This window comes from Cricetibacter osteomyelitidis (assembly GCF_004340985.1).
GTDB lineage: Bacteria > Pseudomonadota > Gammaproteobacteria > Enterobacterales > Pasteurellaceae > Cricetibacter > Cricetibacter osteomyelitidis.
This window is the reverse complement of sequence record NZ_SLYB01000001.1, coordinates 173,014-230,684: the sequence shown is the minus strand read 5'-3', so window position 1 is coordinate 230,684 and position 57,671 is coordinate 173,014. Positions and strand designations below refer to the sequence as shown.

Genomic DNA, 57,671 nt, shown 5'->3' with positions numbered 1-57,671 from the left:
TCCGACGTACCGGGACTTTATACGGCGTTCTTTGCGGATCAAGATAAATTTGAAGCCCTTTACACCAAATACGAACAAGATCCGAATATTCGTAAACGCAAAATAAAAGCCGTTGAATTGTTCTCTTTGTTAATGCAAGAACGTGCTTCCACCGGTCGTATTTATATTCAAAACGTGGATCACTGTAATACCCACTCACCGTTTGACCCGGAAGTAGCCCCGGTGCGTCAATCCAATTTATGTTTGGAAATCGCCCTACCAACTAAACCGCTTACCCACTTCCACGATGAAGAAGGTGAAATTGCTTTATGCACACTTTCTGCCTTTAACTTGGGTAAAATAGAAAACCTGGATGAATTAGAAGGCTTGGCTGAACTTGCAGTACGTGGTTTGGATGCTTTATTGGATTATCAGGATTACCCGGTGAAAGCAGCTTATCGCGGTTCAATGGGTCGCCGTTCGCTCGGTATCGGTGTGATTAACTACGCTTATTATTTAGCGAAAAACGGTGTACGTTATTCCGACGGTTCCGCCAACGATTTAACCCACCGCACTTTTGAAGCCATTCAATATTATTTATTGAAAGCCTCGATGGATTTAGCCAAAGAGCTCGGCCCGTGCGAATACTTTAATGAAACCACTTATGCCAAAGGTATTTTACCGATTGATACCTACAAAAAAGATATCGACGGTTTAACCAAAGAGCCGTTGCATTTAGATTGGGAAAGTCTGCGTAAGGATATTCAAACCCACGGTTTGCGTAACTCCACATTAACCGCATTAATGCCGTCGGAAACATCGTCACAGATTTCTAACGCCACCAACGGCATCGAACCGCCACGCGGTCATATCAGTGTGAAAGCCTCAAAAGACGGTATCTTAAAACAAGTCGTGCCGGATTATGAAAACCTGGGTGAAAACTACGAATTATTATGGGATATTCCGAATATGGACGGTTATTTGCACTTGGTTGGCATTATGCAAAAATTCGTGGATCAGGCAATTTCCGCTAATACCAACTACGATCCGCAACGCTTCCCGGACGGCAAAGTACCGATGAAAGTGTTGTTAAAAGACTTATTAACCGCTTATAAATACGGTTTAAAAACCTTGTATTACCAAAACACCCGCGACGGTGCCGATGACGGTCAAGACGACCTCGATGACAGCTGTGCCGGCGGGGCTTGTAAGATTTAATCAATAAAAGTGCGGTTTAATTAAAAAAACTTTTTTTAAATCCACCGCACTTTTTCTCACATTTAAGGAAAAAATATGGCATATACCACTTTCTCGCAAAACAAAAACGATCAACTAAAAGAACCGATGTTCTTTGGTCAAAACGTCAACGTTGCTCGTTACGATCAACAAAAATATGAAACTTTTGAAAAGCTGATTGAAAAGCAACTGTCTTTCTTCTGGCGTCCGGAGGAAGTGGATGTATCGCAAGATCGCATCGACTACGCTGCTTTGCCTGAACACGAAAAGCATATTTTTATCAGCAACTTAAAATATCAAACTTTGTTGGATTCCATTCAAGGGCGCAGTCCGAATGTGGCGTTGTTGCCGTTAGTATCCATTCCTGAATTGGAAACCTGGATCGAAACCTGGACGTTCAGCGAAACCATTCACTCTCGTTCATATACCCATATTATCCGCAATATTGTGAACGATCCGTCCATCGTATTTGACGATATCGTCACCAACGAAGAAATCATCAAACGGGCAAAAGATATTTCCGCCTACTACGATGATTTAATCCGCGACAGCCAGCTTTACAGCTTATACGGCGAAGGCACCTATACTGTGGACGGCAAAGAATGTGTAGTAAGTTTACGCAACTTAAAACGTCAATTATATTTATGCTTAATGAGCGTAAACGCCTTGGAAGCTATCCGTTTCTACGTTTCTTTCGCCTGTTCATTCGCCTTTGCAGAACGCCAATTAATGGAAGGTAATGCGAAAATCATTAAATTTATCGCCCGCGATGAAGCCTTGCACTTAACCGGTACACAACATATTTTAAATATTATGGCAGCCGGTCAAGATGATCCTGAAATGGCTGAAATTGCAGAAGAATGTAAACAAGAAGCTTATGATTTATTCGTGGCTGCGGCAGAGCAAGAAAAAGACTGGGCGGATTATTTATTTAAAGACGGTTCAATGATCGGCTTAAATAAAGATATTTTGGTGCAATATGTAGAATATATCACCAATATCCGTATGCAGGCAGTAGGCTTACCATTACCGTTTGCCGCACGTAGCAATCCGATTCCTTGGATTAACGCGTGGTTGGTTTCCGATAATGTGCAGGTAGCACCGCAGGAAGTGGAAGTAAGTTCTTATCTGGTCGGTCAAATTGATTCTAAAGTAGACACCGACGATTTCGGTGATTTCGATCTGTAAACTTTAGAAAAATCTACCGCACTTTTGTTTAAAATTTACAAAAGTGCGGTCATTTTTTATTATTTTTATGAATATCCACAAAATTCATCTGCTAAAGCGCCGACAAACCATTGAACACAATGGCACTACTTCCCTTCTCGAAAATCTTGAACAACAAGGTATTCATCACGAATATCAATGCCGAAGCGGTTACTGCGGATCTTGCCGGGTTAAAATCAAACAAGGAAAAGTCTCTTACAAAGAAACACCTTTAGCCTTTATTCAAGCTGATGAGATCTTATTATGTTGTTGTCAGGTGGAAAGCGATTTAGAAATTGAATTATGATAACGACACTCCATTTTAATTCCTTGCATTTTGTGGTATTAATTCGGTAAAATATCGTCTCGAATTTTCAGCAATAAAATAAATTCTCAAATTATGTTAAAACTACGCAATTTATGCTCCGTTACTTTACTCAGCTTGATTCTCAGTGCTTGTACGCTCGATGAGCAACGTCCGACTAATGTGAAATATATTGATAAATCGAGCCCGGTTTGGAAAACTCATCTTGCTGAAATTAAGAAAATTAACGCGTATTCCGCCAGCGGTCAATTGGGGTATATCAATAGCAAAGAACGTTTTTCCACTCAATTTAACTGGCATTACAATAATCCGAAATCTTATAGCTTAAAATTGTCCTCCACCATTAGCAGTTCCACACTACAACTTGATATGCACGCTCGCGGTTTGACGATTTCCGATAATAAAGGCCGTCAACGCACGGAAGCGGATGCCAAATTATTATTACGTGAAATTGTGGGAATGGATTTTCCTTTGGAACAATTCGCTTTATGGTTGAAAGGTCAGCCGGATGAACATGCCGCTTATGAAATCGGTGAAAATCATTTACTTGCCACATTCAACTACCCGATTGACGGCCAAACCTGGACTGCAGATTATTTGACTTATAACGACAATACGCAACCGAAAATGCCGCAAAATATCTTGTTGAAAAGTCAAGATCAAACCTTAAAAATCCGCATAGATAAATGGAAGTTTTAAGGAATGAAAACTTATCATTTTTCTACCGCACTTTCTCAGAGAAACCAACCTAAAAATCGGTTTCCCAGTCCGGCAAAACTGAATCTGTTTTTATATATTAACGGCAAACGTGTTGATGGTTATCACGAATTACAAACATTATTTCAGTTTCTCGATTATGGTGATTGGCTGACGATTAATGTCCGCAATGATGGCAATATTCATCTTACCCCGGATATTCCCAATTTATCCTTAGAACAAAATTTAATTTATCGTGCGGCAAGATTATTGCAACAATATACCGATTGCCCTTTAGGTGCGGATATTGAGTTAGATAAAATTCTGCCGATGGGCGGCGGTATCGGAGGCGGTTCATCTAATGCCGCTACTGTGTTAATTGCACTAAATTATTTATGGCAAACCAATTTATCCCTTGCACAACTGGCAACATTAGGTCGTCAATTAGGTGCTGATGTGCCGATTTTCGTACATGGTCAATCCGCATTAGCCGAGGGCGCAGGCGAAATCTTTACATCATGCGAACCTGAAGAAAAATGGTATGTGGTCTTAAAACCCGATATTGCCATTTCTACCGCCGTTATTTTTTCCGATACAAATTTAACACGAAATACCCCGAAACGGAGTTTAGAACAATTAATCAATTCGGAATACGCAAACGATTGTGAAAAAATTGTGAGAAATCATTATCCAGAGGTTGAACAGATCATTAACTGGTTGGTAAAATACGCACCGACAAGATTGACCGGCACTGGTGCTTGTGTGTTTGCCGAATTTGATAATAAAAAAGATGCACAAGCGGTTTTCGCTGTGAAACCTGAAAAATTTACCGGTTTTATTGCTAAAGGATTGAATCATTCACCGTTACACCAAATGATCGCTTCCCTTTCGCAATAGAACGACACTTATTTCATCTTAACGGATTGCTCTGCAATCTCAATTTTTAGTCACAAACCTGAGGTTAAAAAATGCCTGACATAAAGCTCTTTACCGGTAACGCAACGCCGGAGTTAGCAAAACGAATTTCTGAACGTCTTTATACTTCACTTGGTGATGCGACGGTAGGTCGTTTCAGTGATGGTGAAATCCAAGTTCAGATCAATGAAAACGTGCGTGGTGCGGATGTATTTATTATTCAATCCACTTGTGCACCAACAAACGATAACCTTATGGAATTAATTGTGATGGTTGATGCTCTGCGTCGTGCTTCAGCCGGTCGTATCACTGCGGTTATTCCTTATTTCGGTTATGCCCGTCAAGACCGTCGTGTACGTTCTGCACGTGTACCGATCACCGCTAAAGTGGTTGCAGATTTCCTTTCCAGTGTGGGTGTGGATCGCGTATTAACCTGTGACTTGCACGCAGAACAAATTCAAGGTTTCTTTGATGTACCGGTAGATAATGTGTTCGGTTCACCGGTGCTTGTGCACGATATGTTGAAGAAAACCGACCTTGAAAATCCGATAGTGGTTTCACCGGATATCGGCGGTGTGGTGCGTGCCCGTGCAATTGCAAAATTATTAAATGATGCCGATATGGCGATTATTGATAAACGCCGTCCGAAAGCGAATGTATCACAAGTTATGCACATTATCGGTGAAGTATCCGGTCGTGATTGCATTTTAGTTGATGATATGATCGACACCGGCGGTACCTTGGTAAAAGCGGCGGAAGCATTGAAAGAACGCGGAGCCAAGCGTGTATTTGCATACGCAACCCACGCTGTATTCTCCGGTAAAGCGGCGGAAAATCTGTCCGGCACAGCGATTGACGAATTAGTCGTCACCGATACTATTCCGCTCACCAAAGATATCATTGCGTTAAATAAAGTACGGGTATTAAGTCTTTCCGGTATGTTATCCGAAGCGATTCGCCGTATCAGCAATGAAGAATCTATCTCTGCAATGTTCAGCGTTTAATCCGACATAGTAGACAAAATTGTTGCTAAAAAGTGGGTTAAAGCCGTCTAGCTTTAACCCACTTTTTTGAAATAAAAAAATCACTAATAAAATGAAATTTATCGTTCGGAAAGAGAGCCTCCCCACAATTCAAACTACATTGGCAGTTGGTTGATTGCACAATGCCGAATACAGTCGTCTTAATGTGTGAAAAATTTATTTTCCCAATAACTCTCTTTCAATAATTTCCCTTGCTCTCGGTGCTTCCACCTGCATTTTTTCCGGGAAGCCGAACATCGAAACACAAGCGATACTTTCTCCTCCTACCGGATAAGTGCGGTTGGCAAAATCCATTTTTCTTAAACTCTCAAAAATACCTTCAAAATCCACATCCCCCTGTCCCATCGCAAGATGCTGATGCACCGTACAGCAGCCTTTATCAATACCCGGCGGGTTCACTATATAACGGCAATCCAAGGTTTGATTAAAGGTATCCGCAAATAAAATATGTGACAGCGAATCTCCGGCATAATCTAACATCGCTCGCACATCGCCTTTGCCCTGATCGTAGAAAAATCCGTGCGGACAGGAGTAAACATATTTTAAGTGGTCGCTACGGTAGGATTTCACCATATCCACCGTTTCATTATTCAATTCACAGAAATCAAACGGATGAGATTGAATTTCACAACGAATACCATATTTTTCAAATAACGGTAATAATTCATCAAGGGAGCGGAAAAGCATGCCGTTACATATCTCCGGCTGACGTGGGTCTCCCGAAAGCTCGGTGTTAATTACCCGCACATCCATTGAATCCGCAATTTCAATCATTCTCTTCCAATTGGCGATGGCATGCTGGCGCTGTTCCTCTGTCGGTCCCGACCAGCGATACACCACAATAAAGGAAGAAATTTCCAACCCGGTACGTTGTAAAGCCGTACGATATTCCTTTTCACATTCCTGGGAAAAGAGCGGATGTTTATAGAACGGATTGATACGTGGGTGAGGAGATTGTTCAATATATTTATATCCCCAGTCCGCCACCTGGTATACCATATCTCTAATGCCCATTTGTTTGGCTAATACATCAACATCAAATGCTATTTTCATCATTCACCTCTCTTATTCATAATCAATCCAAACACCACCGAGATCGGCAGATTTAACACAATGTTCAACCCAGCGAACACCTTCCACTCCGGCATAAATATCCGGATACCAGAAATCATATTGTTTACCTTGTTCTTTGGCTTCGATAGCCTCGGCAAAGCGAGCGTATAAATTCGACCAGGCTTCAAATAATCCTTCCGGATGCCCACCGCCAATACGATCCTCTTGTAATGCCGTATCATGTAAATACCCCATTCCACGTTCTAGAATACGTACGGGTTCTCCCTGAACTTCAAAACGAAGCTGATTCGGTTGTTCATCCCACCATTCAATACTGGCTTTCTCACCAATAACTCTGATTTTTTGCCCATGCATAGAACCGGAATTGATGCAACAAGACCATAATGTACCGACAGCACCATTATCGTATTCCATTAATGTCATTGCATTGTCTTCCAAAGGAGCCCGGCTTTTTACGAAACTCTGACGGGTGCAAAGTAAGCGTTTAATTTTTAAGTGGGGCAACATCACTTCTGAAATAAATAGCGGATGTGTCCCTAAATCGCCTAATACATAACTTGGTCCCGCCATTTTTGGATCTACACGCCATTTCGTGCTTGCTGCATTCTGTTCAACAGCGACATTATGAAATCCATGGGCAAATTGCATATTGACGATACGAATTTCTCCCAAAGCACCATCTGCAATTAAACGACGTGCTTCTTCAATAACCTGATGACCGGAATAACCATAAGTGATACCGACAATTCGTCCTTTTTGCTCCGCTAAGGATTGTAATGCTTTCGCTTCCGCATAAGTAAAGCAAAGCGGTTTCTCACAAATAACATGTAAACCGGCTTCCAGTGCAGCCTTGCAAATCTCAAAATGCGTACCGTTAGGTGTAGCAATGGAAACGGCTTCAATACCATCATCTCGTTTAGCTTCTTCTGCAAACATGGTTTTGTAATCCGGATAACAACGCTCCGGTGCTACGTGTAGATTTTTTCCAAAGTCACGACCTCGCTCAGGATCGATATCAAAAGCACCCGCCACCAATTCAAAGCAAAAATCACGTAATGCGGCAGAACGGTGAATATAACCAATCTGACTACCTCGTCCGCCACCGACCATCGCCCAACGAATCGGACGTTCTACCCTTTTTTCTCCGTAGATCATTTTTCTCTCCTTACCATGACCGCACTTAAAAACCAATTTTGTGCAAATTATCCCGACTAATTTTCACATCTTCCAAACTAGAATCACAATTTCTTGGATCTCGTTCTTGCTCTACAGTGATATAGCCGTGATAATCCAGTTCGTTTACGAGTACATCTTTAACCGCTTGATAATCAATACAACCTTCCCCGATACGGCACATCACGCCTTCGCCACAAGCTTCAAAGAAACGAATCTTTTTATTCATCACTTGCTCATACACGCTCAGGTTAATGTCTTTAAAATGTACATAATCTATATAATCAGCATATTGACGTAATGTACTGACGGGATCCATTTTGGAATAATACAAATGACCGGTGTCCAGGCATAAACCTGCCAGCTCATACGAGATATCTTTTACTACCTGTTCAATTTCATCGGCAAACTCGATATAACCACCGGCATGAGGATGGATAACGGCACGAACACCATAACTTTTCGCAATTTCCGCTAATTGTTTGGTATGTTCCATCATTTGTCTCCATTGCTCGTCAGATAAACGTGGCGCTTTGTCCGGATGACCGGCGGCATAATCACGTTCATCATGTCCCCAATCAATGATCACGAGATAAGGTGTCGGGTATTTTTGCCCTTGTTCGGTCGGTGCTTGCGGTAATTGAGTAATTAATTCACAAATATCTTTTGCCTGTTTTTGTAATTTTGCTTGATTCTGCGGATTAACTAAATCATCAAAAATCGTTCCGGCAACAATAAATAAATCATTTTTCTTCAGTTCTTGGGATACTTGAACGATATCAATGGGTAAATAACCATAAGGACCCAGTTCTATGCCTTTATAGCCGGCTTGCGCTGCTTCATGTAATACCAGGGTCCATTTGGGAAGATAAGGATTTTTAGGATCATCCACACCCCAGCAACAAGGTGCAGTAGAAATTTTGATACTCATACTTTACTCCTTTTAAGGTGAAAATCGCTTAACAATTTAAGTAAAGTATATAAAGAATAAAAAAATAAGTTCTTCGATTTATTGCTTTTTATTGCGCTAAAAATGGCGTTTTTTTGCCATAATGCTCACAAATCCAGAAGAACATCTTCAATATATTGCGATTATGCTTTTTTACCAATCCAGGATGTACGGTATAACGTCGGAGAAACACCAATCATCTTATTAAACAGACTACTAAAATAATTTGCATTGTCATATCCCACAAGTCCCGCAATTTTACTAATACTATACCGTGTATTAATTAATAATGATTGCGCCTCACCGATACGCCGACGAATTAAATATTGAATTGGTGAAAATTGTGTTTCCTGTTTAAAAAGATGTACTAAGTAAAAAGGACTAATATTAAAACGAAAAGCAATATCTTCCAGTGTCAGATTTTCTGCATAATATGTGTCTAAATATTGTTTTACCTGTTCTACTAAAGTTAATTTTTTATACGCAATGGTTTTAATTTTTTCTCTTGGTAATTTAACCAATAAGGTCAGTAAAGTGGAAAGTAAGTAACGGCAGGTTTCACCTGATTTACGCCCTTGTTCCTTAATCGTAAGAAACATGATTTCGAATAACTGCTCAATAATTTCACGCTTATTTCCACTCGGAATAACCGCCGGTGATGTGATATCAAACAAACAATTCTTTTCCATGCCTTTAATGTGTAAATCTTTAATGCCACAACAATATACCACCATACCGGAATTCAGCTCCGCCATTTCATCATGAATTACATTTTGATTAAAAATTAAAATATCACCGGCTTTTGTCTGATAAGTGACATCACCGATTAAGTGGTTTCCTTTTCCTTTTACAATAAAAACAATCTCCAGCCGATCATTATGCTTATGCAACACCCGGGGAAAATCCTGTTGCATCGTTTCCGTATTACATAAATATAATAATTGAGGTAATTTATTGTTTTCAAAAATTGAATATTTATTTTCTTCTAAAAAATATTGCAACATAATTCACCGCACTTTTTTCTCATACCGGCAGTTGTAACATAAAAAAACAGCGACTATCAAGCCGCTATTTTTGTGCTGATTAATTAAGCTGATTTTTTACGACGTTTTAAGGTATCAATCAATACCGCTACAACAATAATCAAACCTTTAATAATTTGTTGCCAGTACGGATCAACACCAAGCATATTTAAGCCTTTATTGGTTGTACCGATAATTAATGCACCGATTACACACATTGGAATCGTACCGATACCACCGCTTAACGATACGCCCCCGATAACTGCCGCAGCAATCGCATCCAACTCCCAGGCTAAACCGTAAGACGGGTTACCGGCATAAGTACGTGCCGCCAATAACGCACCGGCCAGACCGGATAGGGCTCCGGCAAACACATATACCCAGATTAACGTTTTGGTTGTATTAATACCACAAATTTTCGCCGCATTTAAATTACCGCCTACAGCATAAACATGGCGACCGAATGTTGAACGGCTTAATAAAATGTGAGAACCGATAACGATTAAGATATAAACCAGTACCAAACCCGGTAAGCCAAAGAAATCCACATCTGAAATCCAGGTAAAGGCCTCGGATGATGCATCAATCGGGCGACCATCAGAATATAATTGTGCGCCACCACGGGCAATAATCATCATACCCAAGGTTGCAATAAACGGTGGAATTGAACCGAATGCCGTTAAACTGCCATTAACCGCACCCATTAATGCACCTAATGCAATAGACATACCAAAGGCAAGTAAAGCCGAACTGACAGCATCACCGCCCGTTACAATCGATGCAGCAACAACCGACGTCATCGCAACCATTGAACCTGATGATAGGTCAATACCGGTAGTAATAATGGCAAAAGTTACACCGATAGCAATGATCCCGAACATTGATACTTGTTCAATAATACTCCATACGGTACGAGCCGAGAAAAAGCCATCGATTGATGCGGATAATGCTAAAAATAAAGCGATTAAAATAAGCACCATCCCATAGGAATTCAATATTTTTTTAACGGTAGCATTTGACATAATAAATACCTCAATTTGTTATTCTAAAATTTGTCATTCTAGGAAAAAATTCTTACGCTTGAGCTAAGCCGGAAGCTAATTCAAGCACACGTTCTTGGCTTAACTGTTGTTGTGGAATAATGCCGGCAATATGCCCCTCATGCATTACCATTACCCGGTCGCTCATTGATAAAAGCTCAAGCATATCCGATGTAATCATAATGATCGTTTTACCTTGCTTGGCAAGTTCCACCATTAATTTATAAAGCTCCGCTTTCGCACCGACATCAATCCCTTTTGTCGGTTCATCCAGGATCAGGATTTCCGGTTCAAGCAATAACCAACGTGCTAATAATACTTTTTGCTGATTTCCCCCTGATAAATTATTCGTAATGACTTCTACGTTAGGTGCTTTTATTTTAAGTTTATCTTTTTGATCATTTGCAGATCGCTGTGCCTTCGTTACTGAAACTAAAAAGTTTTCCAGATAAGGCGACATTTTCGGCATAATCATATTGTCGGTAATGCTTAAATTTAAAAATAAGCCGGTTAACTTGCGGTCCTCCGTGACAAAACCGATTTTATATTTCATCGCATCCAACGGGTTTTTAATCTCCGCTTTCTTACCATGAATATAAATTTCACCACTATCAGCCGGTTTATAGCCGAATAATCCTTCTACAATCTCAGAACGCCCTGCCCCCACAAGACCTGCAATCCCGAAAATTTCGCCTTTACGAACTTTAAAATTCACATCCTGATATTTACCCGCACGAGTAAAGTTTTTAATTTCAAGTACGATTTCATCGGAGATATCAATACGTTCACGTTGGAACATTTCCGACATATCACGCCCCACCATCATTGAAATTAACTCATCCTTAGTAACTTCCGATGTTGGTTTCGTCCCCACATACTGACCGTCACGAATAACCGTAATTTCATCGGATACACGGAAAACTTCATCTAATTTATGAGAAATAAAGATAATGGCGATACCACGCTGTTTAACGGTTTCAATAATTTTATACAGTTGCTCAACTTCTACTTCCGTTAATGCTGTAGTCGGCTCGTCCATAATAATGACTTTGGCATCATTGGAAACTGCCGTAGCAATCGCCACCAGCTGTGCTTTTGCCACAGAAACATTGGACATTTTAGCCGTCACGTCCATTGGAATACCCAACTCCGCTAAAATTTCCGCCGCTTTGCGATCCATTTCTTTTTGATCTAAAAAGAATTTGCCACGGGTGATTTCTCGTCCAAGATAAAAATTATCTGCAATGGTTAAATTACCGGCCGGTGAAATTTCCTGCGGTACCATTGTCAGACCGGTACGAATGGCATCAATAGGCGCACTGGGTTTGAAAGGTTTATTATCTAAAATCAATTCACCACCGGCATCCGGAATATAAATACCATAGAGAATTTTCATTAAAGTAGACTTTCCTGCACCGTTTTCTCCCATCAGGGCATGGATAGTGCCACGCTTAACTTTTAAGTTAATGCCGTCCAATGCTTTGACCCCAGGGAACGTTTTAGAAACATTGCGCATTTCCAAAATATAAGGGGAACGACTTAAATCATTCATTTATAGCTCCTTATCTTACAACTCAAAATCATATTTCTATTGTCGTTTCAATAATTGGTTTCATGTGATACAGAACGACCGTCTCAGAACAAACCAAGTGCGGTCAGTTTTCCGAGCGTTCTGCAAAATGCTATTGTTTGTATTTGTTCAAGTATTCTTCTTTTTTATCGGGAGTAACTAATTCGAATGGAATAAAGTTAAATTTTGCAACCTCTTCACCTTTTGCCGCTTTATAAGCTATTTCGGCACTAGACCATCCTTGCCCGCCGGCAGATTGATAAATCGTGGCATCCAACCCTTTTCCCAGATAATCCAAGGCATCCGGTGTCGCATCAACACCGACAATAAGTAAATCTTCGTCAGCTAACCCTTTTTTTCTTGCCGCTAACAACGCCCCTATTGCCATCTCATCATTATTGCTCAGAATAACATTGATTTTCTGGTTAGTTGACAGCAGGTTTTCCGTAATATCCAACCCTTTCGCTCTATCCCAACGACCTTCTTGTTTACTAATAACATTAATTTCAGGATGTTGGTTAAGAATATTCTCATTCCCTTCCGTACGTTTAATTTGTGCTTCCCAGCCTAAAGGTCCCATTAAAATAATGGCGTTTGCCGGCTTTCCGCCTAATTGTTCAACGACAAATTTCGCTTGCATTTCACCGGCCATAATTTCTTCCGAACCAATATAACTGGTGACATATTTCATATCGTCATCTTTAGGCTTATTAAGCACCACAACAAAAGGAATTTTCGCTTTTTTCGCTTTAACACCGATTGCTTTGATAATATCCTGATCCGTTGGCAATACTAATAGCGCATCGACACCGGAATCGATAAAGGTTTCCACATCATTTAGCATTTTTGCCGGATCAGAACTTGCATCGGCATAACGGAAATTAACGTCGGGGGTTTGTTGATCGAATTTCTTCATTGCATCCTGCAGATAAGTCGGATATTTATCCGCTAAGCTATACATTGACACACCTACTGTGAGCTGTTTAGCCATCACTGTCGGCACGAAGAAACTAAGGCTGAGTAAAGTGGGTAATAATAATTTTTTTAACATCATTTCTATATCTCTTGATAATCACAAATATTACATAGAATAAAGAGTAGGTATTCACCTACCCTTTCACGGTTAAAAATAAATTATTTATATTTTGCCTGATACTCTTCTTTTTTATCCGGAGTAACCAACTCAAATGGAACCCAGGTAATTTTATCTACTTTTTCACCTTTTGCCGCACGATAAGCAACTTCAGCACCGGTATAACCCTGACCTTGTGCAGATTGGAATACGGTTGCATCAAGACCTTTACCTAAATATTCCAATGCATCAGGTGTTGCATCAAGCCCGACAATAGTAATATCTTCATCTTTAATGCCTAATTTACGGGTTGCCAGGATTGCACCAATAGCCATCTCATCGTTATTACTTACAATAACGTTAATATTTTTATTCGCTGCCAATACGTTTTCTGCAATAGCTAGACCACGGTCACGTTCCCACTTACCTTCCTGTTCACCAAAAACTTTAATATTGTCATGCTGATCAAAAACTTCTTTATTACCTTGAGTACGTTTAGATGTCGCATCCAGTCCTAAAACACCCATTAAAATTATTGTTTCAGCCGGTTTGCCATCCAAGGTATTAACAATATAATTTGCCTGGATACGACCACCTTCAATCTCATCAGAACCCACATAACTTGTCACATTCTGCATATCTTCATCGTTTGGTTTACGGTTAACGATGATTAACGGAATACCGGCTTTTTTCGCTTTACGACCGATTGTTTTAACAATATTCGGATCGGTCGGAACAACCAATAACGCATCAACCTTTTGATCAATAAAGGTTTCCACATCATTCAGTAAACGTGCAGGATCATTATTTGCATCAGCAAGTCTGATTTCTACATCATCATGTTTTTTATCGAAATCTTTGATAGCTTCTTGTAAGTAAGTTTGCCATTTATCAGCAAATGCAACCATTGGTGCACCAATAACATAATTTTTTGCCATTGCTGCCTGAGAAGTTAATAAAATACCACCGCATACCATAGCTAATAGTGTTTTCTTCATCATAATGTTACTCCTGAAAAGTTGAGTTAATCACTACATCCTGAATTACAGCTACATTCCGATTTGAGAATATAAATTCCAAAATTAAACAATTTGAAATAAATTGTCTAAAACTATATGTAACATTAAAAATTATATTGAGCAATGATGAAGTTAAAAAATTGTGAACTAGATCGTGTTTTTGGCAAAATTTTTAGCAAAATTGAAGAGAGGTCTGATTTTTGATTTGTAGTATAAAAAATATGCACCTTAATAGATTGGAAGTGCAATCCAACTTTTGTGGAATCTCGTATCTGATTTTCACCATAGTAGACAAAATTTGGGTTAAAGCCTTATAGTGCCTGGCGTTAACCCACTTTTTTCCATTACACCTTTTCTGAAAAAGCGACCGCACTTTAATGCGGTCGTTGTTTTTGGAATTAGAATTTGTAGCTGATTGAACCTGTAATACTGCGTTCTGCTCCGAAGTAGCAATAATAATCACAACCGGCAAGATATTTCTTATCCGCTAAGTTGTTGACATTCAACTGCATACGCCAGTGATCGGCAAAATCATATTGAACCATTAAATCCACCAATGTGTAAGAGGGGATTTTGTAACCGCTGAAATATTGTTCATCAACTGTTGTACCAACATAACGAACACCCGCTCCGACCATTACCCCATCTAATGTACCATTGGTAAAACGATATTTTAATTGTGCCGATGCCTGGTGACGTGGAATCAATGAAGCACGAACTTTGCGGATTGCACTCACATCCTGTTCAGCTTTTGTGTAAGTATAAGCAAGAGCGACATTCCAGTTTTTAGCAATATAAGCATCCGCTTGTACTTCAATACCTTTGCTATTGCGTTTACCGATTTGAAGTTGAATACCCGTTACATCTGCAACTAATGCATTTTTCTCTTCTAAATCAAAATAAGCCGCAGAAATTTTACCGTCAATCCAACTTGGTAAATATTTCACACCCGCTTCATATTGGCGACCTTCATACGGTTTATAGGGATTACCATAACCATCAACACCCGCTTCTGCACGGAATGACTCAGAATAACTCACATAAGGCGATAATCCGAAATCAAAATTATACATCGCACTGGCTTGATAAGAATTATGGCTTACATTATAAGAATTATAAGTCGTGCCGGACAACGTATCGCCTTTAGCCTTATCGTGACGGAAACCGAGATTACCCACAAAATGACCTAATTTAAATTGATCACGCAAATAATAACCGGTCTGATACACTCTTGTATTATAAGTTGAACCGCTTTTTACAATACCTGAATTGCCAGAGACAGGATTAAACAAATCCGTCGCATTCACCGTTCCAAATCCATTATTTACCCCGGTTGTTTTTGAATGGATATAATCAATACCGCCTAATAACGTATTGTTCCAATTATCCCCTTTCCATTCTTTGCTTAAACGGTTATCCACGGTGTGTACTCTCATTTTACCGTCAGTATAAGAATAACCGCGGTATGCTGTGCGTGCACCATCCGATGACCAAGCAAATACCCCTAACCAATCCAAATCTTGTTGATAGTATTGATAGTTTTGAGTAAATTTTAAACCATCACCAAAATTATGGCTGAATTCATAACCAATACGCATTTGTTTGCGATCGACATATTCATCATTTGGTTCGCTATAATCCGTACTGCGGGAAATTGTTCCGACAGAAGTAGCAAATAATGAGCCGTTTGCCGGGATATGGACACTCGTTGGATCGCCTACTTGGCGTGAAAAACTGCTCAGCACGGTTAAGCCGGTATCTTTGTTGATATCCCAGGTTAAACTTGGTGCAATATAATAGTTATCAGTTTTACCGTTAATATCACCTTCACGATGATAATAATCGCCGACGAGACGATAACGTACGCTGTTATCCGTGTTTAAACTACCGCTGTAATCGCCAAATACACCGCGATAACCTTGAGTACCGAAATTCACACCAATTTCACCCTGTGGTATTTGAGTTGGTCGTTTAGTAATTACATTCACTAAACCACCTGTTTGCGCTCCCCCATAAATAACAGAATCGGCACCTTTTACAATTTCAATCGCTTCAATACCATAAGTATTCGGCATTGTTCTATAAAAACCGTGATCTGTTGCAGGTGCACCATCAACGACTAAACTTGGATCAAAACCACGAATTTTAATCCACTCTTGTTTCGTATCATTGCCATACATACCGACATTCACACCGGATTCGTATTTTAAAATATCGTCAACCTTAACAGAGCCGGATTCTTGGATTTGTTGTTCGGTAATTAACGCATTAGATTGTGCAGATAAGAAATCGACGCCAGTACCGATTTTATTGGTAGTCCCAACCACTTCAATCGCTTCAAGCTCTTCAGTAACCGTTTCTTCCGCAAGGGCCGGATTTAAAGCAAAAATTACCGTACTTGCGACGCTGCTGTAAATAAAAGATTTTTTCATCTTTAGCTTCCTTTAAGGTTTAAGTTAAAAAGTCGTTGATACTACTCGTTTTCCTGTTTTTCACTGCATCGTGGCTGATGGCAAAAATGTGAGAAAATCATTCCCAATAACGGTGGTGTCGTAGTGTATTTAAAAATATATTCATAGTGTTAAATCTTTCTCATCATCAATAAAAAATACCCGCCGCCCAGCAAGGTTGCCACTAATCCGGCAGGGATTTCATAAGGGAACATCACTTGTCTGCCGAGCCAGTCCGCCAGCACCATAATCAATCCGCCCAATAAGGCGGACACGATTAATTGTTGATGGGCTTTATACACACCTAAACTGCGAGTTAAATGTGGCACGAGCAAACCGATAAAACTTAATGGGCCAATAACTAACGTAGCTAATGCAGTGAGTAACGCGGAAAATAAAATCAAAATCCACCGCACTTTTACCAAGTTTAAGCCCAAGGCTTGAGCCATTGGAGCTTGTAAATTTAAGATTTCTAACCAACGGCTGAATAAAATGCTCACGACCAGTAATGTCAAACTCACCAACAAAAACGGCAGGGCAAAATTACCGTCGAATTGCTGAGTCGAACCTGATGTCCAAGAGACCAACTGCATTGCCCGCGGCGAACCGCCGGCGATGGCCAAGCGTTGCAAAGTGTCAAACAATGCGGATAAGCTGATACCGGTGAGCAATACTTTTTCCGGCAACATTCCATTGCGTTGGTTAATAGTCGATAGCACTCCCAATGCCATACATGCTCCCGCGATGCCTGCTAGCCAGAATAAGGATGGAGATTGCGTGCCGGAAAAAAACAAAATCGTCAGCACGCCCATACCGGTGCCTGATGACACACCTAATAATTCCGGGCTGGCCATCGGGTTTAGGGTTAAGCGTTGCAATAACACACCAGCAATAGAAAGCAATACACCCACGGATAATGCGGTGATCATTCGCGGATAACGTAATTCAAAAAACAGTTGTTTTAACGGTTCAAAATCATTAGTCACCCAGCCATGTTGGTAGCGTCCGAAATTTAATGTCACAAAGCAAACTAAGCCTAAAACAATCAGTAATAGCCAAATAAAGTGCGGTGAGAATTGACGGAATTTTACTGCGGACTGTTCGGTCACGCGGCCGGTATGAGGCAAGGCTCGAAACATCAACCATAATAATAAAGGCGTGCCGAGCAATGATGTCACCGCTCCCGTAGGTAGATTGATGTTGTAATAAAAGGTGATGAATTGCAGAATCAGATCCGTTACCGCTAATAATAACGCTCCGCTGATAAAGGCTAAAATCAGTTGATTTTTAAAGGTTCGCACGCCCAGTTGCCGCACTATGGTGGCTGATGCCAGGCCGATAAACCCCAACATTCCCACGGCACTAACGACACCGGCAATTAAATACGATGCCGCTACCACGCCAATAACGCGTAAGCGGTTCACCGGTACACCAAGGCTGATGGCATTGCTTTCATTGAGAGACAAAATCCCCAAAGGGCGGATAAACATTGCGATAACGGCAAATATCGGTATTGCTTGAAGAGTAAGCCATTGGCTATCCCGCCAAGATTCCTGCACTAAGGAACCCGCTCCCCATTGAGCCAATCCACGGGATTCTTCCGGATAGAACAACATCATCAAAGCAGAAAAAGAACCGAAATATAAATTCACCACCAAACCCGCTAAAATTAGTAATAACGGCGACATTGCTTTCCGCCATGACAAGCACAGCACGAATAACAGGCTGATCATTGCGCCGATCACCGCGACAAAAGCGGATCCTTTATCCAACCAACCTGGAAAGAAAATCGCCGTTAAAAATAACGCCAGCTGTGCACCGCTACTAATCCCCAAAGTATTATCGGAAGCCAGCGGATTATTCATCACCTGTTGCAACAATAAACTGGCAAATCCCAATAAACCACCGGAAAGCAAAGCAATTGTCACACGAGGCAAACTGTAACTTTGCACCAATAATAAATCAAGGTTGTCACTTTTCTTAAATAGGTCAATAAATAATGAATTTTCAGGTAATTGCACATTAATTAAGAGCACAAATAATGTCACAAATGCGATACTTAACAGTATAAAGAAAAGTGCGGTATGATTTTGTAATGTTTTTACCACGGTTCACCTCCGTTTTCTAAGGCAAACACCAAACTTTCCGCAAAACGCTGAGCAGACGGAATACCGCCGAACGTCCAAATTGCCGGTAACACCAACGCATTTTCCGACATAGGCAAATGTTGCCATAAAGTGTTATGGGTCAATGCCGTAGCAATATTGGTCGGATAAGGCTTCACCACAACAAAACGGCTGTTTTTCGGTAATTTCGCCAGTTGCGTGATATTAATGGTTTCAAATCCCCAATCGTTCACCGCTCCTTGCCAGGCATTATGAAAATCCAGCTGACGCAACACTTCACCGAAAGGGCTGTTCGTGCCGTAAATACGCAAATGACGGGTATCAATAAACTGCACCAACGCCACCGGTCTATTCGTAAAGGCTTTGGTCTGCGGTTGAAGTGCGGTGATTTTTTGTGAAAATTCTTGCATTAGTTGCACCGCACTTTCTGGCTTATTGAGAAAATCCGCCACTTTCTGCGTAGCATCCACAATATTCTGCCAAGCATTGCCGGATTGATAAAAATCCACCTGATGAATAGCATCAATTTGATCAAATTTCTGCAACATTGGCGTGGTAGCTTGATAAAACGATGTATTGATAAACACCAAATTGGAAGCTCTCAATGAATAAGACAAATAAGCGATCACTTCTTGATTCGGTTGATTGCGAATCCCTAAATCGATCACATCATCAGGCAATTTCGGTTCTACTACCCATTTTTTATATCCGTCCACGTCCCCCACGGCACAAGGCGGTTCGCCTAAGGCAATCAAAGTTTCGGCCACCGTCCAATCCAGCGTAGCGGTACAATGTTGCCCTTCACCGGCTTTTACAATTAAGCTGATAAATAATAAAAATAACGAAATCAACAAATTACGCATTAAAAAAAACTCACCGGACAACCCGCTTGCGGATGAGAAATCACATTCAGATCAATGCCGTAAATCGCATTTAAAGACGATGGATTGACGATCTCCGCCGAATTACCTTGTGACAACAAATGTCCGCTATGCAAAGCCACCAAATGATCGCAAAAACGGGAAGCCAGATTAATATCGTGGATCACAATCACGATACCCAAATTCAACTCACGACTGAGTTTATGAATCAATTGCATCACGTCCACCTGATGAGCAATATCCAACGGGGCTAGCGGTTCGTCTAATAATAAAAAATTGCTTTGCTGAGCCAGCAACATCGCCAGCCAAATACGGGAACGTTCGCCGCCTGACAGCGTATCCACCAGTTGATCGGTAAATTTTGTGGTGTGGGTTAACTCCATTGCTTGTTGGATAATCTGTTGATCTTGTTCATTTTTACGTCCAAACAGACCTTGCCACGCATAACGTCCCATAGCGATTAATTCACAAGTTGTTAACTGGGTTGCTGTCGGCAAATGTTGCGGTAAATATGCAACTTCACGGGCAAACTCACGGCTTCCCCATTGCTCAATAGGCTTTTGATTTACCAAAATCTCACCACCGCTCAACTTTTGCTGACGAGCCATTAACTTAATCAAGGTGGATTTCCCCGAACCATTATGCCCAATCAATCCATACACCTTGCCCTGTTCAAAGGTCAAAGACACGGGCTGCAATAAAGTCCGTTGTGGAATAGCAAAAGAAACTTGATTCAGTTGAAACATACGCAATAGTTGTTGGTTAAAAAATCTACATGGATTGTATATGAAAATCATTTTTATTTCAATCAATGAAATAATACTGAAAAAGAAAATCCCTTGAATGGAATTCAAAGGGTTGGGGTTAATTTTAGCGTTTCTGTTTTAATCGCCTTGAACCGTAATTCAATAAAAAACTGGAAGTTCGTACTTTTCGGGGTTTTGTTTTTGGTTATTTTTAAAAATGGATATTAATCAATCTTTCTCTTTTCACCACGCCAAACCGGTTCATCTGTTTGCATTTTTCCTGTTTGCTTATCTACCTCATAACTAAATAATCTCGGTGCTGTCAATGGATCTCCACCGCATTTTTCATTATGTTTTTCCCTCACTTCTATCTCATAATATGTTCCTTTATCATTAGAAATGAAAAATAAACATTCCCTTTCCAAAAGAGTTAATTTGTGCTTTTCGATGGACTGAACCACTTTTTCCAACGCCATATCTTCGTCTTGAATTAAACTGTTATTAAAACAAGCCACTAATAAGATGCTTAAAAACAAGATAATAACTTTTTTCATCATATTTTCTCCTGTTTGGGAGGATATATTAGCACTTTTTCAGAAAAATCTTGCATATTTTATGCGATGCATCTTACTCATCCGTAACCCTCGTTTTAATTGTTGTACTTTCAAATTCTTCCCGTTCTTCCGCCCTTTCTCTCGCTCTACCTTCCGAGTATTTTGCATATGTATTGACAAGTGCGGTTAAAATCCCGACAGCAAAGTTTAATATCATCGGATTTTGCTGATCGCTAAGCCAAGCAAACCGGAAAAACCAGACCACACCATACTTTAAAGGTAATAAAAAAACCGCTTACATCACTGCAAACGGTTTATGCGAATAAGATTCTTATTTATTGTTTAAATAAATAAACGACTTTTAAAAGTTCCAATATTCCGAACAAAAGACAGATTATGCCAATATTCCACCATAACGGTAATGCACTAAATATCAATTGATTAATAGTCAGAAAAAATGGTATCGTCTCCGTTTGAGTTATCAATCTTAAAGGTAATTGGCATAATGCGAGCCATTTTATCCATTTTACATTTCTAAAATATCCCCAAATAGAGAAAATAAATGAGAAATATAAAACAAAAGTGGAATAAGCCGAAAAATAAATAAATTTAACCCAAAAAGAATCAAGGTTCGATTCAAAGAACAGATTGATATTATTACCAATATTAATCCAATCGGTATAGAAAGGAATATTTCCTTTAAATAAAGCAAATAGGATATAAATTATAATAACGGCAAGGTCACAATAAGCTAAAAGCCGTCTTATTTTTTGATTTTTCAACACGATCAATTCTCTTTTTTCGTCCGGGTATCTGATGGTTTCTAACCATCTGTCTATTACACCAAGATTTTCGATTTCACGATTTATGGCATACTTAGGTAACTTGTCATATTATGTCCGGCACACCACTTTACGTGCTGCAACAGCCCGGCGGATAGAGTAAATACGACACTGTGCGAAAATATGCTCATTTATCTGTGGAGCATTTAAAAGCTCATGTGGACAACGCCACAAATTTGACACAAACCAAAAAAAAGGCTTATCAACCGGATTAGATTAATATCCTAACCCTTTGACAAGCCTAATAAATTTGGTGGAGATAATCGGGATCGAACCGACGACCTCTTGAATGCCATTCAAGCGCTCTCCCAACTGAGCTATATCCCCGAATTTGCTAAGTGGCGGTAATAATAATTGCCGCCGCTTATTCTGTCAAGGCGAAATCTTGAAATTGTTTTTGCTTGCTTAAAATTAAATCAATTATTTGCTTTAATAAAATCAATAGCTTTTTGAATACGTTTAAGCACGCGTTCTTTGCCGATACCCACTAAGGTAACATCCATTGACGGCGATTGACCGGAACCTGTCACAGCCACACGCAACGGCATTCCCACTTTACCCATGCCGACTTCTAATTCGGCAGCGGTTTGTTCAATGGCTTCGTGGGTGCTGTGCAAATCCCAAGTTGAAAGTGCGGTCAGTTTTTCCAAAACTTTTTGTAACGGTTCTATTGCCGCAGATTTAAAGTGTTTTTTCACCGCACTTTCATCATAGTCATCGAATTCTTCAAAGAAATAGCGGCTTGCCGCAGCCATTTCTTTTAAAGTTTTGCAACGTTCACCAAGCATTGTGACGATTTCCTCTAATGACGGGCCGTTAGAGATATCAATTTGTTGATTTTGATAGTGCCATGCTAAGTGTTTTGCCACATATTCCGGCGGTAATTCACGAATATAATGGTGATTCAACCATAATAATTTTTCCGTATTGAACGCACTGGCGGATTTACTCACCGAATGAATATCAAATAAATCAATCATTTCCTGACGGGTAAAAATTTCTTGGTCGCCGTGTCCCCAACCTAAACGCACTAAATAGTTCACCAATGCTTCCGGCAAATAGCCTTCGTCGCGATATTGCATAACGCTTACCGCACCGTGGCGTTTAGATAATTTTTGTCCGTCATCGCCATTGATCATTGAAACGTGTGCATAAGTAGGAATCGGTGCGCCTAGTGCTTGCAAAATATTGATTTGACGCGGAGTATTGTTAATATGGTCTTCGCCGCGTACTACGTGAGTAATGCCCATATCCCAGTCGTCCACCACCACACAGAAATTATATGTTGGTGAACCGTCGGTACGGCGGATAATTAAATCATCTAATTCGCCGTTACTGATTTCGATGCGACCACGTACCGCATCATCAAAAATTACGGAACCTTCTTGCGGATTTTTAAAACGTACTACATGCGGCTCATGAACAGAATGACTGTGATCGTTCAAACAATGACGATCATAACGCGGTTTTTCTTTGTGTTGTTCTTGCGTGTGACGTAATTGTTCCAAACGCTCTTTGCTACAATAGCAACGATAGGCCAAGCCTTGTTCGATCATTTGATCGATCACTTGATTATAACGATCAAAACGTTTGGTTTGGTAATAAGGCCCGTGTTCCCAGGCTAAATTCAACCATTCCATTCCTTCTAAAATAGCGGCCGTTGCTTCCGGCGTGGAACGTTCTAAATCCGTATCCTCAATACGCAATACAAATTCGCCCTGATTATGTTTTGCATAAAGCCAAGAATACAATGCCGTTCTCGCACCACCTACATGCAAATAACCGGTCGGACTTGGGGCAAAACGGGTACGCACTTTTACATTCGGATCTAAATCAAATAATGCTTCGATTTTCATTTTATTAACCTTTATTTTATTGTTATTTAAAAATTTGCCGTATTGTACTATATTTTTTAGGGAATATTTCTGTTTTATGACTATTTTTAAGTCAATCAACAGTTTTTTTGAAAAAATAGATTGACTGGCTTTCGATTATCATTATAATGCCACACCACAACGAGGGCGATTAGCTCAGTTGGGAGAGCACCTCCCTTACAAGGAGGGGGTCACTGGTTCGAGACCGGTATCGCCCACCACTTCAACTTTTAAGTGTTTCTCGTTGTAAATAAAAGTAACCTGGAAAGGTAACCCAAGATTTTAAGGCTTTTTTAAGTGGGCGATTAGCTCAGTTGGGAGAGCACCTCCCTTACAAGGAGGGGGTCACTGGTTCGAGACCGGTATCGCCCACCACGAAAAAACTTAAAATCAGACCGCACTTAGTCTTAAACGATTATCGTCGGGCGATTAGCTCAGTTGGGAGAGCACCTCCCTTACAAGGAGGGGGTCACTGGTTCGAGACCGGTATCGCCCACCACTTCTTTTTACTAAAACAGTAATATAAAAATAATAATTATGTCTTTAGTTAACGCTGAATCTTTACTTTTTACTGTTCTTATCCTCTTTTGCTATCTTTTGATATTATTTCAATTAAATCGTGAAATAATGATCAAAAAATTTATTGAATCTGATATTTTATTATCCCCTAATTATTCTTCTCAATTCAAACGCCTACGCTTATTAGGTTTACGCTTTGATGCTAAATATATTGCTATTATATTATCCATTCCGCTTCTTATCGGTACTATTAGTACATTAATCGGCTTATCTCAAAACTTATCCGCTTGGCTTTGGTCCGTTTATATTTTTGTCTTTTCTTTTATTTCATTGAGTATTATTGCGGGTAATTATTTCTATTTTAAAACCTATAATAATTATTATGATATTTTTATGTTTGGTATTACCGAGGATGATACCGTAGCAATACTAAAAAATATTTATGATGATTATCCGGTAATTAAAGCATTTCTTTTATTATCTGCCTGTGCATTCGCGCCTGCTGTTTTTGTTTACTATTCATTATCGCAACAATGGTTTGCCATCAATACGAATGTATGGCTGTTTTCACTGATTTTTATTACTTCAATCGCACTGATGGTTTTACTGGCACGCGGTACTCTTCATTCTTTGCCTTTAGGTAAAAATCATGCACAAGTTTCCTCATTAAGTACGATCAATAAAATAGTGCCTAATGGGATTGCCGCGATGGAATGGGCATTTAAAGATCGCAAGCAAGAAATTAAGTTTCAACCGGTATCCCAAGCCGAAGGCTTAAATCTAATGCAACAAGCCTTAAATCAAAATGACTTATTAGATAAAACGGAACAAAATGATTATCTGGCTGCTCATAAACCCCATGTTGTCTTTGCATTAATGGAAAGTTTTGGTACAAACTGTCTTGTTTTCGATGATCCGAATAAAAATGATCTGCTAGGAAAATTACGTCCTTATTTTGACAAGGATTTTTTATTTAAACGTTTTATTTCAACTTATAACGGCACAGCTCCCGCATTGGCTCATCTTTATTTTTATAGTCCGATACAAAATATCAGTCAGTCTATCGCACAAAAAACAGCATTACCGCACTCCCCCTTTATAACTTATAAATCACAAGGTTATAAAACAATTTTTATTACATCCGGTAATATGATGTGGCGTAATTTAGGGAATTATTTACCATTACAAGGCGTAGATGAAATTTACGATCAAAATAATATTTTTGATATTTATCCTGAAGCAAAAGAAACACTATCCTACTGGGGAGTTGCTGATGAGTTTGTCTTTAAACTGGCGGAAAAATTATTGAAAGAAACGGATATTCCACTATTTATCAATATATTGACGATTACAAATCATCCGCCTTATGAAGTGCCTAAACACTATAAGGCCAATAACCTTCAAGCACATGTTTTGTCGAATAAGTTTGGCAATTCCGATGAAGAACGCTTAAAAACATTACAAACTTATCAATATTCGGCAAATGCAGCAGGGGAATTTATTGAAAATATCGAGAACAGCCATGTGAAGGATAACACAATTATTGCGATTACCGGTGATCATCATATTAGAGGCTTTAAATCAGAATTACCAAAAGAATATTTTCTTGTTGAAGCCGTACCATTTTTCGTACATATTCCGCAAGCATTGCAAACAAATCTTGCCATTAAATTTGATACGCAGCGTATTGGTTCGCATAAAGATATTTTTCCAACATTATATGCACTTAGCTTATCAGAAACAGAGTATTGGAATTTAGGAGGTCGCAATTTACTCGCCGAACACGAACACCCTAATTATAATTTTGCCTACTCCGGCAGAATTTGGGCAAATGACTCCGGTGTGATTTATCACGGTGAAAATTATACAAAATACCAGTGGAATACCGATTTGCTCGTATCGAATGAAATCACAATAAGCCAAGAAGAAATAATGCAGATTCAGGCTTATAAAAAACTACTATCTTGGCAAATTAATTATTTAGTTCAAGGATATCAATAATCTATAAGAGATAACAATATGACTAAAAACACTTTTGTAGTCGGCTTTATGCTTTTTGCCATGTTTTTTGGTGCCGGCAATTTAATTTTTCCCCCTCGTTTAGGATTAGAAAATGCCACCGGATTTTGGTTTGCAGTCATCGGTTTCGTTATTACTGGTGTCGGATTACCTTTAATTGCAATTATTGTCAGCAGTTATTATCACGGTGGTTATAAAAAAACATTAGATAAAATCCATCCGTGGTTTTCTTTGATTTTTTTATCTGCCATTTATTTAAGTATCGGCCCTTTTTTTGCTATACCAAGAACCGCTGCAACGGCTTATGAAATGGCGGTCATTCCTTTCGTGGGAACCGGCGGTTCAAATTCTTTGCTAATTTTCACCGCACTTTATTTTCTATTAGCATTGTGGCTTTCCATTAATCCATCCAAAATGGTTGAACGAATCGGAGCAATTTTAACCCCGGTGCTATTACTTACGATTTTAGCTTTAGTGGTGCGTACTATATTTTTATTGGCCGACGCCCCCGTTATTGAACACAATATTGTCAACGAATCGCCGTTTTTTACCGGCATGTTACAGGGATATTTAACGATGGATGCCCTCGCCTCCATCGCATTTTCGGTTATCGTTATTATGTCCATTAGAAATAGAGGAATTTCTACGGATAATTCATTAACAAAACAAACAACCCTAGCCGGTATTATCGCTGCCGTTTTTCTTGCATTAATTTATATTGCTTTGGCGTGGATTGGGCGTAATATGCCGATTAGCGATCTCGTGTTACAAGAAATTACACAAAAAAACCAAGATATTGGCACATATATTCTGAACAGTGCCGCAACCTTGGCTTTTGGAGAATTTGGTCGTACATTATTGGGCATTATCGTATCTCTTGCCTGTTTAACGACCACAATAGGCCTTATTGCTTCCGTCAGTGAATATTTCAATGAAATATATCATCGAATTTCCTATAAAACCTATGCCGTTATTTTTGCTTTAATAGGATTTGTGATATCCAACCAAGGTCTCAATGTAGTAATTACTAAATCGGTACCGGTATTATTAATTCTTTATCCGATTTCAATTACAATTATCTTACTGTTATTTATCAATATATTAATAAAATTACCATTACTCGTACAACGTATAACCATTGGATTTGTATCTATCATTTCTATTTTATCCGTTGCTGAAGTGCCGTTTACGCAAAGCCTGCCATTAAAAAACTATTCAATGGAATGGATACCCTTTGCCTTAGCAGGATTATTAATCGGCGTTCTTATCCGTTTGTTCAGAAAATCCTAGAAAAAGTGCGGTTAAAAATTTTTACGTTTTAACCGCACTTTGCTCTTAAATTGACAAGATTACTTATTCGAACCTTCCGGATGCAGCCCAATCCCCGCGTGGCGTTCGCGTAATTTCGCCAATACATCCGCCCACTCAAGATCGGCATCCTGCAATAATACGGTGAGATGGTACGCCAAATCCGCTGCTTCCGACACTAATTCTTCACGATCTTTTGCCACCGCTGCCAGTGCAGTTTCAACGCCTTCTTCTCCCACTTTCTGTGCAATTTTTTTTGTGCCTTTGACATAAAGTTTTGCGGTATAAGAATTTTCCGGATCGTGAGTTTTACGCTCTGCAATCATCCGTTCCAATTTTGCAAAAAATGTCCAATCCAAATCCGCTTGTTGTTCAAACTTGTGGAAGCAACTTTCCGCTCCTGTATGACAGGTTTCACCAATGGGATTTGCAATAATCAATAACGTATCATTATCACAATCCAAACTCATATCCACTACATTGAGAAAATGCCCCGAGGTTTCACCTTTTGTCCACAGGCGCTGTTTGGTGCGGGAATAAAAGGTTACCCGTTTTTCCGCAAGGGTTTTATTCAATGCTTCAGCGTTCATATAGCCCAGCATTAGCACCTCACAGGTTTGATAATGTTGCACGATAACCGGTAATAAATTATCGACTTTTTGCCAGTTGATTTTGTGTTGCATTTTTTGCCTCTAAATATTGATCTAAATGATGACTGATCGTTTCAAAAGAGAGTTGATCATAATTTTGTGGGATTTCCAAATAATAAACATTTGCTTGGCGACAGGCTTCTTTTTTAATTGCATCACGTTCGATTGCATTTTGCTGAAAATGCCCGCCACCTTGATATTCAATCACGATAACCGGCGATCCGCAGCGGTCAATAATTAAAAAATCCACCCGTTTACTATTGATTAAATTAAAATGTGTACGGTTTTCACAGCCTAGAAATTCGCCCATTGATACTTGAGCAAATAATCGAAAACCGGCAGATTTAAACCGCTGTGCCAATAACGCATTGATTTGTTGAAACAGTTTATATTCCGATTTATTCATTAGCGGTTTGGTAAACATTTTAGCATTGGCAATCAGCGATAAGGCATTTGGGAGCTCGTGATTACTATGCCGCTTCCGCCTGTTTTTGCCGGATTTCAGCGCCACAATGATGATCAAAATGATCACTAATATCACGATTTCCAATATAAGTAGCTGGTTCATTTTTCTTCTTATTGCAAATTGTCTAAAAAATCAGACCGCTTGCTATACCCTTACTGCAATATCTGCGGCAGCCAAATACTGTTTCAGCTCGCCAATATCAATAATCCGCTTATGAAAAACACTCGCCGCCAATGCACCGTCCACGTTCGCTTCAACAAAAGCATCTCGGAAATGTACCATTTCGCCGGCACCGCCGGACGCAATCAGCGGCACGTTACAAACCGACCGCACTTTTTTCAGTTGTGCCAGATCGTAGCCGTTGCGAACACCGTCTTGGTTCATCATATTCAGCACGATTTCGCCGGCCCCCCGTTGCTGCACTTCCTGCACCCAATCCAGCAGTTGCCAATTTGTCTGGCGGGTGCGGCGTTCATCGCCGGTGTACTGGTTTACCCAGTATTTACCGGTTTCCTGCTCGAACCAGCTATCAATGCCAACCACCACCGCTTGCACGCCAAAGCGATCCGCCAGTTGAGTGATCAAATTCGGGTCGGCAAGTGCGGGGGAATTTATTGAGATTTTATCCGCCCCGAAAGCGAACAATTGTTCTGCATCGGCAAGGGTTTTAATGCCGCCCGCCACGCAAAAGGGAATATCGATCACTTTTGCCACCCGCTCCACCCAGCTTTTATCCACCGTACGACCGTCTGATGATGCGGTGATGTCGTAAAATACCAGCTCGTCCGCCCCTTCCTGTGCGTAACGTTCAGCAAGGGGGACGATGTCACCGATAATTTCGTGATTGCGGAATTGCACCCCTTTGACCACTTGTCCGTCTTTCACATCCAAACAAGGAATTATCCGTTTTGCCAACATTGTATCGCCTCCGTGAGATTAAATTTGCCTTCCAACAACGCCCGACCAACAATCACGCCTGCCACGCCAGTGCCTTTTAACGCCTCAATATCGGCAAGCGATCCGATTCCGCCGGACGATTGAAATTGAATATCGGGGAAGGCGGCACAAATTTCCCGATATAATGCGACATTTGAGCCGGCAAGGGTGCCGTCTCGGGAAATATCGGTGCAAAGGACGTGCTGCAAGCCAAAAGTGCGGTAGTTTTCGATAACGTTTTCCAACGTTGTCGGGCTGGTTTCCTGCCAGCCTTTAATCGCCACCCGTTTCTGCCCCTGTTCAATGCGAACATCCAACGCCAGCACAAATTTTTCCGCACCGTATTTTTCAAACCAGCCTTGCACTAATGTTGGGTCTGTAACGGCGGTTGAACCAATCACCACCCGATTTGCCCCGGCCGCCAATAAATCGGCGACATCCTGTTCCGAACGAATACCGCCACCGACTTGGATCTGACTTTGGGTCGCTTCAATAATCCGCCCGATTAACGCCGTTTGGCGTTGGGTTGGGTCTTTCGCACCGGTTAAATCCACCAAGTGCAACTGCTGCGCCCCTTGCCGAAGGTAATCGGCAAATTGAGAAATCGGATCGTCATTGTAAGTGGTTTGCTTGGCATAATCCCCTTGGTGCAACCGCACCACCTTGCCGTCAATCAGGTCAAGGGCGGGAATAATGATCGATTTTTTCATTGTGTTTGTCCTTATTTTTATAATATTGAAGAATATTTGTTATTCTTTTTTTAATTTCGCCACGTTACTAATTAAAGCGGCAAAATCTATCGCTTTTTGCCGGGTAATCACCGGTTTGCCTGTCTCTTTTTCCAAACTCTCTCTGGCGACTTTTGCTACATTGCCGCCCCGTTGTGCCACCGCTCGATTTTCCTCCAGCCCCTGTGGGTACGTAATATGGGTAATATCTTTCGTCGCAGCTTCCGCCAACATATTCAGTACCAACTCGGTGGTGGACATATTATCCCGTAGATTTTCTTTTTTTAACCCTTTGAAATCCTTATATTCACGTGTAGTCATTCCGCTCCACGCTTGGGTAATCTCATTGGTTAAAATAGCAAATTCACGCCCTTGTTCCACACCGTGATCCTGCCAGGCATCCGTCAGCTCTTTTCGTACCTGAATGGCTTGTAACCGCTGGTTGATCCACTCACGAGAATAACCTTTTTTCAAATAGGTTTCCAATGCCCGATCAATGGTTAATTCCGGATCAACAATTTCGTCCACGCGTTCCTTACCCACTTCCGCCAGCCACATTTTAAACGGTTCGGCTTTTGGAGAAGGAATAGACTGAATAATACGGAAAATGCCTTGTAAATCAGCAACATCGGTTAATCGCATTTTTCCATCGACAGCTCTCATTTTCAACTGGTTACAAATTGTAACCAGTTCATTTCCTTCTGCCTTTAAACGATTTTTTAATACTTTCCAATAATTACTAGCAGAGCGGTAATCAGGCTGACTTGTTAATGCACCCACAATATCCACCACACTAAAAAACCATTCTTCTTTTTCTGCATCCCACACTGAGCGGATTTGGCTGTTTTCAAAGAGTTTAATCTCGTTCATCTGTCATTCCTTGTTGTCAAAAACACTGTGATTATATTCAGTATTTTATCTTAAGCAAGGCGAAAATTGGTGTTTTACGATCCGGATCGCAATTTTGCAAAAAATTAGCAAAATCCAACCACTTGTTCGCAGAAAATCAAACATTCTCCACAAAATTCCGCAGTAACTTTGCCCCATTTTTGCCGGAGCGTTCGGGGTGAAACTGCACGCCGTAGAAGTTATCACGGGCAATGGCGGCGGAAAACGGCGAGCCATAATCGCAGGTGGCGATGGTGCATTCATTCGGTCTAACCGCATAGCTATGCACAAAATAAAAATGGCTGCCTTGTTCAATGCCGTCAAATAACGGGTGATTTGGTTGATAATGCACGTTATTCCAGCCCATATGCGGCAGTGGCAGCCCTTGAGCCTGTAAGTGCTCAGTGCGTGCCGGAATAACATTGAGCGTCTCCACATTGCCCTCCGTCGAAAATGCGGTCATTAACTGCATTCCTAAACAAATGCCGAGCATCGGTTGGGTGGCATTGCGGATTGTGTCAATCAACCGGCGATCCTGCAGAATCTGCATTGCTGCCGCTGCCGTGCCGACACCGGGAAGCAGCAATTTATCCGCCGATTTGATTTTGTCTAAATCACGACTAATTTCTGCCTGAATATTCAGACGGTCGAATGCAAATTTTACCGATGACAGGTTTGCACAGCCTGTGTTGATGATGGTGATGTTTGACATATTATTTCCTTTGTTATTCTTAAGTAGTTCTAAACGAAAAATATTGTTCTTTGATTCCTGGATAAAATTATTGGTTAATTTTCTAGCGTATATTATTTTAAAAATTGCAAATTATCAGTTTTAGGATCAGCATAAATTATTTCTGTCGGAATTGACAAAAACTCATAAATAACCTTAATTTTTTCATATAGTCTCTTATCTCTAGTAATGAAATAATCACAATAACTAGCGTAGATGCAATGTGTCGTATCATGGAGATTAGAAACAACTTTATTTTTACTTTCAGAATAAAAGCCAATCTCTAATAAAACTTTCATGGTATTGTCAATTATATTCTCAATTAAGTGGTGATTGTTTCTTATATAAGGATAAATATTCTCTTCTCTCATCAAATTACATATATACTCATAAATATTAACACGTAAAAAACTTAATATTCTCAGCCAGTTAGCTAGTATTTCTTGAAAATAGGAATTAGGTAATATATTTACATTTATATCATCACAAAGCATCATATTTATAGCTAGACCAGTTAAGTAAGTATCAACAATCTTATTTATTAAAATTTGATAAACATCATATTCTCTTAACTTACTTTTCATATCCAATGTATGAATCGCTATTTTTTTCTTCTCGAGTTTTTTCCCTTTTAAATTCTCATATACTTTAGATGCTCGCTTAAAAACTTGCGTTTGTCCTTCCTCAGATAAATCATTCTTGTGTATATATTTAACTACTCTCTTATAACATAGAGACGGATTTTCACGTGCAAAAAATGCACTATCCCTTCTATCTGAAATAAATTCAATAACATTATATGTTTCAGAGTCACCAAATATAATTTCTGTATCACCTGTTAATTTACTTAATCGGCTTAAATAGTCATTAATATCTAATTTATTACTCCTTCCCCCTCTTGCGATCTCCTCAATATGGGCTGGGGAATATACAATTTGATATTGTTGCTTATTTACACTTTCCAAATTGAATCCATATTTTCTCTCATCAAAACTATCAATTATAAATTGATAATCAAAGTACACTTTTTTCATATTTTTAATTTATCCTTAGTCTATTATGTATTTTTACAATACCCCTTTGCTACTCGGCAACGCATTCCCTTCAACCTTAATCGCCTGCCGCAATGTCCGCCCAAACACTTTAAACAAACTTTCGATTTTGTGGTGGTCGTTGTCGCCTTTGGTTTTCAGGTGCAGGGTTGCCATTAGAGTGTAGGCGAGGGATTGGAAGAAATGTTCGGTCATTTCAGTGCTGAAATCGCCGACTTTGTCCCGTTTGAATTTGGCTTTGAATTTGAAGTAGGGGCGGCCCGATAAGTCCATTGTACATTCGGCTTTGCATTCATCCATTGGCAGCGCGAAGCCGAAGCGGTCGAATGCAAATTTTACTGATGACAGGTTTGCACAGCCTGTGTTGATGATGGTGATGTTTGACATATTAAGTCCTTATAAGAATTTGTCTTTTATAAAATAAGATTAAATTTTTACTTTATTTATATTAATGTAATTGTTATATCTCATTGATTTTTTTAAATTTTAAACTTTTTAATCTCTTGATATTTTAATTGTTTGTTTAATATGTTTTAGGTTTGCAACAAGGGTGAATGTCATAACAATTAATAATGACCAAGCCCCCCACTTACCTAAATGTACCGTAGCCCAAGCGCCCATTTGATGTGGATATTGCCAAATACCAATGAAGGTTCCTAGATTTTCAGCAACCCAGATAAAAAAACCAATTAATGCAAATGCCAGTAATAATGGCATTTTTAACTTGCGATCATAAGGGGTAAAATAAACTTGGGTTCGGGCGTATAACCCCATAGCAAAAGCAGCAAGATACCAGCGATAATCCCCAATATAATGATGTGTAAAAAAATTGAGATAAATTAACATAGCGGTTAAAGCGGATAACCAATAAGGAGGGTGACTTTTTATTTGTAAATTAAATAAGCGCCACGCCTGAATAATATAACTGCCTACGGCAGCATACATAAATCCGGTAAATAATGGTACGCCATCGATTTTAGTGTAAGCAAAATCCGGATATGCCCAAGATTGAATATGACTTGATGTTTTAAAATATTCTAATATAAAGCCGATTAAATGAAATAATGTGATTGCTTTGATTTCATCCAACGTTTCGAGTTTTGTCCAAAACATCAATGCCTGTGCAATAAGGGCAATAATGAGTAATACATCATAACGTGGAATACCGAATAGCCCGCTTCGGGGAATAATAAACATCGCAATAAAAAATAATCCGGCAAATAAACAGGCCCTCATTTCTTTTAAACCAAAGAATAAGAACTCTATGCAGAATCGATGAGCCCCTTTTAAATTTGGGTTTAACGGGTGATAAATTAATTTATTATCTATTTTATTTAGCATTTATAATTTCTATCCGGTTTTATTACGTTTTAACGAATATTAAATTTTTATCTGAAATTCTTATAAAATCCCACCGCACTTTTTACCCAGCACGCTAAACCGTGCCAGGTTACACATAATGTTATCACTTTGCGGCAATACAAGCGTAAATTACAACACCCCCTTACTACTCGGCAACGCTGTCCCTTCAATCTTAATCGCCTGCCGCAATGTCCGCCCAAACACTTTAAACAAACTTTCGATTTTGTGGTGGTCGTTGTCGCCTTTGGTTTTCAGGTGCAGGGTTGCCATTAGGGTGTAGGCGAGGGATTGGAAGAAATGCTCGGTCATCTCACAGCTGAAATCGCCGACTTTGTCCCGTTTAAATTTGGCTTTGAATTTGAAGTAGGGGCGTCCCGATAAGTCCATCGTGCATTCGGCTTTGCATTCGTCCATTGGCAGCACGAAGCCGAAGCGGGCGATGCCGCGTTTGTCACCCAACGCTTGTTTTAATGCGGTGCCAAGTGCCAGAGCGGTGTCTTCTACCGTGTGATGTTCGTCAATCCATAGGTCGCCTTTGCACGACACATTCATTCTAAACCCGCCGTGGGTGGCGATTTGGTCGAGCATATGGTCGAAAAAGCCCACGCCCGTGCTGATTTGGTTCACACCGGTTTCATCCAGCCAAACTTGCACCTTAATGTCGGTTTCTTTGGTTTTACGTTCAACTTCCGCATAGCGTGGTTCACGCTCACAAAGTGCGTTCGGTTTTGGCAGGATTTTTTCAACAATCAGATCCCAGTTGAGCTTTTCGGGGTGATATTGCAACGCTTGAATACCGAGATTATTCGCCAATTCCACATCGGTGGCACGGTCGCCGATCACAAAAGAGCGGTTAGGATCGAACAGGTTTTTGTCGATATATTTTTTCAGCAATGTCGTTTTCGGTTTACGGCAGTCGCAATGATCTTCAGGTTTGTGGGGGCAAATAAGGACGTCATCAAAATAGATCCCTTGCGAATTGAACAACGTCATCATCGCATTGTGCGGTTTGTCAAAATCCGCTTGCGGAAAAGAGGGTGTGCCAAGTCCGTCCTGATTGCTGACCATCACAAAACGATAATGATCTTTTAATTTTAACAAGGCGGGAATCACATTCGGCTCAAATTTGAGCTTTTCTAAACTGTCAATTTGAAAATCGGTTTTCGGCTCGTCAATTAACGTGCCATCTCGGTCGATAAATAAGGTTGGTTGTTGTGTCATTTTTTTATTCCTTATGTGGTTAAATTTTATTAAAGCTGCTCACATAAATTTTAAAAATACAAGACTACCCAAAAAATGAGTTTTCACTATAATGCCCACTCTTTTACTTTTACGAGGACATTTTTATGAATGCTTGGATTTTATTATTTATTTCAATCACCGCCGAAGTGGTTGGCACAAACGCTTTAAAATTAAGCGAGGGATTTTCTCGCCCATTGCCAACGGTTGTTGCTGTTGTCACTTTTGGTTTGGCACTTTACTTGGTGTCAATTGTATTTAAAAGTTTACCGATCGGCTTAGTTTATGCGATTTGGTCCGGTTCAGGTATCGTACTCACCGCCGTTGTCGCATTCTTTTTATTTGGTCAAAAGCCCGATTTTGCAGGCTTTATCGGAATGGCGATGATTTTGGGCGGTGTATTAGTGATTAATCTCTTTTCATCTAACTCTGCACATTGATTGCTTGTATAACTCGTTGATTTTCTTCAAATGTGCCAATCGTGATCCGCACACAATCCGTCAAACCAAGAGCGGTGTGCTGATTACGCAAAATAACCCCCTGCTCCCACAATCTTTGAAAGACTTTCTGTCCGTCTTTAAACTTCACCAACAGATAATTAGCTTCACTCGGGTAAACCTGCTCAGTAAGCGGTAGGTTTTCCAGATTTTTTTGCAAATCAGTACGGTTTGCCAACACTTCTGCCACACGGGCTTGCATTGCCGTAATCCCTACAGGCTGTAAAGCTTGGGCAGCGATGTCAGATACCGGCACAGGCAGCGGATAAGGGGCGATCACTTTCTGCAAAATGCCGATCAGTTCAGGGTTGGCAAGGGTAAAACCACAGCGAAGACCTGCAAGGGCAAAGGCTTTGGAGAGCGTGCGGATAATCGCCAAATGCGGGAAGTTGGCAAGCTCGGGCACCATTGTCGCTTCGGGGCAAAATTCGATATAGGCTTCATCGACCACCACAATGGCACGTCCCGCAGTGAGTTGCAATAATTCTAGCAAATCCGACCGCTTGATCAGATTGCCCGTCGGGTTGTTCGGGCTGCAGACAAACACTACTTTCACACCATCCAAATTTTCCCGAATCGCAGGCAGGTTAAGCTGAAAATCGGTGGTTAACGGTACGGTTTTGGTCGCAATGCCGCAGGTTTCGCTACTGACTGCATACATTCCATAGGTCGGCGGGCAGTAAAGCACGCTGTCGGTTGACTCGCAGAAAGCACGGATAATCAACTCGATACTTTCATCGCCGCCCCGACTGACTAAGACATTTTCGGGCTGAACATTGGCATAACGGGCATAACCCTCAATCACCGCCTGCGGCTGCGGTTCGGGATAGCGGTTAAAGGTACGATTGGTTAAATTAAAATCCGGCGAAGTCGGGTATTCATTCGCATTCAGCCACACATCGCCGTTGCCGCCCAATTTACGAGCGGATTGATAAGGGGTAAGGGCTTGGATGTTTTTTCTTGAGAGTTGTGAAATTTGCATAATGTTTCCTTATTAATTCGGGGATCTTGCCCCCTCACAAGTTTGAGTTTGAGCGTTATAACTGCCCCCTAAATCCAAACAAATGTCTTTGGCGAGAAATTCTTGAATTATAGGTCTCGCTAACAGCACCAGTAATAAAATCGCCACTAAAATATAAATGGGTTTTCGCATGATGTTCCCTTAACTTTTGAATATTTTTCTAACCGCACTTATGCTTTTTTTAACATATGCATAACTAATCGGATAAGCGTCTCTTTTTACTTAGGATCGGATTCGGCAACCAAGAGTGTCAAAGCCGCCAAGCCGGTATCATTTATCACAGGTTGGTTATCCTCATTAAATAGTCGCCCGTTGCGATGCAGAAAATCAACAAACAAAAATGCCCCACTGCGTTTATTGCCATCTGAAAATGGGTGATTTTTGACGATAAAATAAAGCAAATGAGCAGCTTTGGCTTCAATGCTAGGGTAAGCAGGTTCGCCAAATACCGTTTGTTCCAAATTGCCAAGAATCGCTGCCAACCCTTCTTGCCGTTCAAGCCCAAAGAGCTCGGAAGCCTCACCGCGTTTGATTAATTGCTGCTTGAAATTCCGTAACGTTGTTCGGGCTTCCTGTACTGTTGGCAATGCGCCGCCCTGTTGTGTTGGCGGCTCGCTCAGCAACCCTTCGTCATACTGTTGCAACCATAAAAACGTTTGAGCATAACGGCTGACAATATCCACCAACCCTCGACCACTCGCTAACGTTAATTCCGATGATTGAGCCGTTTTCTGAATTAACGCAAGCGCCTGTTCCAACTCTACCGCGTTTTGTTGTAGGCGTTTCTGATTCAAGCTATAACCTTTAATCAAAAATTCTTTCAAACGAGCGGTTGCCCAACGACGAAAAGCAACGCCTTGTTGAGATTTAACACGATAACCGACAGAAATAATCATATCTAAATCATAGTGTTCAATTTCACGATTAACCTGCCTTTTACCTTCTTGTCGAACTATCCGGAAATTCCGGATAGTTGAATGTTGTTCCAATTCTCCCTCATCAAAAACATTTTTTATATGTTCATTAATTGTACGAACATCTTTTCCAAATAAAGTAGCCATTTGAGCCTGTGAAAGCCAAACAGTTTCGTTTTCAAACCGCACTTCGACTTGGGTTTGTCCATCTTGTGTTTGGTAAATTTGAATAGGGTTTTGCATAGTATCTTCCTTAACTTTATTATTCTCTATCAATTACGGTAAGGCTCTTTTTATAAACGCTCGAATTACTAGCGAATAAATGCCAATGGGTATGGCAAAATGAAACAGCAAAAGCATATAGACATTTAAAATACCTAGTTCCATAGGTTTATTATAAATATATTGCTCTATTGATGCGGCAATAAAATAAACTGCACTATTACTTATCAAAGGTAAAAATAATAAAATCTTACTATTTTCTTTTTTTGCCTTAAATATAAAACAATATAGCATAACGCTAATAAACCCTAGTTCACCAATCAATGAAAGAAACCACGAATAGCCATTTAACTCTTTTGGAAACTGTTTATCTGTAAAACCGTTTTCAGTTGGAATAATTGCCGTATAAAAAGGATCTTGAAGAAGAAAAACAATTATTCCAACCAATAACGGCAGTGAAGAAATCAAAGTTCCATATAAGCCAAAATATTTAGCGACTTTCTTATATGGATAATTCATTTTAGTCCCTTTTAGCTAATCTAACCGCCACCGCTTGTTTATGAGCCTCTAATTGCTCCGCCGCCGCCATTTGCATTACGGTGTCGGCGAGATTGCGGAAGCCTTGTAGGGTAAGTTCTTGCACGGTCATTCGTTTGCTGAAATCTGCCAAGCCTAAACTAGAAGTGGTACGGGTGTAACCGTAAGTTGGTAGCACGTGGTTAGTGCCGCTGGCGTAGTCGCCCATACTTTCGGGGGAGTACGCACCAAGAAAAATCGAGCCGGCGTTATCTAAAAACGGGAGCAAATTGCGAGCATTTTCCACTTGCACAATAAGGTGTTCAGGCGCATATCCGTTACTGATTTCAACACATTGTTGCAAATCGTCAGCAATAATAGTGCGGCTGTGGCTAAGAGCCTTACGGGCAGTTTCGGCACGTGGCAATGTAGCCAGTTGTTGCTCAATAGAAAGTGCGGTCTGTTTCGCTAAGGTTTCGCTCGGGGTAACTAAAATCACTTGACTATCCGCACCATGTTCTGCTTGAGAAAGCAGATCGCTTGCCACAAAATCGGGATCGGCAAATTCATCGGCAATCACTAACACTTCCGAAGGCCCGGCAGGCATATCAATGGCTGCGCCGTCAAACCGTTGACTGACTTGGCGTTTAGCTTCGGTCACATAAGCATTGCCCGGCCCGAAAATTTTATCGACTTTGGCGACCGTCTCCGTGCCAAACGCCATTGCTGCAATCGCCTGTGCGCCCCCAATGCTGTAAATGGTTTCCACGCCACAAAGTTGGGCGGTGTAGAGAATTTCATCGGCAATCGGCGGTGGCGTGCAAAGCACAATTTTGCGGCAACCTGCAATCTTGGCAGGCACAGCGAGCATCAACACCGTGGAAAATAACGGCGCAGAACCACCGGGAATATACAAACCCACCGCGTTAATCGCACGGTTCAGCACTTGGCAACGCACGCCAGCTTGGGTTTCAATATCGACCGTTTGGGGCTTTTGTGCCTCGTGAAAGGCGGTGATGTTGGCTTTGGCATTTTGAATGGCGGTTTTGAGTTCGGGCGCAACCCGTTCGCACGCCGCCACTATCTGCTCACGAGAGACGGCAAGACCGGTCAATTCCGTTTTATCGAATTGGGCGGTGAGGGCAAAAAGCGCGTTGTCGCCCTCACCTTTCACCAAATCTAAGATATTTTCCACCGCACTTTTCAGCTCGTTTGACGCGGAAATCGTAGGGCGTGCCAATGCCGCTTGTTTTTCGGCAGAAGTCAAGGTGTTCCAATTTAGGGTTTGCATCATTTATTCCTTTTCTAATTTCGTTCTTAATTCGTTTTCGTAGATCTGCATCATTTTATCCAAATCCATAAAAAAATAGCCCACCGCACGCATAAAAGGATTGTTAAATCTGATGGATTCGGTTGCTTCAAAGACGGTTTGCTCTGTGCCGAGCTGCGTTAATGTTGCCGACCATTCCCCTTGAAAATAGCGGTGCGACATTTCAAAAGCATAAAACTCAAAGGGGCGTTTTTCTTTGGTTTTAAAAAGAATTTGGACATTGTTTGTGGTTTCGCGCCAAACTTCATCACCGCCGTTTTGGGATAAAATTTCCAAATTATCCAGCGAAGTTCGATATGCCCAATCCTGATTATTGGTTATCGTGTTATAGACGGTTTCGATATTTGCCTGATAAACGGTTTTCCGACTCACCATAAGGGTTTCAGGCAATGCCAGCCCGATAAGATAAATCGCAAGCCCGATAATCCCTAAAATCGATAGGAAATAAGCGACTATTTTCATCATCAGCTGCTCCGAACTACTTATTTTCCGATTGTGTTTTTGCCCACGTAATCGCGGTTTCAATCGCTTTACGTGCCTGCGGACTGTTTCGCCAACAAGTGGAGCCCGTAATGTCCGCACCGAGTTGTAAAATGAAATCAGCATTGGCTTCGGCGAGTTTTTCGACACTATCAAATCCCATCTCTTGCAAGCGTTTGATCACGGTTTCGCCGATACCTTTTTGGGCAAGCAGTGACTTTCTTTGCGTTTCGCTAAATGACATCGTCTTCTCCTCTGCCACCTAGTCTGTGGCTGTTGATAGTCTTGTTGACAAGCGGTCAGATTTCATTAATTTTTTACAAAATGAACGGAAAAACGACCGCACTTTTAATATGGGCAGAATGCTCCTGCCAATGATTTACTCCATCATCTTCTCAATCGGTAACACGAGAATGGAACTTGCGCCTGCCTCTTTCAGCTGTTCCATCGTTTCCCAAAACAGATTTTCTTGGCTGACGACGTGCATCGCTACACGGCTGCTGTCGCTCGCCAACGGGAGAATGGTCGGATTTTCCACACCGGGCAACAATGACGTGATGTCGACGAGACGATCTTTCGGAGCATGAAGCATAATGTATTTAGATTCAGCGGCTTGTTGCACGCCTTGAATGCGGGTCAGCAGTTTATCGACAAGAGCTTGTTTTTCGGCACAAAGTGCTTCTTGGCGTTGAATCAAACAGGCTTTGGAGCGATAAATGACTTCCACTTCTTTTAAACCGTTAGCTTCCAGCGTTGCGCCCGATGAAACTAAATCACAAATCGCATCGGCTAAACCGGCAGAAGGAGCAACTTCTACAGAACCGTTGAGTAAGGTGCTTTTGAACGATACGCCTTTTTCATTCATATAGCGTTTGAGTAGATTCGGATAACTGGTTGCAATACGTGAATTCACAAAGTCTTGCACACCGCTATAAGTACGATCACGATCAATCGCTAACGATAAACGGCAACCGCCGAAATCCAGTGTACGTAATTTTTTATATTCGACCTGCTCACCTCTAGCGAGACGACCAAGTTCTTCCTCTTCCAATACGTTTTCACCAATAACGCCGAGATCTACCACGCCTTCAAAAACCAAGCCCGGAATATCGTCATCGCGTACACGCAGAATTTCAATCGGCATATTTTCCGAATAAGCAATTAAACGTTGTTCGTTCCAGTTGATTTTTACTCCGCATTGGCTAAGCAATTCGCTACAATCTTTACTTAAACGGCCTTTCTTTTGCAGAGCAATTCTTAAACGATTTGTCATTGTGTTCTTCCTTATTTTTAATTATAAATTTGTTGTATAAAAAAACCTCTCGAAATTGCTTCCGAGAGGTTTGTTATTTTGGCTATCTATCGCACTCACTCGCTCGGAAGTCTTATCTTCCGAACACACCAAATGCCCGAAAGACAATCAGGGATGGTGATGATGGTGAGAAGTGCGGTATAAATTCATATCGTTTTTCCTGTTAATTTTGAAGTGGTTTCAAAATACCGAATATTGTGTGCCTTTGCAAGTGTTTTTTAAAAAAATTTTAAATAAAATATGATCTGCCCCCCAAAAGTTGGACAAATGAACCAACAGATTAAAATGCAGCTCACAACATCAAACAAAGCAAAAACCGACCGCACTTTTCTGCTTCAATCAGATATTCGCCGGCTCTGCAAAGCTGTATTTGGTTACAATCAGTCCCGCTGAGTCTGTAAAAAATGGCAAAATTTCCTATAAATCCCACCGTTTGTTATACTGTTCCCTCAAAAGTGCGGTCGGTTTTTCAAGAATTTTATTCAACTTCTTTTTGGTAAATTATTGAAGTGTCGATTTCATACCAATCATCATTTACATTATTTTTTAGCCCTTCCATTGCGGCTAACTGATTTCGCTCAGCCTGCCAAATTTCAATTTCTTCACGTTGTAATACTTTTTTAAGTTCGGGGGTTTTTGCCCATTGTTGTTTAAATTCATCAATAACCTGCTCTGTGGTGGTTTTATTAAAACGTGCAAAATCAAATAAAGTAAAGAGGTTGCAAAAGGCAATGCAAGGCTTTGTCCAAGGGAAGCGGTAACGTTTACCGATATAATTTAAAAATTCCGGATTTTCTTCCTTAAAATAAGCTCGAGCCGCTTTAATTATATGCATACTATGTTCCGGCGAAGGGGACGGATACACACCGATAAACACACCGGCAAAAATAAATAAAGGCGATTTTTTACTTACCGTAAACATGGCAAAACGATCATAGGGAACATAAGCAATTGGATCACCATTTTCAGGCACATCAAACACATCATTACCAAAAAAAATATTACGAACAACAATAACGCGATGTTTTCGGTTAAGAATTACACCTTGGTTTCTTGGGAAGAAGAATAAAAATAATAATGGAATTATCCATAGGAAATATGAAAGAAAGATAAATTTATATTTAAAAATTCTTTTATTATACCCTTCCTTGTACTCTTCATAAGACTCTATAGGGTCATTGGGAAAGGAATAAGTTGGCGATGTAACGGTCATCAAATAATCATCATACATCGGTTTAACTTGCCTATCTGGCATATATCCCCATTCAAAGTCTTTCTTCATGGAATAATAGAAATCAATTATCGGTGAAAAAAATGGTTTTTGATACCGCCCATTCGTATAAAGGCAAATAAATAATATGATTGTAATAACAAACGCTCGGAATATCCCTCTAAAAACCGCATCAGGAAAGGATGTTCTAATTTCAATTTCATCCTCACTATTCTTTTTAAATGAATAACCTAAATTTTTATAAATTTTTTCTAATTTCATTTAATCTTCCTAAAATATTAATGGCGTAAGTTCTGATGATATAAATTTATCAGTACCGTTATAACGTGGTATTGCGACTTTAATATCTATTCTAAAAATATCTTCATCATCCATGGCAATACTTTCTTTCGTTGGTGAAATAAAAGATAGGATACCGCCTGAAAAGCGTATTGCACGCCATTTACCATGAAATTGAATGGTGGCCTCACCTTCTATGATATTTACTGTTCTATGCTGAGTTTCAGGGTGAACAACCCCCAGTTTTTCAATATAAAGTTGCAACATTTCAATTTTAATTTCACTTGGTTTAGTATTGCTTGTAATATTCGGGTGTTTAACCACAATTTGGTGTTTATTTGTTGCACTAATATCAAAAACACCAGAAAAAGCGAAGAAGCGTTGCATTTCTAATTCAAAAAAAGATAATGCAGCATTTTTTGTTGATCCAGTAAGAAAACTACTATCAAATTGTTTTTGGAATTCTGAAATCTTTTGCCTATTCTTTGTCCACTCATACCCTTCTTTAGCTTCCCCCCAATATTCATCACTATTCCCCCAAAACCCATTCTCAATCCATAGTTCCATATCCTCTTTTTTCAACAAAGATAACGTAAACCCTAATACGGCCAATGCCAAACCGATATAAGGGATTTTTGAACCATGTGCTAGTAAAAAACGAGCTGCCATGCGTGCCACGGGTGTTTTGCCAGCTGCAAGATAAGTTGCGGATGTGCCTATTGCAGGCTTACCAAGCGAACCGATTGCCACACCACTTCCGCGAGAAATCGCGCCCCAAAAATCAATATCATCCCCTTTATATTTTGCTTCAACTGCCAGCCCCACTTCAATTAACACCCAAACCCCGGTTATTGCCGTTTCAAAATTTAATAACCCCGCCCGTGCAGCAAGCCAAGCGCTATTGAACATTTTACCCGTTCTGGCATTAATCGCTCTTAATTGCGGTTTACCATTTATCGTTCTGATATCAAGTTGTAGCGTTGATTTCAGTGTTTCGGATCTTGGCACAATATATTCAGAAAGTGCGGTAATCGTATTTAAGGTTGGATCATTCGCCACTCGCCCTGCATAGGTACTTGATGTTTGATTAGACCAATAACCTAACAACACACTCAGATTTAAAAAATGTGCTGCCCCCGATAATCTTGCGGCTGATGTGCGAAATAGGTTATAACTTTCATCATAAATGACTAATTTTGTGGTTTTCGTTCGATGAATGATTGGATCTTGATAAGGAACGCCATTGCCCAAGTCAATTTTATTGGCTTGAGAAGTATAAGCGGTTTTTATGTTAAAGGTTTCATTGGTAATGCCTTTTTTTCGATAAATCGTTTCAATTTTTTTGATGATTTCTGTTTCTTGAATGGTAAGTACCTCGCCTTTGCCCGCCCTAATTCGGCTCGCTTGCACTTCAGTTACAATGGTTGTAATGAATTTATCATAAGCGTAAACATTTAATGCACTGAGATCTATGCCTTGAGAAAGCCAATCAACGAATTTTTGCAGTTCTAAAAGCCGCGGCATAATGCTCTCTGCCAGTGATTGCATTGCCGTTTTATCGCCATCATTTAAGAACGGTGTTTCATTATTATCAATTAGCTGACTAAATGCGTAAATGAGTGCTTTTCTTCCTTGTGGCGTTGAATTCATTCCCCAATATAATGCTTGTGCATAAAGAAAATAAGCATTAGCTACGGCAGCACTGTTCGTGCTTTTCGCTAACTCAACTAAACTTTTTAAGCGAAGTTCGTTGGTGGGAAGTTTCATAAAATTAATTTGTGCATAGGTTAAATTATGCAAAATATCGTTATGAAATAATGGAATATTCGCTAATTTATTGATTAAATTAATGCCGTCTATTTTAGGCAAATCAAAGTCGGCTTTAAGTTGGTTTACAATGTCTATGCCCGCATTTTCTTGGATGTGCTCTTCAGCCAGAATATGACTTAAATCCTGATAAACCTCTTTTAATGTGGTGGATACTGAATGATATGGATTTGCATGCCTGCGAATTAGTTTTAATTCTTTCTCATTTTTCTTAGCGCATATTTGTTTAGCATACGCGTCGATAAATTGTGCCGTGGTAATTGAATAGCTGTATTTCTGAAATAAAGCCTGATACTCATCCATTAGGTTTTGTTTAAATGCCACAAGATCTCTTGCCATGCCAATATGATCATAGAGTGCGACAATCGCACCTTTAGTTTGTTCACAAGGCACTGAAATATCAATATCAGGACTGACAATTGGTGTAAAAATCTCATAGTTGAAATTCTCATTTTCTTGGAGATATTTTTCAGTTGGCGCAAAATCGGTGACTAAATTTTTCAGATTGGATGCCGTTAATTCCGTTACATGACCCCGCATCGATTTGATTTCTAAATATTGCATCCAATGAGAACGGATCTCCTCATCAATCGCGAGCTTATCTAATAATTCTAATGGTAACTCAAAATCGGAGTAGGCAATATAAATGCTTTCTAATTCATTATTTATTTCAATATACGGTTTTTCACTACCACTTAACGACCATTCGTTATAAATGTTTTCACCGTGGCAAATGTATTGTTTAAATTTATAATTTGTTGGAAGGCTGCCCAAATGCGTATCAATGGCATCAATTTCAGGTGAACGATATCGGTACACATACCAACACCAGCCGCTTTTTTCCGAATTGGCCGTCACTTTAATGCCTTGCCCTCTGCCGTCCAATGCAAATATATAAATAAATCCGTCACGTAGACGGCGTAATTCGTAATTTGCTTTATCAATATGCGGCAAAAAACGGTTATTTTTCATTGAATGCAATCCCGTTTTATTGAATGCATAACGCACAGGATAAAGATGATATCCTTTTTGACAGTATGCAATAGGATCATCAACGGATTCCCGTTGTGGGGCTGCATATACTTTATTTGAATTTATCGCGGATGTTTTTGTTGTATTACTCATTTATCTATCCTTTTATTCCTTCAACTAATCGATCCCACAAGGCTTGTGTTCTTTTTGTAATATCGCTAATTTGAGAGACTAATTGCATTTCCAATTCATCAAAATTAATGCCCCGCTGTACCGCACTTTGTTTAGCGGCTGCATATTGCATAACCGAAATTTTATCGTTATAACCTTTGTTTCTTGCTTCATCGAGATAACGTTCAAATTGTGATTGGCTATGTTCTGAAACAATAGAAGGATACGTTTGCATAATATAGCCTGTCAATTCTTCTTTGGTTCTTAACCATTTTTGCTCTTTAAACCCGTCAATCTCCCAATTAGTCAACATAATCGGTGCAGGCAATATATCTTCAGGCAAGGCGTTGAGCTGATAATAATAAAAACTGTCATCATAACCTGAACCAAAGGCATGAATAATGCGTTCGTCATAACCGAAAAACTTGCTTAATTTTTCAGGGCTGTTTGCGATGATATTGAGATAATTACGCAAAACTTTCGGGTCATAAAAACGGAAGAAAAACCATTTGCCGCTTTCGTCTTTCAATATGGGAAATTTACGCAGATGATTGAACACGGTATCAAAATCATGGCGGGAATGGATAAAAATACCTAAATTTTCATGCCAGTTTAATGTGGTCATGGCATTTTTATCATGGAACAGTCCCATCAGTTCACTTTCTATTCGATAATCGGGATAAGGATGGACTTCGATTAAATAAGGTGCGACACCTTTGGTTTCTTCACCAAATTTGCCTTTAAATAAACTCTCGGAGCGGCATTCAAATTCTTCGGGATGAAGCAACGGATGCTTATTGGCATCTAAGATAAAATAACATTTTAACGGCGGTAAATTTTCACCAAAAAGTGCGGTGTCTTTTTCCGTTGTTTTCGGGTCGGTTACAGGAGGCGGGAAAGTCGGTTGTTGCCATTGTTCCCAACCACGCTGCATCACGTCGGGAGGAATCGGTAAATCCGGAAAAAGTAATTTCGCAATTTCGTCAGGGGCAAATAATTTCGGGTGTCGCCCGAATTGGCGGTCAAGCAATTCAACCGGGTGGATTTGATGACGAAGCAGGTAATCGGTTTCCATTTCTGTCGGCGCTTTATTTACTGAACCGCCTAATTCAATAATCCGCACTTCACCTCGCTGCCCCCCTTTTGTTTCATAAACCAGCCACGTCATTCCGTGCCGTTGAATAAAAACCTCCGCCGGTAATGCTGATAATGTGGGGCGAAAAGCCGATTTTGTCGCAGCGGAGTGATGTATTAAATCATCAAATTCCGCTTTATTTTCAACAAAAGCCAACACCGCAACCGGCTTTTCGGTTTCGTCCGCTTCAAAATTATTGTCATTATTGGTTTGCGGTTCAATTCGATATTGTCCAAGTTGGATCCAAAGAAATGCCATATCTGCTCCTGTAATAAAAACTCAACCCCATTTAATCGCAAATTTAAGTTTTAATGTATTAATTTAAAATACTTGAAAGGGTTATTCTTCCAATAGAACGTTATCCCATTACGGTTCACTTTTTCACTAAAAGTGCGGTAAGAATTTGAAAATTTTTATTCCACTACATTGTTTTTTATCAATTGTTTTCCCGCTGCTTATAATGCCTGAAAAGTACGCGATTATGTAGCACATGCACGCACAAAGCAGAAATATTATGGTTCGGTGGAGCGGCACGTAGTACGTTCCTACAATTTATCGAAAAAGTGCGGTCGGTTTTCGGCAAGTTTTTACCATGGGCGATTATCCAATCCTTTTTCTGCATGCTCTTGATTAATGATTGATTGTGCCTGTTTAATATCGTTAAAGTAGTTTTGTTTTTTTTCGATAGTTTGTCTGTTCCATTGTTTAATCGCGGCATCAATTTCCCTTTCGGCTTTTTTACGTCTAAACGGTATCGGAATGGCAAATGCGTTACAGCAGGCTATGCGCAACCGTCCGCCCCAGACTTTGTAGCGGTTGCCGATATGTTGTAAAAATTCCGGCTCTTCCTCAGTTAAATAGGCACGAACGGCATCGACAATTTCTTGGGTTTGGGTTTGATTGACACTCGGGTAGACACCGATATTGTGCAGTGTGTCCCGGTTATTGTACTTATCATAAATCGCAACGCTTAAGGAAAAATATTCGCCCCAACCGAAAGGGTATATTCCGCAGCAGGAATAAGTCACTCCGCCTAGCGGGTCGCCCTTCTTCGGCACAAAGGCAACGCTGTATTTGCCGTCAATCAGCCGTGCGTAAATAATGCGTTTTTTGCGGTTTACCCGAATACCACGTGCTCGCGGCAGGCAAAGTAAGATAAATAAACAAGGGATCCAGATAAAATGGAAATAGGCTCGAAAGCGTTCAATTTTTCTTTTTTGTAGATAATTTTTTTTGAATTCATCATAAGATATAGGTGTTTCAGTCAAATTATATTTTTTTATCATTTCAGGGTTGGTTATAAATTCTAAATCTTCCATATATGCTTGTTTTAATATCTTATCTGGATTAAAACTCCATATAAGATCATTTTTAATTGTTTTAATTTCAAAGTAGAAAGGATAACGGGCATAATTGGCATTTATTGTTGTACTGACACAAAATAACCCGATAAAAAATACCCGAATCAAACCTCGAATATAGCCGTCCGCAATGGCATGGCGAATTTCGATTTCATCTTCACCGCATTTGCGAATGGAAAAGCGTAAATTGCGATATCTCTCTGTATTTGTATTATTCATAAATTTTCCTTAGGTTATCTTGATGACTTGTAACTTGGAATAAAAACGTTTATCGGAGTGCTGATAATCCGCCATCGATATTGCTATCCGCATTTCTTTTACTTCATTTTCCGGAATACTGTCGGAGATATTTTCATCATCATAGGTGTTAACACGCACGTTTAGCGGAAAACTAAAATGCAGCACGGCACGCCCTTCCTTAAGGTATTCTACGCTAAATACCGGGTTATCACAGCGCCAATAGGTATTGACGATAAGTGTGCTAATTCGAATTGTTTGTGCCATAGCGGGATTCATCAAGGAAGAATGTTCCACTAAAATACTGTTCGACTCATATTTAGATAACTTGATTGGTTCTTTAAATTGGAAATAACGTTGCATTTCAATGGTGTATTTTTCAAAGATCGTTTCAGCGTTTATTTCTAATTTACGCTCACCATTATCTAATTGTTCATAAATTAGTTTACTATCCTTCCATTGCTCCTCAAATGATTTTTCTCTTTTGATAGTCCACTCATACCCTTCTTCAGCCTCTCCCCAGTAATTTGTACTCGTTCCCCAAAATCCATTTTCAATCCAAGCCTCCATCTCTTTTTGGCTGAAAAAGCCCATGACGACACCTGCCACTAAGGCAATGGCACCTACCAACAGCATCCCCTGTAACCCCAAGACCGCTAAATTTGCCAGCACGCCATTATGGGCAAACAAACCCAACGCCCCGTATGCCGTGCCAACACTCACCCCGCCAAAACTACGTAACAATGCCGCATTGGCGCCGATTTTATCGCCCCGATAGCGGCTTTCCGTATAAACGCCGTATTCCACTAAGCCTGAGAATAAAGTTAAGCCCGAATTGGCATTTAATAACGCCGCTTTGACTTGGGTAAATAGTGAAATCTGTGGAGGCATTTTAGGCGTTTGACTAAAGAAACGGTAAATCAACGCTTTGCTGCTGCGGTTCCGTTTGATGTCTGCAACATTAATCAATTCGTCTTTTGCCTGCAGCATGGCTTTTTCTATCCCGCCTGCCGGCACTTGATGACCGGCAAACATCATTATCGTTGCCAGGAGTGGGTCGTTAGCAAACTGCCCTTCCCATGTTTTATACTTTTTCTTATCCGAAAACAGTCCGATAACCGCCTCATAACTTAATAACTTCGCCAGTCCGCCACTAAGATAAAACGGTCGGTAATTCGGTTCCAGATAGTGAACCTGCAATTGATATTTTTTATAGTGCATATCGCTATTCGGCAGCACTATTGTACCAGTCCCCCTCGAAACCACCTCCTTGGTCAGAGGATTGACTTCAAACACCCGTCGCCATAACACTTGAAAGGATTATTCTTCCAATAGAACTCCCATTACGTTTCACTTTTTCACTAAAAGTGCGGTAAGAATTTGAAAATTTTTATTCCACCACATTATTTTTTCCTTGCAGTTCAATCACCTGATTGATATGTTCTTGATTTTGGTGTATTTCATTGAACCACATTGTTTTTTTATCAATGGTTTGTCGCTTCCATTTCTTTAAGGCGTTATCCACGGCTTGTTCCGCCTTTTTACGACGAAACGGAATGCCCCACGTGAAAGCATTGCAAAAGATAATGCCTAAATCGCCGCCCCAAACTTTATATCGGCTGCCGATATGGTTTAAAAACGCCGGTTCATCTTCCGTTAAGTAAGCCCGAATGGCACGGATAATTTCGGCGTTATGTTCGGCATTCGGTGTGGGGTAAACCCCAAAGCTCGCACCGGACACCCGTTGTGTTTCAAAATCTTTAAATCTGATTCCTAAAGAAAAAAAATGACCGCTACCAAAGGCATATTCACCAAATAGACTATAATTTAATCCCATTAACGGATCGCCGTTTTTCGGCACAAACGCCACGGAATAATAATTATCCAGTGCTTTACGGTAAATTACCCGTTTTTTGCGGTTAATCCGCAAGCCGCGAGCTCGGGGTAAGCATAATAAAAAAAGCAAAAATAAAGGCCAAATAAAGTGGAAATAGGCCCACATTCGTTGTCCTTTTGCCCTTTCAATATAAGGTTTCCGATATTCTTCATAAGACTCCAGTTTTTCATTTGGATATTCTTTAATAAACTCTGGATCTTGGTAAAGTTTTAAATATCTTTGATAATTAGGTCGTATATATTTATCCGGTTCAAATAAAGCATCCAGATCCCGCTGAATATCTTCTGCCATATATTGAAAAGGTAAAACTCCATGTTTTAGATCCATAAATGAACCAACGATTAAAATACCGATAAATAAAGCTCGAATAAATCCGCGTATATAACCGTCATACATTGAATGTCTGATTTCTATTTCATCATCACTACATTTCCGAATTGAAAACCTAAGTGTTCTGTATTTTTTTGTCATATTTATCCTTATGATTAAAATTTAATTGTTTCTGTTCCTGAAAAATGCCCATTTGAGCCTTGATAATCCGGTAGTGATACGGTAATTCTCATATCTTGGATATCTGTATCGATAAACCGTTCGTCTTGATAAATACCAAATTTCCCTGAATTTATTACTGTGACCGGATACTCTTCCGGATAAGTTAATATGACTTGAGATTGTGCTAAGTTAATTGTTTTTTCGGGTTGGATTCTGCATTCCCAAAGCCCTTTATTAAAATATAGGCTTTTAACTATTAATCCGGCTGCCACTTGCGCATCATTTAGCGACGGATGCGAAACAACAATATGATGTTTATCTAATGCGGTTATTTTCATTTTTGATGCAAATTGGAAATAACGCTGCATTTCGATTGTATATTTATAATAAATATCTTTTGGATTAATGAATAAAACATTATTTTCAATTAGATTAAAACTAAAACGGGCTGTATTTATTTGAACTAAAAATTTTTCTTCTCTTTTTTCTCCTTTCCATTCATACCCTTTATCAGGTTCCCCCCAATAATTTTTACTATTCCCCCAAAAACCATTTCGGATCCAGATTTCAATTTCTTTTTCACTTAATAAGCCCATTATTAACCCGACTACCAAGGCGATACCACCAATACACATACCGGTTGTTGCCGCCGTAACAGCAAGCCCCGTAATACCGTCCGCTGCAAGCATCCCCAAAATGCCCAATGAAGCATCAAAGGTTAATCCGCCAAACCCCCGCAGCATCGCTGCCTGCTGACCTATCCGGTCATCTTTATAATTCGATTCCGACCAAATACCAAACTCCACTAACGCTGAAAATAAGGATAATGCCGTATTACCACTGATTACCGTTCGTTTGATATTCGCAATATTCAATCCAAAAATTTTTGCTTCATTATTATTCTTGGAGAGTAACGAAATCAGTGTCTTTTTCATCTCCGCTCTATGACTCAGGCGTTCTTCGACTACAACCGCCGATTTTGCCTCTTCAATATATTGTTCCAATCGGCTCGGCGGGGCGTGTTGTCCCGCAATCATGGATAGGATACCGACAAACGGATCGTTCGTAAAACGTGCGGGGAGCGTTTTGCTCTGTGCCGTACCACTAAAAATTTTAACTGCCGCTTCATAACTTAAAATATGGTCTAAGCCGCCCAATATATGAAACAATTTGTAATTAGGTTCAATTAATTGCGTTTTTAAAACATATTTTCCACGCTGTAATGCTTCCGATGACGGAATCACGAACTCACTTTGTGCTTTAGCAACGATATTTTTTGTGATGGGATTGACTTCATAAATCTGCCGCCATAAAAAAAGATTCTGTTTTGGATTTGCTCTTACCACCCCGCGGGCATTTTTTTCAATCACCATATGCTTAGGAATGATTATTTCCGCCATCAGGTCAAAGGTTGCCATTCTAAAGTGTTGATTTTTAGCCACTTTAAGTAACGCGCTGACACCTTTAGACATTGTTGATAAGGAATTAATCAATAACATGCCTTAAAAGTGCGGTCGGTTTTCGGCAAGTTTTTACCATGGGCGGTTATCCAATCCTTTTTCTGCATGCTCTTGATTAATGATTGATTGTGCCTGTTTAATGTCGTTAAAGTAGTTTTGTTTTTTTTCGATAGTTTGTCTGTTCCATTGTTTAATGGCGGCATCAATTTCCCTTTCGGCTTTTTTACGGTTAAAGGGTATCGGAATGGCAAATGCGTTACAGCAGGCTATGCGCAAGCGTCCGCCCCAGACTTTGTAGCGATTGCCGATATGTTGTAAAAATTCCGGTTCGTCTTCGGTTAAATAGGCACGAACGGCATCGATAATTTCTTGGGTTTGGGTTTGATTGACACTCGGGTAGACACCGATATTGTGCAGTGTGTCCCGGTTATTGTACTTATCATAAATCGCAACGCTTAAGGAAAAATATTCGCCCCAACCGAAAGGGTATATCCCGCAGCAGGAATAAGTCAGTCCACCTAGCGGGTCGCCCTTCTTCGGCACAAAGGCAACGCTGTATTTGCCGTCAATCAGCCGTGCGTAAATAATGCGTTTTTTGCGGTTTACCCGAATACCACGCGCTCGCGGCAGGCAAAGTAAGATAAATAAGAAAGGGAGCCAGATAAAATGGAAATAGGCGCGGATTCTGTTCCATTTTTTATCTTTTATATAAAGCTCTTTGTATTCACTATAAGCCATGATCTTTTCATTTGGATATTTCTTAATAAAATCAGGGTCATTAATTACTTCTAAATAATCTTTGTATAAGGGTTCTGTTTTTATATCTGGATTAAAAGTCCATATCCAATCTCTCTTTATAGCATTAATTTCATTATAGAAAGGATAATTACCATACTCCGCATTTATCGTGGTACTGACACAAAATAATCCAATAAAAAATACCCGAATCAAACCTCGAATATAGCCGTCTGCAATGGCATGGCGAATTTCGATTTCATCTTCACCGCATTTGCGAATGGAAAAGCGTAAATTGCGATATCTCTCTGTATTTGTATTATTCATAAATTTTCCTTAGGTTATCTTGATGACTTGTAACTTGGAATAAAAACGTTTATCGGAGTGCTGATAATCCGCCATAGATATTGCTATCCGCATTTCTTTTACTTCATTTTCCGGAATACTGTCGGAGATATTCTCATCATCATGGGTGTTAACACGCACATTAAGCGGAAAACTAAAATGCAGCACGGCACGCCCTTCCTTAAGGTATTCTACGCTAAATACCGGGTTATCACAGCGCCAATAGGTATTAACGATAAGTGTACTAATTCGAATTGTTTGCGCCATAGCGGGATTCATCAAGGAAGAATGTTCCACCAAAATACTGTTTGACTCATATTTAGATAGCTTGATCGGTTCTTTAAATTGGAAATAACGTTGCATTTCAATGGTGTATTTTTCAAAGATCGTTTCAGCGTTTATTTCTAATTCACGCTCACCATTATTTAATGATCTATATACTAATTCACTTTTTTTAAGTTGATTTTTAAAGAGTTTTTCTCGTTCTGCATTCCATTCATACCCTCCTTTAGCCTCGCCCCAATACATCTCACTCGTCCCCCAAAACCCATTCTCAATCCAAGCCTCCATTTCTTTTTGGCTGAAAAAGCCCATGACGACACCTGCCACTAAGGCAATGGCACCTACCAACAGCATCCCCTGTAACCCTAAGACCGCTAAATTTGCCAGCACGCCATTATGGGCAAACAAACCCAGCGCCCCGTATGCCGTGCCAACACTCACCCCGCCAAAACCACGTAACAATGCCGCATTGGCGCCGATTTTATCGCCCCGATAGCGGCTTTCCGTATAAACACCGTATTCCACTAAACCTGAGAATAAGGTTAAGCCCGAATTGGCATTTAATAACGCCGCTTTGATTTGGGTAAATATTGAAATCTGTGGAGGCATTTTAGGCGTTTGACTAAAGAAACGGTAAATCAACGCTTTGCTGCTGCGGTTCCGTTTGATGTCTGCGATGTTAATCAATTCGTCTTTTGCCTGCAGCATGGCTTTTTCTATCCCGCCTGCCGGCGCTTGATGACCGGCAAACATCATTATCGTTGCCAGGAGTGGGTCGTTAGCAAACTGCCCTTCCCATGTTTTATACTTTTTCTTATCCGAAAACAGTCCGATAACCGCCTCATAACTTAATAACTTCGCCAGTCCGCCACTAAGATAAAACGGTCGGTAATTCGGTTCCAGATAGTGAACCTGCAATTGATATTTTTTATAGTGCATATCGCTATTCGGCAGCACTATTGTACCAGTCCCCCTCGAAACCACCTCCTTGGTCAGAGGATTGACTTCAAACACCCGTCGCCATAGTACATAATCCGGTCTCCCTTTAGCCGATTTTTTATTGCTCAATTTTGCTGCCAAACGGCTTGGAATCAGGACTTCGGTAAATAAATCGTAGGTGATGATTTTAAACGCGTCGTTTTTTGCCACGGTTTCCAATGCCGGCAGCACTTTCCCTATTGCCGAAAGATGTTGGCGCAATGTGGCGACGGTTTGACTACCCTTGCGCTGTGCGGTTTCCGGCATGTCCTCGTAATAGGCTTCCGTTAAGGCGTTATACCCATAAGGCGAAACGTCTATACCGGCATATAAACCGTGATGATATAAACACCAGCATTCCGCCGCCCGAACCGCTTGTGGATTTTGCATAAAAATCGCCGCCAGGCTATCAAATAGCGTACGATGTTTATCCACAAAATCAACCTGTACGTCCACCACTTTTTTAAAATGCCTGCCGTATAACCCCGTGATATTTGCCATCTTTTCAATGGCATTGATACCCGGAATATCCTGCTCTAACTGCAATTCCGTTTTTAAGGCGGCAAATATTTCGTTATGACTGTGTTCGGTTAAATGTTGAGGATGAATAAATTTACGCAATGATTGGTAAGACTGTTCCAAACTCATCCGTGTCACCTCCGGCGGCGCTAATCCCCAGTGCGACAATTTTTCCCATCCTGACGCATTATCAATGCGTTTTTTGGTTTCCTGATAGGTGTGTTCAATATGCTCTTGCTGCACATAGGCTTTAATTATCTGTGCCGTTGTAATGGCGTATTCATATTTATCCAGAAGTTTTTCGCGTTCAACGGACAAATAAGTATGAAAAGCGGCCAAATCCCGTGCCGTACCGACAGGATCTTCCACTGCAACTATATAGCCTTTATCCGTTATCGGAATACCTAACTTTACGCGCAATCGACCAACCGCCGTAAAACGGAATTTATTTTCCTCATGACTATCATAATAAGGTTCGTCAGGATGAAAATCCCGTACCAGTTCCGTGAGTTCTGTTAATTTCGCCACACTGCCTTCCATAGGCGATAGCTTAACACTGCGCAACCAAGTTCCCTTCGCTGTCTCGCCGCTCGCCAGCGCTTTTAATAATTCCGCCGGCAGTAACATATCGCTATAAAAAATATCAAACTGCGTAATTATGCGAGGCAGGCTGATATAAGGCTTTACAAGGGCTTTTTTATGCACCAGGTTCGGTTCAATGCTGTTATCATGAAAAAACAATTGTTCAAATTGATAGGCATAATTCGCCTCATTTCCCTCGATTTCAGGTGAATAATAGCGATAGGCAAATAAGTGTTTATCCCCCATAAAACAGCTTTCGTCACCATCTTCCGCCACATCAAACGCCAATATATAAATATAGCCGCTGCGCAAGCGGCGTAATTCGTAATCGTTGCCTGCCTGCGGCAAACCTTGAGGCGTGATAAGCGGTGTTGTTGAGTCTGCAATTGCTTTTAACCGGTTCGTAGTTAATGCAAGTCTTACCGGATAAATATGCGTGTATTCTTCACAACGTTTAATTACATTTACGGGAGAATCTGCCATTATTTTTTCCTATTATTTCAATTTATGCCACAATTGAGCGATTAAGGTATCATCGGCTTGTTTTTGTACCAAATTCAGTGAGGTTAAATCAATCCCTTTGCGGGCGGCCAACATTTTTATTAACGCATAGCGAATAATTGATTTACGGCTTTCATAACCTTTTTTCACCGCTTCATCCAAATCATTTAATAAGTTGGTTTGTTCTTGTTCTGTCGGTGCATAATAATAATTTTTCAATATTTCATCAAACAAAGATTGATGGTGCGCTTGCCATTTCCGCTCGGCGAATCCTTCTCTCTCCCAATTTGTCAATACTATCGGCGCCGGGATGGTGTCTTCAGGCAATGCGTTGAGCTGATAATAATAAAAACTATCATCATAACCTGAACCAAAGGCATGAATAATGCGTTCGTCATAGCCGAAAAACTTGCTTAATTTTTCAGGACTGTTTGCGATGATATTAAGATAATTACGCAAGACTTTCGGGTCATAAAAACGGAAGAAAAACCATTTGCCGCTTTCGTCTTTCAATATGGGAAATTTACGCAGATGATTAAATACCGTATCAAAATCATGGCGGGAATGGATAAAAATACCTAAATTTTCATGCCAATTCAGTTTCGTTATGGCATTTTTATCATGGAACAAGCCCATCAGTTCACTTTCAATCCGATAATCGGGATAAGGATGGACTTCGATTAAAT

General features: G+C 40.2%; 51 protein-coding genes, 4 tRNA genes, 1 pseudogene and 1 other annotated feature (2 of these 57 only partly in view). Of the genes and pseudogenes, 13 read left to right on the top strand and 43 right to left on the bottom strand.

What is annotated here, in order from left to right; all coding sequences use genetic code 11:
* From nrdA to EDC44_RS00975, 6 genes are all read left to right on the top strand, one after another.
* Nucleotides 1-1,197, top strand: partial view of a class 1a ribonucleoside-diphosphate reductase subunit alpha gene (gene nrdA / locus EDC44_RS01000; RefSeq protein WP_131974452.1) — the 3' portion only. Its footprint begins 1,074 nt before the window's first position; the window shows 1,197 of its 2,271 coding nt (coding positions 1,075-2,271); its start codon lies off the left edge, out of view; its stop codon occupies nt 1,195-1,197.
* 75 nt (nt 1,198-1,272) lie between these two features.
* A complete protein-coding gene (nrdB, locus tag EDC44_RS00995) occupies nt 1,273-2,403 on the top strand; it encodes a class Ia ribonucleoside-diphosphate reductase subunit beta (RefSeq protein WP_131974450.1) in 1,131 nt (376 codons plus the stop codon).
* Nucleotides 2,404-2,470: 67 nt separating this feature from the next.
* On the top strand, nt 2,471-2,728 hold the full coding sequence (gene yfaE, locus EDC44_RS00990; RefSeq protein WP_131974448.1) for a class I ribonucleotide reductase maintenance protein YfaE: 258 nt from the start codon (nt 2,471-2,473) through the stop codon (nt 2,726-2,728).
* Between the two features lie 93 nt (nt 2,729-2,821).
* Nucleotides 2,822-3,445 carry a lipoprotein insertase outer membrane protein LolB gene (lolB, locus tag EDC44_RS00985; RefSeq protein ID WP_131974446.1) on the top strand — a complete coding sequence of 208 codons (624 nt, stop codon included), beginning with the start codon at nt 2,822-2,824 and terminating at the stop codon, nt 3,443-3,445.
* A 3-nt stretch (nt 3,446-3,448) separates the two neighbouring features.
* Nucleotides 3,449-4,339: a 4-(cytidine 5'-diphospho)-2-C-methyl-D-erythritol kinase gene (gene ispE / locus EDC44_RS00980; RefSeq protein WP_131974444.1), complete on the top strand. Its 891-nt coding sequence runs from the start codon at nt 3,449-3,451 to the stop codon at nt 4,337-4,339.
* Between the two features lie 71 nt (nt 4,340-4,410).
* Nucleotides 4,411-5,361: a ribose-phosphate pyrophosphokinase gene (locus EDC44_RS00975; protein WP_131974442.1), complete on the top strand. Its 951-nt coding sequence runs from the start codon at nt 4,411-4,413 to the stop codon at nt 5,359-5,361.
* Between the two features lie 195 nt (nt 5,362-5,556).
* On the opposite strand, the gene EDC44_RS00970 is transcribed toward EDC44_RS00975, so the two are convergent.
* From EDC44_RS00970 to gltX, 15 genes are all read right to left on the bottom strand, one after another.
* Nucleotides 5,557-6,456, bottom strand: coding sequence for a sugar phosphate isomerase/epimerase family protein (locus EDC44_RS00970; protein WP_279388359.1), 900 nt, complete (start codon nt 6,454-6,456; stop codon nt 5,557-5,559).
* 9 nt (nt 6,457-6,465) lie between these two features.
* The gene (locus EDC44_RS00965) at nt 6,466-7,629 is read right to left on the bottom strand and encodes a Gfo/Idh/MocA family protein (protein WP_131974440.1); all 1,164 of its coding nucleotides are present in this window, start codon (nt 7,627-7,629) and stop codon (nt 6,466-6,468) included.
* Between the two features lie 25 nt (nt 7,630-7,654).
* Complete coding sequence (locus tag EDC44_RS00960) at nt 7,655-8,578, bottom strand: TIM barrel protein (protein WP_131974438.1); 924 nt, start codon at nt 8,576-8,578, stop codon at nt 7,655-7,657.
* A gap of 161 nt (nt 8,579-8,739) precedes the next feature.
* A complete protein-coding gene (locus EDC44_RS00955; protein ID WP_131974436.1) occupies nt 8,740-9,600 on the bottom strand; it encodes an AraC family transcriptional regulator in 861 nt (286 codons plus the stop codon).
* A gap of 83 nt (nt 9,601-9,683) precedes the next feature.
* Nucleotides 9,684-10,640, bottom strand: coding sequence for an ABC transporter permease (locus tag EDC44_RS00950; RefSeq protein ID WP_131974434.1), 957 nt, complete (start codon nt 10,638-10,640; stop codon nt 9,684-9,686).
* Between the two features lie 52 nt (nt 10,641-10,692).
* Complete coding sequence (locus EDC44_RS00945) at nt 10,693-12,210, bottom strand: sugar ABC transporter ATP-binding protein (RefSeq protein ID WP_131974432.1); 1,518 nt, start codon at nt 12,208-12,210, stop codon at nt 10,693-10,695.
* A 130-nt stretch (nt 12,211-12,340) separates the two neighbouring features.
* Nucleotides 12,341-13,279: a sugar ABC transporter substrate-binding protein gene (locus tag EDC44_RS00940; protein WP_131974536.1), complete on the bottom strand. Its 939-nt coding sequence runs from the start codon at nt 13,277-13,279 to the stop codon at nt 12,341-12,343.
* Nucleotides 13,280-13,362: 83 nt separating this feature from the next.
* A complete protein-coding gene (locus EDC44_RS00935) occupies nt 13,363-14,298 on the bottom strand; it encodes a substrate-binding domain-containing protein (RefSeq protein WP_131974534.1) in 936 nt (311 codons plus the stop codon).
* 419 nt (nt 14,299-14,717) lie between these two features.
* Nucleotides 14,718-16,751 (bottom strand): TonB-dependent siderophore receptor, encoded by a 2,034-nt coding sequence (locus tag EDC44_RS00930; protein ID WP_131974430.1) that lies wholly within the window; start codon nt 16,749-16,751, stop codon nt 14,718-14,720.
* Nucleotides 16,752-16,900: 149 nt separating this feature from the next.
* Nucleotides 16,901-18,877, bottom strand: a complete 1,977-nt coding sequence (gene fhuB / locus EDC44_RS00925; RefSeq protein WP_131974428.1) for a Fe(3+)-hydroxamate ABC transporter permease FhuB — start codon at nt 18,875-18,877, stop codon at nt 16,901-16,903.
* Nucleotides 18,871-19,758: an iron-siderophore ABC transporter substrate-binding protein gene (locus tag EDC44_RS00920; protein ID WP_131974427.1), complete on the bottom strand. Its 888-nt coding sequence runs from the start codon at nt 19,756-19,758 to the stop codon at nt 18,871-18,873. Before EDC44_RS00920 ends, fhuB begins: the two co-directional genes overlap by 7 nt.
* Complete coding sequence (locus EDC44_RS00915; RefSeq protein ID WP_131974425.1) at nt 19,758-20,522, bottom strand: ATP-binding cassette domain-containing protein; 765 nt, start codon at nt 20,520-20,522, stop codon at nt 19,758-19,760. Before EDC44_RS00915 ends, EDC44_RS00920 begins: the two co-directional genes overlap by 1 nt.
* Before the next feature lie 224 nt (nt 20,523-20,746).
* Nucleotides 20,747-21,079 carry a hypothetical protein gene (locus tag EDC44_RS00910; protein ID WP_131974423.1) on the bottom strand — a complete coding sequence of 111 codons (333 nt, stop codon included), beginning with the start codon at nt 21,077-21,079 and terminating at the stop codon, nt 20,747-20,749.
* A gap of 1,090 nt (nt 21,080-22,169) precedes the next feature.
* A tRNA-Ala gene (locus EDC44_RS00895) sits at nt 22,170-22,245 on the bottom strand.
* A gap of 89 nt (nt 22,246-22,334) precedes the next feature.
* The gene (gene gltX, locus EDC44_RS00890; protein WP_131974419.1) at nt 22,335-23,774 is read right to left on the bottom strand and encodes a glutamate--tRNA ligase; all 1,440 of its coding nucleotides are present in this window, start codon (nt 23,772-23,774) and stop codon (nt 22,335-22,337) included.
* A gap of 163 nt (nt 23,775-23,937) precedes the next feature.
* Here gltX and EDC44_RS00885 point away from each other — a divergent pair.
* From EDC44_RS00885 to brnQ, 5 genes are all read left to right on the top strand, one after another.
* Nucleotides 23,938-24,013 (top strand) — tRNA-Val (locus EDC44_RS00885).
* Nucleotides 24,014-24,091: 78 nt separating this feature from the next.
* Nucleotides 24,092-24,167 (top strand) — tRNA-Val (locus EDC44_RS00880).
* 48 nt (nt 24,168-24,215) lie between these two features.
* Nucleotides 24,216-24,291: transfer RNA gene (locus EDC44_RS00875), tRNA-Val, on the top strand.
* Nucleotides 24,292-24,419: 128 nt separating this feature from the next.
* Nucleotides 24,420-26,312: an LTA synthase family protein gene (locus EDC44_RS00870; RefSeq protein WP_243647867.1), complete on the top strand. Its 1,893-nt coding sequence runs from the start codon at nt 24,420-24,422 to the stop codon at nt 26,310-26,312.
* 18 nt (nt 26,313-26,330) lie between these two features.
* On the top strand, nt 26,331-27,620 hold the full coding sequence (gene brnQ / locus EDC44_RS00865; protein WP_131974417.1) for a branched-chain amino acid transport system II carrier protein: 1,290 nt from the start codon (nt 26,331-26,333) through the stop codon (nt 27,618-27,620).
* Nucleotides 27,621-27,679: 59 nt separating this feature from the next.
* Here brnQ and hisIE read toward each other — a convergent pair whose 3' ends face one another.
* The 10 genes and pseudogenes from hisIE to hisB all read right to left on the bottom strand — a co-directional run bounded on the left by hisIE (nt 27,680) and on the right by hisB (nt 35,671).
* Nucleotides 27,680-28,321: a bifunctional phosphoribosyl-AMP cyclohydrolase/phosphoribosyl-ATP diphosphatase HisIE gene (hisIE, locus tag EDC44_RS00860; RefSeq protein ID WP_131974415.1), complete on the bottom strand. Its 642-nt coding sequence runs from the start codon at nt 28,319-28,321 to the stop codon at nt 27,680-27,682.
* Nucleotides 28,287-28,856: a DUF2726 domain-containing protein gene (locus EDC44_RS00855; RefSeq protein ID WP_131974413.1), complete on the bottom strand. Its 570-nt coding sequence runs from the start codon at nt 28,854-28,856 to the stop codon at nt 28,287-28,289. Before EDC44_RS00855 ends, hisIE begins: the two co-directional genes overlap by 35 nt.
* A 42-nt stretch (nt 28,857-28,898) precedes the next feature.
* Nucleotides 28,899-29,672, bottom strand: a complete 774-nt coding sequence (hisF, locus tag EDC44_RS00850; RefSeq protein ID WP_131974411.1) for an imidazole glycerol phosphate synthase subunit HisF — start codon at nt 29,670-29,672, stop codon at nt 28,899-28,901.
* Nucleotides 29,654-30,400 (bottom strand): 1-(5-phosphoribosyl)-5-[(5-phosphoribosylamino)methylideneamino]imidazole-4-carboxamide isomerase, encoded by a 747-nt coding sequence (gene hisA / locus EDC44_RS00845; protein WP_131974409.1) that lies wholly within the window; start codon nt 30,398-30,400, stop codon nt 29,654-29,656. The genes hisF and hisA overlap by 19 nt, the downstream gene beginning before the upstream one ends.
* Nucleotides 30,401-30,439: 39 nt before the next feature.
* A complete protein-coding gene (locus EDC44_RS00840) occupies nt 30,440-31,288 on the bottom strand; it encodes a BRO family protein (RefSeq protein WP_131974407.1) in 849 nt (282 codons plus the stop codon).
* 136 nt (nt 31,289-31,424) lie between these two features.
* A complete protein-coding gene (gene hisH, locus EDC44_RS00835; RefSeq protein WP_131974405.1) occupies nt 31,425-32,018 on the bottom strand; it encodes an imidazole glycerol phosphate synthase subunit HisH in 594 nt (197 codons plus the stop codon).
* A gap of 92 nt (nt 32,019-32,110) precedes the next feature.
* Nucleotides 32,111-33,070 carry a hypothetical protein gene (locus EDC44_RS00830; RefSeq protein WP_131974403.1) on the bottom strand — a complete coding sequence of 320 codons (960 nt, stop codon included), beginning with the start codon at nt 33,068-33,070 and terminating at the stop codon, nt 32,111-32,113.
* A 33-nt stretch (nt 33,071-33,103) separates the two neighbouring features.
* Nucleotides 33,104-33,424, bottom strand: a pseudogene (locus EDC44_RS00825) (bifunctional histidinol-phosphatase/imidazoleglycerol-phosphate dehydratase); the annotation flags it as partial.
* A 159-nt stretch (nt 33,425-33,583) separates the two neighbouring features.
* A complete protein-coding gene (locus EDC44_RS00820; RefSeq protein WP_131974402.1) occupies nt 33,584-34,429 on the bottom strand; it encodes a DUF817 domain-containing protein in 846 nt (281 codons plus the stop codon).
* A 150-nt stretch (nt 34,430-34,579) separates the two neighbouring features.
* Complete coding sequence (gene hisB / locus EDC44_RS00815) at nt 34,580-35,671, bottom strand: bifunctional histidinol-phosphatase/imidazoleglycerol-phosphate dehydratase HisB (RefSeq protein WP_131974401.1); 1,092 nt, start codon at nt 35,669-35,671, stop codon at nt 34,580-34,582.
* 125 nt (nt 35,672-35,796) lie between these two features.
* Here hisB and EDC44_RS00810 point away from each other — a divergent pair, with 125 nt between their 5' ends.
* Nucleotides 35,797-36,129, top strand: a complete 333-nt coding sequence (locus EDC44_RS00810) for a DMT family transporter (RefSeq protein ID WP_131974399.1) — start codon at nt 35,797-35,799, stop codon at nt 36,127-36,129.
* On the opposite strand, the gene hisC is transcribed toward EDC44_RS00810, so the two are convergent.
* From hisC to hisG, 8 genes are all read right to left on the bottom strand, one after another.
* Nucleotides 36,113-37,168, bottom strand: a complete 1,056-nt coding sequence (hisC, locus tag EDC44_RS00805; RefSeq protein ID WP_131974397.1) for a histidinol-phosphate transaminase — start codon at nt 37,166-37,168, stop codon at nt 36,113-36,115. The two genes, EDC44_RS00810 and hisC, sit on opposite strands and share 17 nt — an antisense overlap.
* Before the next feature lie 12 nt (nt 37,169-37,180).
* Nucleotides 37,181-37,339, bottom strand: a complete 159-nt coding sequence (locus EDC44_RS12920; protein ID WP_165870206.1) for a hypothetical protein — start codon at nt 37,337-37,339, stop codon at nt 37,181-37,183.
* 86 nt (nt 37,340-37,425) lie between these two features.
* On the bottom strand, nt 37,426-38,364 hold the full coding sequence (locus tag EDC44_RS00800) for a virulence RhuM family protein/type II toxin-antitoxin system death-on-curing family toxin (protein WP_131974395.1): 939 nt from the start codon (nt 38,362-38,364) through the stop codon (nt 37,426-37,428).
* 33 nt (nt 38,365-38,397) lie between these two features.
* Nucleotides 38,398-38,862 (bottom strand): hypothetical protein, encoded by a 465-nt coding sequence (locus EDC44_RS00795; protein WP_131974393.1) that lies wholly within the window; start codon nt 38,860-38,862, stop codon nt 38,398-38,400.
* A gap of 1 nt (nt 38,863) precedes the next feature.
* Nucleotides 38,864-40,150 carry a histidinol dehydrogenase gene (gene hisD, locus EDC44_RS00790; protein WP_131974391.1) on the bottom strand — a complete coding sequence of 429 codons (1,287 nt, stop codon included), beginning with the start codon at nt 40,148-40,150 and terminating at the stop codon, nt 38,864-38,866.
* A gap of 3 nt (nt 40,151-40,153) precedes the next feature.
* Entirely contained in the window at nt 40,154-40,654 is a 501-nt protein-coding gene (locus tag EDC44_RS00785) for an SRPBCC family protein (RefSeq protein WP_243647866.1), read from the bottom strand.
* Nucleotides 40,655-40,667: 13 nt separating this feature from the next.
* Entirely contained in the window at nt 40,668-40,913 is a 246-nt protein-coding gene (locus tag EDC44_RS00780) for a recombinase RecA (RefSeq protein ID WP_131974389.1), read from the bottom strand.
* Nucleotides 40,914-41,048: 135 nt separating this feature from the next.
* Nucleotides 41,049-41,942, bottom strand: coding sequence for an ATP phosphoribosyltransferase (hisG, locus tag EDC44_RS00775; protein WP_131974387.1), 894 nt, complete (start codon nt 41,940-41,942; stop codon nt 41,049-41,051).
* A gap of 36 nt (nt 41,943-41,978) precedes the next feature.
* Nucleotides 41,979-42,108 (bottom strand) — a sequence feature (His leader region).
* A 140-nt stretch (nt 42,109-42,248) separates the two neighbouring features.
* On the opposite strand from hisG, the gene EDC44_RS13315 reads away from it, so the two are divergent.
* Complete coding sequence (locus tag EDC44_RS13315; RefSeq protein WP_279388358.1) at nt 42,249-42,374, top strand: hypothetical protein; 126 nt, start codon at nt 42,249-42,251, stop codon at nt 42,372-42,374.
* A gap of 85 nt (nt 42,375-42,459) precedes the next feature.
* Here EDC44_RS13315 and EDC44_RS00770 read toward each other — a convergent pair whose 3' ends face one another.
* The 10 genes from EDC44_RS00770 to EDC44_RS00725 all read right to left on the bottom strand — a co-directional run.
* A complete protein-coding gene (locus EDC44_RS00770) occupies nt 42,460-43,473 on the bottom strand; it encodes a hypothetical protein (RefSeq protein WP_131974385.1) in 1,014 nt (337 codons plus the stop codon).
* 9 nt (nt 43,474-43,482) lie between these two features.
* Nucleotides 43,483-46,443 (bottom strand): toxin VasX, encoded by a 2,961-nt coding sequence (locus tag EDC44_RS00765; RefSeq protein ID WP_131974383.1) that lies wholly within the window; start codon nt 46,441-46,443, stop codon nt 43,483-43,485.
* Between the two features lie 4 nt (nt 46,444-46,447).
* Entirely contained in the window at nt 46,448-47,854 is a 1,407-nt protein-coding gene (locus EDC44_RS00760) for a DUF4123 domain-containing protein (RefSeq protein ID WP_131974381.1), read from the bottom strand.
* 329 nt (nt 47,855-48,183) lie between these two features.
* A complete protein-coding gene (locus tag EDC44_RS00755; RefSeq protein WP_131974379.1) occupies nt 48,184-49,176 on the bottom strand; it encodes a hypothetical protein in 993 nt (330 codons plus the stop codon).
* 9 nt (nt 49,177-49,185) lie between these two features.
* Nucleotides 49,186-50,415: a hypothetical protein gene (locus EDC44_RS00750; protein WP_131974377.1), complete on the bottom strand. Its 1,230-nt coding sequence runs from the start codon at nt 50,413-50,415 to the stop codon at nt 49,186-49,188.
* A 169-nt stretch (nt 50,416-50,584) separates the two neighbouring features.
* Entirely contained in the window at nt 50,585-51,562 is a 978-nt protein-coding gene (locus tag EDC44_RS00745; protein ID WP_131974375.1) for a hypothetical protein, read from the bottom strand.
* A 14-nt stretch (nt 51,563-51,576) separates the two neighbouring features.
* Nucleotides 51,577-53,076, bottom strand: coding sequence for a hypothetical protein (locus EDC44_RS00740; protein WP_131974373.1), 1,500 nt, complete (start codon nt 53,074-53,076; stop codon nt 51,577-51,579).
* A gap of 39 nt (nt 53,077-53,115) precedes the next feature.
* Nucleotides 53,116-54,105: a hypothetical protein gene (locus EDC44_RS00735; RefSeq protein WP_131974371.1), complete on the bottom strand. Its 990-nt coding sequence runs from the start codon at nt 54,103-54,105 to the stop codon at nt 53,116-53,118.
* Between the two features lie 9 nt (nt 54,106-54,114).
* Nucleotides 54,115-56,967, bottom strand: a complete 2,853-nt coding sequence (locus tag EDC44_RS00730) for a toxin VasX (protein WP_131974369.1) — start codon at nt 56,965-56,967, stop codon at nt 54,115-54,117.
* A 12-nt stretch (nt 56,968-56,979) separates the two neighbouring features.
* Nucleotides 56,980-57,671, bottom strand: the 3' portion of a protein-coding gene (locus tag EDC44_RS00725) for a DUF4123 domain-containing protein (protein WP_131974367.1). The gene runs 697 nt beyond the window's last position; only the last 692 of its 1,389 coding nucleotides appear in the window; the start codon falls outside the window, past its right edge; it ends in the stop codon at nt 56,980-56,982.

Bases quoted from the DNA above. Each gene is read 5' to 3' on its own strand.
- EDC44_RS00770 (WP_131974385.1), bottom strand. From the start codon at position 43,473: ATGAAATTAGAAAAAATTTATAAAAATTTAGGTTATTCATTTAAAAAG.
- EDC44_RS00915 (WP_131974425.1), bottom strand. From the start codon at position 20,522: ATGTTTCAACTGAATCAAGTTTCTTTTGCTATTCCACAACGGACTTTA.
- gltX (WP_131974419.1), bottom strand. From the start codon at position 23,774: ATGAAAATCGAAGCATTATTTGATTTAGATCCGAATGTAAAAGTGCGT.
- EDC44_RS00755 (WP_131974379.1), bottom strand. From the start codon at position 49,176: ATGAATAATACAAATACAGAGAGATATCGCAATTTACGCTTTTCCATT.
- EDC44_RS00840 (WP_131974407.1), bottom strand. From the start codon at position 31,288: ATGAACGAGATTAAACTCTTTGAAAACAGCCAAATCCGCTCAGTGTGG.
- EDC44_RS00960 (WP_131974438.1), bottom strand. From the start codon at position 8,578: ATGAGTATCAAAATTTCTACTGCACCTTGTTGCTGGGGTGTGGATGAT.
- EDC44_RS00965 (WP_131974440.1), bottom strand. From the start codon at position 7,629: ATGATCTACGGAGAAAAAAGGGTAGAACGTCCGATTCGTTGGGCGATG.
- hisA (WP_131974409.1), bottom strand. From the start codon at position 30,400: ATGAAAAAATCGATCATTATTCCCGCCCTTGACCTGATTGACGGCAAG.
- EDC44_RS00870 (WP_243647867.1), top strand. From the start codon at position 24,420: ATGATCAAAAAATTTATTGAATCTGATATTTTATTATCCCCTAATTAT.
- EDC44_RS00765 (WP_131974383.1), bottom strand. From the start codon at position 46,443: ATGAGTAATACAACAAAAACATCCGCGATAAATTCAAATAAAGTATAT.
- EDC44_RS00810 (WP_131974399.1), top strand. From the start codon at position 35,797: ATGAATGCTTGGATTTTATTATTTATTTCAATCACCGCCGAAGTGGTT.
- hisC (WP_131974397.1), bottom strand. From the start codon at position 37,168: ATGCAAATTTCACAACTCTCAAGAAAAAACATCCAAGCCCTTACCCCT.
- EDC44_RS13315 (WP_279388358.1), top strand. From the start codon at position 42,249: ATGAACCAACAGATTAAAATGCAGCTCACAACATCAAACAAAGCAAAA.
- EDC44_RS00745 (WP_131974375.1), bottom strand. From the start codon at position 51,562: ATGACAAAAAAATACAGAACACTTAGGTTTTCAATTCGGAAATGTAGT.
- brnQ (WP_131974417.1), top strand. From the start codon at position 26,331: ATGACTAAAAACACTTTTGTAGTCGGCTTTATGCTTTTTGCCATGTTT.
- hisIE (WP_131974415.1), bottom strand. From the start codon at position 28,321: ATGCAACACAAAATCAACTGGCAAAAAGTCGATAATTTATTACCGGTT.
- yfaE (WP_131974448.1), top strand. From the start codon at position 2,471: ATGAATATCCACAAAATTCATCTGCTAAAGCGCCGACAAACCATTGAA.
- EDC44_RS00785 (WP_243647866.1), bottom strand. From the start codon at position 40,654: ATGATGAAAATAGTCGCTTATTTCCTATCGATTTTAGGGATTATCGGG.
- hisD (WP_131974391.1), bottom strand. From the start codon at position 40,150: ATGCAAACCCTAAATTGGAACACCTTGACTTCTGCCGAAAAACAAGCG.
- EDC44_RS00910 (WP_131974423.1), bottom strand. From the start codon at position 21,079: ATGATGAAAAAAGTTATTATCTTGTTTTTAAGCATCTTATTAGTGGCT.
- EDC44_RS00730 (WP_131974369.1), bottom strand. From the start codon at position 56,967: ATGGCAGATTCTCCCGTAAATGTAATTAAACGTTGTGAAGAATACACG.
- EDC44_RS00970 (WP_279388359.1), bottom strand. From the start codon at position 6,456: ATGATGAAAATAGCATTTGATGTTGATGTATTAGCCAAACAAATGGGC.
- EDC44_RS00955 (WP_131974436.1), bottom strand. From the start codon at position 9,600: ATGTTGCAATATTTTTTAGAAGAAAATAAATATTCAATTTTTGAAAAC.
- nrdB (WP_131974450.1), top strand. From the start codon at position 1,273: ATGGCATATACCACTTTCTCGCAAAACAAAAACGATCAACTAAAAGAA.
- EDC44_RS00820 (WP_131974402.1), bottom strand. From the start codon at position 34,429: ATGCTAAATAAAATAGATAATAAATTAATTTATCACCCGTTAAACCCA.
- EDC44_RS00795 (WP_131974393.1), bottom strand. From the start codon at position 38,862: ATGAATTATCCATATAAGAAAGTCGCTAAATATTTTGGCTTATATGGA.
- ispE (WP_131974444.1), top strand. From the start codon at position 3,449: ATGAAAACTTATCATTTTTCTACCGCACTTTCTCAGAGAAACCAACCT.
- EDC44_RS00855 (WP_131974413.1), bottom strand. From the start codon at position 28,856: ATGAACCAGCTACTTATATTGGAAATCGTGATATTAGTGATCATTTTG.
- hisF (WP_131974411.1), bottom strand. From the start codon at position 29,672: ATGTTGGCAAAACGGATAATTCCTTGTTTGGATGTGAAAGACGGACAA.
- EDC44_RS12920 (WP_165870206.1), bottom strand. From the start codon at position 37,339: ATGCGAAAACCCATTTATATTTTAGTGGCGATTTTATTACTGGTGCTG.
- EDC44_RS00800 (WP_131974395.1), bottom strand. From the start codon at position 38,364: ATGCAAAACCCTATTCAAATTTACCAAACACAAGATGGACAAACCCAA.
- EDC44_RS00735 (WP_131974371.1), bottom strand. From the start codon at position 54,105: ATGAATAATACAAATACAGAGAGATATCGCAATTTACGCTTTTCCATT.
- EDC44_RS00750 (WP_131974377.1), bottom strand. From the start codon at position 50,415: ATGCACTATAAAAAATATCAATTGCAGGTTCACTATCTGGAACCGAAT.
- hisH (WP_131974405.1), bottom strand. From the start codon at position 32,018: ATGTCAAACATCACCATCATCAACACAGGCTGTGCAAACCTGTCATCG.
- EDC44_RS00760 (WP_131974381.1), bottom strand. From the start codon at position 47,854: ATGGCATTTCTTTGGATCCAACTTGGACAATATCGAATTGAACCGCAA.
- EDC44_RS00780 (WP_131974389.1), bottom strand. From the start codon at position 40,913: ATGTCATTTAGCGAAACGCAAAGAAAGTCACTGCTTGCCCAAAAAGGT.
- EDC44_RS00930 (WP_131974430.1), bottom strand. From the start codon at position 16,751: ATGAAAAAATCTTTTATTTACAGCAGCGTCGCAAGTACGGTAATTTTT.
- EDC44_RS00920 (WP_131974427.1), bottom strand. From the start codon at position 19,758: ATGCGTAATTTGTTGATTTCGTTATTTTTATTATTTATCAGCTTAATT.
- hisB (WP_131974401.1), bottom strand. From the start codon at position 35,671: ATGACACAACAACCAACCTTATTTATCGACCGAGATGGCACGTTAATT.
- hisG (WP_131974387.1), bottom strand. From the start codon at position 41,942: ATGACAAATCGTTTAAGAATTGCTCTGCAAAAGAAAGGCCGTTTAAGT.
- EDC44_RS00975 (WP_131974442.1), top strand. From the start codon at position 4,411: ATGCCTGACATAAAGCTCTTTACCGGTAACGCAACGCCGGAGTTAGCA.
- EDC44_RS00940 (WP_131974536.1), bottom strand. From the start codon at position 13,279: ATGTTAAAAAAATTATTATTACCCACTTTACTCAGCCTTAGTTTCTTC.
- EDC44_RS00945 (WP_131974432.1), bottom strand. From the start codon at position 12,210: ATGAATGATTTAAGTCGTTCCCCTTATATTTTGGAAATGCGCAATGTT.
- EDC44_RS00950 (WP_131974434.1), bottom strand. From the start codon at position 10,640: ATGTCAAATGCTACCGTTAAAAAAATATTGAATTCCTATGGGATGGTG.
- lolB (WP_131974446.1), top strand. From the start codon at position 2,822: ATGTTAAAACTACGCAATTTATGCTCCGTTACTTTACTCAGCTTGATT.
- EDC44_RS00935 (WP_131974534.1), bottom strand. From the start codon at position 14,298: ATGAAGAAAACACTATTAGCTATGGTATGCGGTGGTATTTTATTAACT.
- EDC44_RS00830 (WP_131974403.1), bottom strand. From the start codon at position 33,070: ATGAAAAAAGTGTACTTTGATTATCAATTTATAATTGATAGTTTTGAT.